Annotated in this window: 49 protein-coding genes and 1 pseudogene (2 of these 50 only partly in view); 22 read left to right on the plus strand and 28 right to left on the minus strand. The window is 61.9% G+C overall.

The genetic code is table 11. The features are described from left to right. Positions 1–560, plus strand: the 3' portion of a protein-coding gene (locus EN807_RS13445) for a DUF447 domain-containing protein (RefSeq protein WP_135935251.1). The gene continues 31 nt to the left of window position 1, outside the view; the window shows 560 of its 591 coding nt (coding positions 32–591); the start codon falls outside the window, past its left edge; its stop codon occupies positions 558–560. A 14-nt stretch (positions 561–574) separates the two neighbouring features. On the opposite strand, the gene EN807_RS13450 is transcribed toward EN807_RS13445, so the two are convergent. Beyond that, positions 575–1,609 (minus strand): hydantoinase/oxoprolinase family protein, encoded by a 1,035-nt coding sequence (locus EN807_RS13450; RefSeq protein ID WP_135935252.1) that lies wholly within the window; start codon positions 1,607–1,609, stop codon positions 575–577. Positions 1,610–1,669: 60 nt separating this feature from the next. On the opposite strand from EN807_RS13450, the gene EN807_RS13455 reads away from it, so the two are divergent. Beyond that, positions 1,670–2,368 carry a HisA/HisF-related TIM barrel protein gene (locus EN807_RS13455; protein ID WP_246684080.1) on the plus strand — a complete coding sequence of 233 codons (699 nt, stop codon included), beginning with the start codon at positions 1,670–1,672 and terminating at the stop codon, positions 2,366–2,368. A gap of 250 nt (positions 2,369–2,618) precedes the next feature. Here the strand turns inward: EN807_RS13455 and fae are convergent, their stop codons facing one another. The 7 genes from fae to EN807_RS13490 form a co-directional block, all read right to left on the minus strand. Next, positions 2,619–3,125 (minus strand): formaldehyde-activating enzyme, encoded by a 507-nt coding sequence (fae, locus tag EN807_RS13460; protein ID WP_127313863.1) that lies wholly within the window; start codon positions 3,123–3,125, stop codon positions 2,619–2,621. A 168-nt stretch (positions 3,126–3,293) separates the two neighbouring features. Next, a complete protein-coding gene (locus EN807_RS13465) occupies positions 3,294–4,136 on the minus strand; it encodes a triphosphoribosyl-dephospho-CoA synthase (protein ID WP_135935254.1) in 843 nt (280 codons plus the stop codon). A 12-nt stretch (positions 4,137–4,148) separates the two neighbouring features. After that, positions 4,149–5,093: a RimK family alpha-L-glutamate ligase gene (locus EN807_RS13470; protein ID WP_135935255.1), complete on the minus strand. Its 945-nt coding sequence runs from the start codon at positions 5,091–5,093 to the stop codon at positions 4,149–4,151. Between the two features lie 83 nt (positions 5,094–5,176). Further along, entirely contained in the window at positions 5,177–6,133 is a 957-nt protein-coding gene (gene mch / locus EN807_RS13475) for a methenyltetrahydromethanopterin cyclohydrolase (RefSeq protein WP_135935256.1), read from the minus strand. Further along, positions 6,130–7,260 (minus strand): ATP-grasp domain-containing protein, encoded by a 1,131-nt coding sequence (locus EN807_RS13480; RefSeq protein ID WP_246684081.1) that lies wholly within the window; start codon positions 7,258–7,260, stop codon positions 6,130–6,132. Before EN807_RS13480 ends, mch begins: the two co-directional genes overlap by 4 nt. Beyond that, positions 7,238–8,131, minus strand: a complete 894-nt coding sequence (locus tag EN807_RS13485) for an NAD(P)-dependent methylenetetrahydromethanopterin dehydrogenase (protein ID WP_135935257.1) — start codon at positions 8,129–8,131, stop codon at positions 7,238–7,240. Before EN807_RS13485 ends, EN807_RS13480 begins: the two co-directional genes overlap by 23 nt. Positions 8,132–8,172: 41 nt before the next feature. Continuing rightward, positions 8,173–9,141, minus strand: coding sequence for a beta-ribofuranosylaminobenzene 5'-phosphate synthase family protein (locus EN807_RS13490; protein ID WP_127313858.1), 969 nt, complete (start codon positions 9,139–9,141; stop codon positions 8,173–8,175). 159 nt (positions 9,142–9,300) lie between these two features. On the opposite strand from EN807_RS13490, the gene EN807_RS13495 reads away from it, so the two are divergent. From EN807_RS13495 to EN807_RS13515, 5 genes are all read left to right on the plus strand, one after another. Next, on the plus strand, positions 9,301–9,681 hold the full coding sequence (locus EN807_RS13495; RefSeq protein WP_127313857.1) for a 4a-hydroxytetrahydrobiopterin dehydratase: 381 nt from the start codon (positions 9,301–9,303) through the stop codon (positions 9,679–9,681). A 118-nt stretch (positions 9,682–9,799) separates the two neighbouring features. Beyond that, positions 9,800–10,891: a tungsten formylmethanofuran dehydrogenase gene (locus EN807_RS13500; protein ID WP_135935258.1), complete on the plus strand. Its 1,092-nt coding sequence runs from the start codon at positions 9,800–9,802 to the stop codon at positions 10,889–10,891. Continuing rightward, positions 10,885–12,516: a formylmethanofuran dehydrogenase subunit A gene (locus EN807_RS13505; protein WP_135935259.1), complete on the plus strand. Its 1,632-nt coding sequence runs from the start codon at positions 10,885–10,887 to the stop codon at positions 12,514–12,516. Before EN807_RS13500 ends, EN807_RS13505 begins: the two co-directional genes overlap by 7 nt. Continuing rightward, positions 12,504–13,412 (plus strand): formylmethanofuran--tetrahydromethanopterin N-formyltransferase, encoded by a 909-nt coding sequence (gene fhcD / locus EN807_RS13510; protein ID WP_135935260.1) that lies wholly within the window; start codon positions 12,504–12,506, stop codon positions 13,410–13,412. The genes EN807_RS13505 and fhcD overlap by 13 nt, the downstream gene beginning before the upstream one ends. Next, positions 13,409–14,218 (plus strand): formylmethanofuran dehydrogenase subunit C, encoded by an 810-nt coding sequence (locus tag EN807_RS13515; protein WP_135935261.1) that lies wholly within the window; start codon positions 13,409–13,411, stop codon positions 14,216–14,218. The genes fhcD and EN807_RS13515 overlap by 4 nt, the downstream gene beginning before the upstream one ends. Positions 14,219–14,284: 66 nt before the next feature. Here EN807_RS13515 and EN807_RS35520 read toward each other — a convergent pair whose 3' ends face one another. Genes EN807_RS35520 through EN807_RS13525 form a run of 3 tightly spaced genes read right to left on the minus strand, consistent with a single transcriptional unit; the run spans position 14,285 to position 17,853 of the window. Further along, entirely contained in the window at positions 14,285–15,109 is an 825-nt protein-coding gene (locus tag EN807_RS35520; RefSeq protein WP_189522404.1) for an alpha/beta hydrolase, read from the minus strand. Between the two features lie 11 nt (positions 15,110–15,120). Then, entirely contained in the window at positions 15,121–16,608 is a 1,488-nt protein-coding gene (locus EN807_RS35525; protein WP_189522405.1) for an NAD-dependent succinate-semialdehyde dehydrogenase, read from the minus strand. Between the two features lie 18 nt (positions 16,609–16,626). Then, positions 16,627–17,853 (minus strand): iron-containing alcohol dehydrogenase, encoded by a 1,227-nt coding sequence (locus tag EN807_RS13525; protein ID WP_128204294.1) that lies wholly within the window; start codon positions 17,851–17,853, stop codon positions 16,627–16,629. Positions 17,854–17,994: 141 nt separating this feature from the next. On the opposite strand from EN807_RS13525, the gene EN807_RS13530 reads away from it, so the two are divergent. Next, positions 17,995–18,696: a GntR family transcriptional regulator gene (locus EN807_RS13530; RefSeq protein ID WP_135935263.1), complete on the plus strand. Its 702-nt coding sequence runs from the start codon at positions 17,995–17,997 to the stop codon at positions 18,694–18,696. 174 nt (positions 18,697–18,870) lie between these two features. Continuing rightward, positions 18,871–19,464, plus strand: coding sequence for a DJ-1/PfpI family protein (locus EN807_RS13535; protein ID WP_065009308.1), 594 nt, complete (start codon positions 18,871–18,873; stop codon positions 19,462–19,464). 85 nt (positions 19,465–19,549) lie between these two features. Here EN807_RS13535 and EN807_RS37635 read toward each other — a convergent pair. Continuing rightward, a pseudogene (locus EN807_RS37635) lies at positions 19,550–19,777 on the minus strand (pentose kinase); the annotation flags it as partial. A 75-nt stretch (positions 19,778–19,852) separates the two neighbouring features. Here EN807_RS37635 and EN807_RS37640 point away from each other — a divergent pair. Further along, a complete protein-coding gene (locus EN807_RS37640; protein WP_246684149.1) occupies positions 19,853–20,245 on the plus strand; it encodes a TOBE domain-containing protein in 393 nt (130 codons plus the stop codon). Here the strand turns inward: EN807_RS37640 and EN807_RS13550 are convergent. The 6 genes from EN807_RS13550 to EN807_RS13575 all read right to left on the minus strand — a co-directional run bounded on the left by EN807_RS13550 (position 20,205) and on the right by EN807_RS13575 (position 27,605). Further along, entirely contained in the window at positions 20,205–21,713 is a 1,509-nt protein-coding gene (locus EN807_RS13550; RefSeq protein ID WP_135935265.1) for a tripartite tricarboxylate transporter permease, read from the minus strand. The two genes, EN807_RS37640 and EN807_RS13550, sit on opposite strands and share 41 nt — an antisense overlap. Before the next feature lie 10 nt (positions 21,714–21,723). Then, positions 21,724–22,197, minus strand: a complete 474-nt coding sequence (locus EN807_RS13555; RefSeq protein ID WP_135935266.1) for a tripartite tricarboxylate transporter TctB family protein — start codon at positions 22,195–22,197, stop codon at positions 21,724–21,726. A 95-nt stretch (positions 22,198–22,292) separates the two neighbouring features. Next, positions 22,293–23,270, minus strand: a complete 978-nt coding sequence (locus EN807_RS13560) for a tripartite tricarboxylate transporter substrate-binding protein (protein WP_135935267.1) — start codon at positions 23,268–23,270, stop codon at positions 22,293–22,295. A gap of 259 nt (positions 23,271–23,529) precedes the next feature. Next, positions 23,530–24,762: a mannonate dehydratase gene (uxuA, locus tag EN807_RS13565; protein WP_135935268.1), complete on the minus strand. Its 1,233-nt coding sequence runs from the start codon at positions 24,760–24,762 to the stop codon at positions 23,530–23,532. Positions 24,763–24,924: 162 nt separating this feature from the next. Continuing rightward, positions 24,925–26,031, minus strand: coding sequence for a glycosyltransferase (locus tag EN807_RS13570; RefSeq protein ID WP_135935269.1), 1,107 nt, complete (start codon positions 26,029–26,031; stop codon positions 24,925–24,927). 8 nt (positions 26,032–26,039) lie between these two features. Continuing rightward, positions 26,040–27,605 (minus strand): GumC family protein, encoded by a 1,566-nt coding sequence (locus EN807_RS13575; protein WP_135935270.1) that lies wholly within the window; start codon positions 27,603–27,605, stop codon positions 26,040–26,042. Positions 27,606–27,776: 171 nt separating this feature from the next. On the opposite strand from EN807_RS13575, the gene EN807_RS13580 reads away from it, so the two are divergent. Continuing rightward, the gene (locus tag EN807_RS13580) at positions 27,777–29,090 is read left to right on the plus strand and encodes a VpsF family polysaccharide biosynthesis protein (RefSeq protein WP_210239979.1); all 1,314 of its coding nucleotides are present in this window, start codon (positions 27,777–27,779) and stop codon (positions 29,088–29,090) included. An 18-nt stretch (positions 29,091–29,108) separates the two neighbouring features. Here EN807_RS13580 and EN807_RS13585 read toward each other — a convergent pair whose 3' ends face one another. Next, a complete protein-coding gene (locus EN807_RS13585; protein ID WP_246684083.1) occupies positions 29,109–30,149 on the minus strand; it encodes a hypothetical protein in 1,041 nt (346 codons plus the stop codon). 602 nt (positions 30,150–30,751) lie between these two features. Between EN807_RS13585 and wecB the strand changes: the two genes are divergently transcribed. Genes wecB through EN807_RS13600 form a run of 3 tightly spaced genes read left to right on the plus strand, consistent with a single transcriptional unit; the run spans position 30,752 to position 34,036 of the window. Next, complete coding sequence (gene wecB / locus EN807_RS13590; protein ID WP_135935272.1) at positions 30,752–31,906, plus strand: UDP-N-acetylglucosamine 2-epimerase (non-hydrolyzing); 1,155 nt, start codon at positions 30,752–30,754, stop codon at positions 31,904–31,906. Continuing rightward, entirely contained in the window at positions 31,899–33,236 is a 1,338-nt protein-coding gene (gene wecC, locus EN807_RS13595) for a UDP-N-acetyl-D-mannosamine dehydrogenase (protein ID WP_135935273.1), read from the plus strand. The genes wecB and wecC overlap by 8 nt, the downstream gene beginning before the upstream one ends. Further along, on the plus strand, positions 33,233–34,036 hold the full coding sequence (locus EN807_RS13600; RefSeq protein ID WP_135935274.1) for a WecB/TagA/CpsF family glycosyltransferase: 804 nt from the start codon (positions 33,233–33,235) through the stop codon (positions 34,034–34,036). Before wecC ends, EN807_RS13600 begins: the two co-directional genes overlap by 4 nt. 124 nt (positions 34,037–34,160) lie before the next feature. Here the strand turns inward: EN807_RS13600 and EN807_RS13605 are convergent, their stop codons facing one another. Then, positions 34,161–35,600: a polysaccharide biosynthesis C-terminal domain-containing protein gene (locus EN807_RS13605; RefSeq protein ID WP_135935275.1), complete on the minus strand. Its 1,440-nt coding sequence runs from the start codon at positions 35,598–35,600 to the stop codon at positions 34,161–34,163. Between the two features lie 152 nt (positions 35,601–35,752). Between EN807_RS13605 and EN807_RS13610 the strand changes: the two genes are divergently transcribed. Then, a complete protein-coding gene (locus EN807_RS13610; protein WP_135935276.1) occupies positions 35,753–36,871 on the plus strand; it encodes a glycosyltransferase family 4 protein in 1,119 nt (372 codons plus the stop codon). A gap of 108 nt (positions 36,872–36,979) precedes the next feature. On the opposite strand, the gene asnB is transcribed toward EN807_RS13610, so the two are convergent. Then, positions 36,980–38,869 carry an asparagine synthase (glutamine-hydrolyzing) gene (gene asnB / locus EN807_RS13615; protein WP_135935277.1) on the minus strand — a complete coding sequence of 630 codons (1,890 nt, stop codon included), beginning with the start codon at positions 38,867–38,869 and terminating at the stop codon, positions 36,980–36,982. 274 nt (positions 38,870–39,143) lie between these two features. After that, on the minus strand, positions 39,144–40,385 hold the full coding sequence (locus EN807_RS13620; RefSeq protein WP_135935278.1) for a cellulase family glycosylhydrolase: 1,242 nt from the start codon (positions 40,383–40,385) through the stop codon (positions 39,144–39,146). A gap of 117 nt (positions 40,386–40,502) precedes the next feature. On the opposite strand from EN807_RS13620, the gene EN807_RS13625 reads away from it, so the two are divergent. From EN807_RS13625 to EN807_RS13635, 3 genes are all read left to right on the plus strand, one after another. Beyond that, the gene (locus EN807_RS13625) at positions 40,503–42,410 is read left to right on the plus strand and encodes a heparinase II/III-family protein (protein ID WP_135935279.1); all 1,908 of its coding nucleotides are present in this window, start codon (positions 40,503–40,505) and stop codon (positions 42,408–42,410) included. Between the two features lie 239 nt (positions 42,411–42,649). Beyond that, positions 42,650–43,645 (plus strand): sterol desaturase family protein, encoded by a 996-nt coding sequence (locus EN807_RS13630; RefSeq protein WP_135935280.1) that lies wholly within the window; start codon positions 42,650–42,652, stop codon positions 43,643–43,645. A 236-nt stretch (positions 43,646–43,881) separates the two neighbouring features. Continuing rightward, the gene (locus EN807_RS13635) at positions 43,882–44,763 is read left to right on the plus strand and encodes a GNAT family N-acetyltransferase (protein WP_246684084.1); all 882 of its coding nucleotides are present in this window, start codon (positions 43,882–43,884) and stop codon (positions 44,761–44,763) included. Positions 44,764–44,841: 78 nt separating this feature from the next. On the opposite strand, the gene EN807_RS13640 is transcribed toward EN807_RS13635, so the two are convergent. The 6 genes from EN807_RS13640 to coxB all read right to left on the minus strand — a co-directional run bounded on the left by EN807_RS13640 (position 44,842) and on the right by coxB (position 51,850). Continuing rightward, complete coding sequence (locus tag EN807_RS13640) at positions 44,842–46,158, minus strand: sorbosone dehydrogenase family protein (RefSeq protein ID WP_246684151.1); 1,317 nt, start codon at positions 46,156–46,158, stop codon at positions 44,842–44,844. Between the two features lie 108 nt (positions 46,159–46,266). Then, positions 46,267–47,352 carry a c-type cytochrome gene (locus EN807_RS13645; RefSeq protein ID WP_189522406.1) on the minus strand — a complete coding sequence of 362 codons (1,086 nt, stop codon included), beginning with the start codon at positions 47,350–47,352 and terminating at the stop codon, positions 46,267–46,269. After that, entirely contained in the window at positions 47,352–47,975 is a 624-nt protein-coding gene (locus EN807_RS13650; protein ID WP_189522407.1) for a cytochrome c oxidase assembly protein, read from the minus strand. The genes EN807_RS13645 and EN807_RS13650 overlap by 1 nt, the downstream gene beginning before the upstream one ends. Beyond that, positions 47,972–48,352 (minus strand): hypothetical protein, encoded by a 381-nt coding sequence (locus EN807_RS13655; RefSeq protein WP_135935284.1) that lies wholly within the window; start codon positions 48,350–48,352, stop codon positions 47,972–47,974. The genes EN807_RS13650 and EN807_RS13655 overlap by 4 nt, the downstream gene beginning before the upstream one ends. A 7-nt stretch (positions 48,353–48,359) precedes the next feature. After that, positions 48,360–50,876, minus strand: a complete 2,517-nt coding sequence (gene ctaD, locus EN807_RS13660) for a cytochrome c oxidase subunit I (RefSeq protein ID WP_135935285.1) — start codon at positions 50,874–50,876, stop codon at positions 48,360–48,362. Next, positions 50,873–51,850 carry a cytochrome c oxidase subunit II gene (gene coxB / locus EN807_RS13665; protein ID WP_135935286.1) on the minus strand — a complete coding sequence of 326 codons (978 nt, stop codon included), beginning with the start codon at positions 51,848–51,850 and terminating at the stop codon, positions 50,873–50,875. Before coxB ends, ctaD begins: the two co-directional genes overlap by 4 nt. Before the next feature lie 221 nt (positions 51,851–52,071). Here coxB and EN807_RS37410 point away from each other — a divergent pair, with 221 nt between their 5' ends. The 4 genes from EN807_RS37410 to EN807_RS13690 form a co-directional block, all read left to right on the plus strand. Beyond that, complete coding sequence (locus tag EN807_RS37410) at positions 52,072–52,194, plus strand: hypothetical protein (protein WP_281405196.1); 123 nt, start codon at positions 52,072–52,074, stop codon at positions 52,192–52,194. A gap of 739 nt (positions 52,195–52,933) precedes the next feature. Beyond that, positions 52,934–54,883, plus strand: a complete 1,950-nt coding sequence (locus EN807_RS13680; RefSeq protein ID WP_127313889.1) for a PrkA family serine protein kinase — start codon at positions 52,934–52,936, stop codon at positions 54,881–54,883. A gap of 19 nt (positions 54,884–54,902) precedes the next feature. Continuing rightward, the gene (locus EN807_RS13685; protein WP_135935288.1) at positions 54,903–56,213 is read left to right on the plus strand and encodes a YeaH/YhbH family protein; all 1,311 of its coding nucleotides are present in this window, start codon (positions 54,903–54,905) and stop codon (positions 56,211–56,213) included. Positions 56,214–56,222: 9 nt separating this feature from the next. After that, positions 56,223–57,671: the 5' portion of a SpoVR family protein gene (locus tag EN807_RS13690; protein WP_135935289.1), read on the plus strand. The gene runs 138 nt beyond the window's last position; 1,449 of the gene's 1,587 nt are visible here — the first part of the coding sequence; its start codon is at positions 56,223–56,225; the stop codon falls past the right edge of the window.

The following is a 57,671-nucleotide window of genomic DNA, read 5'->3' on the forward strand; positions in this document are numbered from 1 at the left end:
CTGTCAGCAAGAGCGGCGACGTCCACATCGCGCCGATCGGCATCATCGCCGAGAAGGACGGCTGGATCATCGCGCCGTTCCGGCCGTCGATCACGCTCGACAATCTCGCTGAAGTGCCGTTCGCCATCGCCAATTACACCGACGACGCGCGTATCTTTGCCGGCTGCCTGACCGGGCGCAAGCATTGGCCAACCGTTGCGGTCGACGGGTTTCCGGTGCCACGGCTCGAAGCAGCGCTCGCGCATTCGGTTCTCGAAGTCGAAAGTGTCGATGACGATGCTATGCGACCTCGCCATTTCTGCCGCGTGGTGCAGGAGGAAACGCATGCGCCGTTCACCGGCTTCAACCGCGCCAAGGCGGCGGTGCTGGAGCTGGCCATCCTGGTCAGCCGGCTCGGCATGCTGCCGCGCGACAAGATCGAGGCGGAAATCGCCTACCTTTCGATTGCCATCGAAAAGACCGCCGGCGAGGGCGAAAAGGAAGCCTGGGACTGGCTGATGCAGCGTGTCGGCGATCACCTGTCGGTCAAGGAGTCCAGCGGTGATGAGGTACGCGGCTGAACCAGTTATAGTGCCTACAATTGAGATCCCGCCATCAGCGCCACCGCTGACGCAGGTGCCACGCTGCTCGCTTCGCCGCGAACGGCCTCATCCGCGGGAATGATCTCAGCGAAATCGACGAAGCGGCGTTCCATGCGTTCGGCCAGTCGTCTGATCTGCCAACGGCCGGTTCCGGCGCCGACGATCGGCGCATCCTGGGCAAGGAGGCCGGCAATCAGGGACGCTGCGTCGTGGATCTTGCGCAACTGCTGCTCGCTGAACCAGCGCGCGACTTCACGCCATTCCGGCAACGTCAGGTCGGCAGCGTCGCGCCCGATCATGCGCGCCAGCCGCGCTACCGAACCGTCGATCGTCTTTTCCTTGCCGTCGGCGGAAGCGTGCCTGTCGTCCTTCTCATCGAGGACCCCCAGGATCCGGTGCGCGTCGGCGATCGAGGCGAAATACTCGTTCATCAGTGGTGTCAGCCTGCCGCGGACGGGGGCCGACGAGGCGACACCGAACAGGAACGTCCTGGTGAAGCCGGTATAGACCAGTTCGCCGCTCAGAAGCCGTCCGGCATCGGTGTAGCCGTCATTGGCGACGGCGCCATTCCTGACTGCGATAATGTCGGTGGTGGTGGAGCCCATATCGACGAACAGGGCATCGCCGGCGAGTTTCGCCACCAACGACGCTGTCGCGTGCCAGTTGGCGGAGGCGACATCGGCGCTCAGCCGCGTTGCTTGCTCGACCCCGACGAAGCCGGACGGCCCGGCATAGATCAACTTTTCGCCTGGGAAACGGGTTGAAATCTCATCCAGCAGAGCCGCGACGCCGGCATCGCGGGACGGAAAGATGTCCGCCAGTTCGCCAGTCATGGTGAATGCGTTGAGATCGGCGCCGGCATAAATCGCGGCCGTTTCCTCGAATGCCAAGGTGAGGGTATCGAGCCCTAGCCAAAGCGGCGTGGCGATTGTTACTGCCTCGACGATGCGGCCGTTTTCCGCACGCGTCACCTTCAGATGCGCGCCGCCAATATCAAAGCCGGCAACGATGCTCTTTCTTTTTTCCACACTTCAAGCTTTCATCATAGGAGACATTCGGACAGGGACAGTTGGTCAGCGAGAAAAGCGTTGCGTATCATTCCGGTTCTCGACCTGAAAGGCGGCGAAGTGGTGCGCGCTCAGCAAGGAAAACGCGATCGCTACAGGCCGATCGTCACGCCGCTCAGCCAAAGTTCCGATGTCATCGCGGTCGCCGAAGGCCTGCGCGGGCTTCACCCTTTTCCGACCTTCTATATCGCCGATCTGGATGCCATCGAAGGCGGAACGCCTAACAGCGGCGCGCTTGCCCGGCTGAAGGCGATGGTAGAGCCGCCGGAGCTTTGGGTCGATGCCGGCTTCGCCGACGAGAAAACACTTTCGGCAGCACTCGCCGAACCCTGGCTTTGCCCAGTCCTGGGATCCGAATCGCAGCAGGACGACGCGCTGTTCCGGCGTTTTTGCGATCATCCGGACCTTATTCTGTCGCTGGATTTCTTCGACGATGGGTTTCGCGGTCCGGCATCGCTTCTCGACGAGCCGGAGCTTTGGCCGCAAAAGGTGATCGTCATGACATTGGCCAAGGTCGGTTCCGCCTCCGGTCCCGATTTCACGCGGCTCAAGGCAATCAAGGCGAATGCTGGAAGCCGTTCTGTGATCGCGGCCGGCGGGGTGCGCAACGAGGCTGACATTCGCGCCCTTTCGTCACTCGGTATCGCCGCGGCGCTGGTTGCGACCTCACTGCATGACGGCACACTCACGCCGGGGCACCAAGCGACGCTTGGCACCTGACATTCGTGTAGCCTCGAACTTCGGCCTCGGAAACGGGCCTTGTAGAGCGGCGGACTCTCAAGTCGATCGGCTCGCCGCTCTATCTCTTTGCTGGAGCATCGGATTTCCCAAAAAACCGGTTCTCAACTCTCGGATCAGGCCCGAGGGCAGTTTTGGGTCCGATGCTCTAAAGGCCCAGAAACTTTTTCAGGCGGCGCAACAGACCATCCGGCTCCGCGGAGGGTTTTACCTGTGCGGGGCTGTCTCTTGTCTAAGCCGCGAACGGATGCTTCACCTGGTCCCGCTGGGCCGTGGCTTCGGCGGCCGTCGGCGTTCCCGAGACCGCGCGTTGGATCGCTTCCTTTGTCGCTTCGTAATTGTACTTCTGGATCTTGGCGTCGTCCGCCGCGTCCCAATGGATGAAAACGCCGACGCAGATGAACAGATCGTCCGCTTCACTGGCGGGAATGATGTCCTCCGCGACGGCGTCCTGCACGGCCTTTGCAACCGCATGCTGGGCCGGGCCGAACATCTGCACGGCCTGTTTAGCGCCCTTGATCGTGACCTTGTTGAACATCACGGTGTTGGGCTTGCACTGAAGATTGGGCGCGATCACCGCCAAAAGGGAGGTAAAACCGTCCTTATTGTTGGTAAGCGCGTTGCAAAATGCCGTTTCGACCGCGCTCCCCCGCGGGCCGATGAGCAGGTCGACATGCGCCACTTCGTTGCCGTCTCCTACCAGCGATTCACCGACCATTACTTTCGAGATCTTTGCCATGCCAATTTTCCTCCAAGACACAGTTATGGTGTCCAAAGACGCCGCAAACCGAGCGAGCGCTCGATGGACAGCTATCCTTGTTGGCAGCGCCCGGACATCCGGACCGGTTGGCTGGATAGCCGCGGAAGCCCAGCTTCCGCTCCTGAAAGTCAACCACCAACGTTGCGATTATGCAAGCTGAACGCCGAGGGTGTGGACTAAAAGAGTAGCCACGGTCAGGTCGGCCGAGGTGCCTGGGTTGACATTGTCCGCCTTCAGCCGGCGGTCGAGCCCCATCAGCAGACGAATGCGTGACGCGTCGTCGTCGCTGGCATGGAGCGCCGCTTGGACGGCAAGGGCTTCCTGCCGCGCCTGATTTGCGGTTTCAGCGCCATGGTTGCGCACCACGTGACTGTCGGGGAAGCCCGCGAGAAAAGCCATATAGGCGAACACCGTGGGCCACATGCCGTCTTCCCCGCGTGCCAACGCCGCTTCCAGAGCAGCAAGCCCGACGCCGAACACGTCGCCGAAACCGGTAACATACTGGCGGGCGATCATGTCACGGTCGCCCGCCTCCCGCATGGCTTCGAGCAGATGAACCTTCGGCTCCTGCCGCACATCGTTCGCGGCCTCGCCAAGGCCGCCCGGCGCGGCCGCGACGATCGCCTCGAACACCGCCCTGGTATCGTCCATGCTCATCGCGCGCAGCACCGCGTCGAGATTGTCATGTAGTGCGCCGCCGGTCATTTGGGCGGCGCATAGCAGAGGCCCTGCCAGAAGGATGATACCGAGATTGGTATTGGTCGCGACCGCCAGACGTGTCGCGCGGACCGCTTCCAGCATGCGCTGTCCGACCGGCAGGCGAGGATCGGTCAGCGGCGCGGACGAGACCTCTGCGCTCGTCATGAACTGGGCGGCGGACATGCCGTGCCCGTCGGCGAACAGATGGACATTGCCCGGTTTCAACGCCTCGATTTCCATCCGGCAGGAATCCTTGTAGGCAGCCCGGAGGCGTTCTCGCGAAAGCGCCATGCTAGCGGCTCGTCACGAGTTCGCCGGCGCGGTGAGGCGATAGGGTCGCGCTGCCGCCGCCTCGGTGCGATCGGTCATCGATTTCAGCAGGGCGTCGGCAATCGCATCGGCGATGTTCACCGCGACGACCGATTGAAGCCCGGACCAGGCTGGCATGCTGTTGACCTCCAGCACGAACAGCCTGCCGTCGGCCGCCGGCACGATATCGACGCCGGCGAAATTCGCGCCGATAGCGGTGGCGGCGGCTTTTGCCAGCGCCGCTAATTCGGTTTCCCCGTGCCCTGAAACCTGCTCGGGCACTGCCCCGCGATTGACGTTGGTGATCCAGTCGTCGCCGCGGCGGCTCATCATCGCCAGGACTTCGCCGGCGCAGACGAAAACGCGAAAATCGCGGAAAGGAGGGCCGGGACGCGGCACGTAGTGCTGGAGATAGTAGACGCCGTTCACTTCGTCCTCCGCGGGGAGATCGGACAATGTTTCGATCAGCCTGATGCCGCGACCCTGTGCGCCGAACAGCGGCTTCAGCACAAGCGGCGTAAACGGCAGTTCGCGTCCGGCGATCGCTTCGGCCATGGCACGTCCCTCGACCGCGAATGTCGGCGGCGTCGGCAGGCCGGCATCCTTCAGGAGGAAGGTCGTCATCGACTTGTCGACGCAGCGTTCTATCGCCTGTGCGGAATTCCACACCGGAATGGAAAGCTTGCCGAATGCGTGCAGCACGCCGAGGCGGCGGGTGACCGCTTCGAACGACCCGGCGGCGATCGAACGGACCAGTACGGCGTCGGGCAGCGCGCCGTCGAAGCCGGGGATCGACAGTCCGCTCGGGCTGCCGGTGTCGAACGCGATCGCCGCCAGCGGCACGGTTGCGACCACCGCGCCGCGCCGGTCCAGCCTTGCCGCCAGGCCTTTGGCGCGAGCGTCCGAATTGTCGCTGACGATCAGGATGCGGGGGATCATGTCACGCCTCGGATACCGGTATACCGAAGGCGCGAGCGGGCGGCCCGCCAGGCGGATAGATGAATCCATTGCAGCGCCATGGTCTAACCGAGGCTCCGTTCGAGCATCTGCAGATCACGCTCGCCGGCGCGAAACGTATCGCCGGTCTCGATCGCCGTGACGATCACTTCGGCCGGGCTGAACAGCAGCGGATCGATCGCATAGAAATCACCCTTGAATCGCTTGAACACCTCGGCGAAGGGGTGGCCGTGGTCCCGCGAGGCGCGGCTCGGCAGTTGCTCGGCGAGCTCCCTGGCGTCTTTCGCCGAGCCCTTTACGAAGAGCTGAACGCTGCCGCCATAGATGATGGCGTCGTTGGTTCTGCCCATGGCGGTCAGGAAATCCGGATGGGGGGCGGGGACAGGCGCCGTGCCGATGCCGTCGACGACGTTCTCCAGCGGAAATTTGAGATCGTTGGTCTTGTGCAAGGCAACCTCGAGCGCGCGCGCAACGATCTGCACGCCGCCCGCAAGGCTCTGTGTCGGCGCGTAGAGGAAGGTGAGCTTTTCGGTTGCCAGCCCGGTGGCCTTGCCGACCTTCTCAACAATCGCTCGGGGCGGCGGTTCGGCCGTCTCCAGGATAAGCACGGCGGATGAGGCGGTGTCGCGATAGGAAAGGGCTTCGAACAGCGGTTCGACGCGGGCGAGCGCCCGCGCCGGGCCGGATCCCATGGCGAAATAATCCTGGCTCGACAGGTTCCAGCCCGCATACTGGCTGCCCAGGCAGGCAAGCACCGGCTGCGAAGACCGCACTTCGACGGTGAATGGCCATTTCTGCGATGCGCGGTCCATGCCGACCGAAATGCTGCCGAGACCGCCCATCGCGGCCTCCGCCATGCGCAGCCCGGCCTCAACGCCGCCGGCGGCCTTGGCGCCGGCATCGATCAGGCACTCGCCCAATGGCCCCCTGGAAACGGCGATCCGCAGGCGTTCGGCGTTGCCGATCATGCCGTCGATGATGCGCTGTGCATTGTCATTCAGGAATGCCGAACCATCTTTCATGTCCGGTCTCCTTCCCACTGGTGTTGCAATCGGCTGGCTTGTGCCTTGATGAGCCGCCTGGTCAAATCGGCGCTCGGACCGCGCGCGAAGATGGTGCAGACAGGATCGCCAGCGATCAGACCAGTGCCGGGCGACTGATGGTCGGCAGTCCATTCAGGCCAGGCAACCGATGGAAACCGGGCGATCGGCGTCGCGGCGTAGGTCACCATCGATGCCATCGAATCGACGAAGCGCGGCAGGCGGTAAGCCCTGCCTGTCGCGGCGCGCAGATGCGCTTCGATCAGAGGCGCGTCGGCATCGTCGAAAATGTCGAGCGTGGCGCCTGGCCTCGGATTGATCTCGATGAGCTTGTAGCCATCCGGTCCGCGAATGAGATCGGCGCTGCACAATCCAACCAGGCCGGCGCGGCGCGCCAAAGCTGAAAGCCAGCCGCGCATCATCGCCGCCTGCCTGCGATCGAAGCGTCTCAACCGCACAGCGCCGCCATAGCGGTAGGGCGCTGAGGGGGCGGGCGACGCCCATTGTTGGCTGAAGCCGACGATATCAGCAGTTTGGCCGTCGCCGACGAACAGGGCCGAGATGCTGCGGCCGGGAACGAAACGCTGGAAATAGCGGCCGGTGGCCGGGGTTTCTCCGGCGGCCCGTCTGATATGCGCGCCACCGGCGCCGCCTGCAGTCTTGACCACCCAGTTCTCCGGATCGGCCGGCCGGTCCCATCGGAATTCCGGATGCGGGATGCCGAGCTCGGCGCAATCGGCGGCCAGCAATTGCGGGTCCTTGATCCTGCGGATCGCGGCGCCGCTATTGCCGGCGAGCGGGAAATGGCGCGCGACCTCGTCTACGGTCTCCGTCATCCGCTCGAAGCCCGAGCCCAGGACAATGGCGACCGGCTGGTCGTCTCCAGACAGTTGCCGAAGCGTCTCAATGATGCGCTCGCCGTCGATGCCGCCCTGTAGGTCGCCCGGCAGCATCGTCGCGCGTTCGGCGAGCGCGACCGTGTCGGTGTCGCAAAAGAAATCGGCGACCAGAGGACGATAGCCGGCGCGGCGCGCAGCGGCAGCCAGCGCCCGGCCTGAAATCGCCGCGATCAGGAGAGATCCGGCGTTATTTGGCGATTTCGCGTGCAAGGGAAAATGCTTCCTGGAAATCCAGCGTGACGGTTTTTTCGGATTCGATCATTGTTTTGAAGAGGCCGAATTCGACCTTGTATTTCACGTTGCCGATGGCAAGCGGACCAATGCCGACAGCTTTTGCCGCTTCGAGCGGATCGCCATTGGCATTGACGGCCACGCCTTCGATGCCGGCCGGCGGAACCGCATTGACGTCGGCGGCAATAAGCAGACCATTGCCTTTCAACTGGGCTTTCGAAACCACCTGGACGCCAGCCTTGGCACACGCCAGGATCACCTCGCTCGCCTCGACCAGCTTCGTTTTGCGGGCGTCGGTCGATCCGTCAGCCGCATCTACGGCGATGTTGAATCGGCTTTTGATCTCGGCCGCGATCTGCTCGACCCTTTCGATGCCGTCATGACCGACAAGCGTGACCCTGGCGCCTTCCCTGGCGGCGATGACGGCTGTGCAGAAGCCGACGACGCCGGTGGCGCCGAAAACAGCGATCCTCGTGTCTTTCAGTCCGCGCTCGAATTTTTTCTCCAGCGCTTTTTCGACCTTGGCCACCATCGCCGCGGCCGTGGTGAATGAGCCGGCCGGATCGGCGAATACCGAAACCTGGAAAGGCGGCACCATCGCTCTTCGCGCTGCGTCGAACATGTCTAGCGCCAGCGAGGCGTCCTTGCCGGCGATGAAGATGCCGGTATCGACGCCCGCATCGGGCGGGCGCGAAAAGATCGCGTCCTGCACGAGGCCTGTCACCTCGCCAAGGCGTACATCGACATAGGGGACGACGGCGTCGAAACCTGCATCGAGCCCCATGTTCACGTCGAAAGGGCTCATATGCTTCAACGGCGTCAGCATGTGCAGGATGTGTTTGCGGGCCATTTCTCGCCTTTCCTCTTGAACCTTATCGTGCTGCGGAGCCGTCAGCTGCCGACGAGATCAAGTTTGGTCGAACTGATCTTCGCGCCGGAATTCCTGCCCTTGACGATCCTGATCTCGATGCCGTCTTCAACTGTCTGCTGAACCGCGCTGACGTAGCTGACTGCGGCGTCTTGCGATGGGGCGAAGGCAAACCCCGTTGGTCCCCACGAACTCTGGCCGATGCCGACGGCGCCTGCTTCATTGAGACCGTGGGCCACCCTCTCGACCCGCTTGGAGGTGAACACGCCGCCTTGCGCCGGGGCAAAATGGGTGCCGATCAGCATTTGGATCGCGGCGACGGCGGCGCCGAAGGCTGGAAGGTCGTGCTCGATCAAAGCCGGCATAATCCCCATCAGCACCCGCCGGCAGATCTCGCCGCTGCCGGACGCCGGGAAGGGTGGCAGCGAACGAAACGCCGCGATCTCGGCATCGCCATGCAGTCCATGCCCGCCGTGGTCGAGGATCATGATGACGCGCCACTCTTCCGGAAACGGCAGGCGCGCCACGACCGGCGGCGGCCTGCCGCTGTCGTCCTTGCCGGCGTCGACAATGACACCACCGCGTTCGAAACTGGCGATGCCGATGCCTGATCGACCGCCCCGCTCGAGCAGGGTCGCGTCGCCGCCGATATCGAGAGGCAGGTTGTGGAGCGTGCGCAGCGCCGAGGCGACGGCAAGGGCGATCTGCGTGCCGGACCCCAGGCCGGCATGGCTCGGGATCGACTGTTCGACCACCAGACCGTGCTGGCCGCGAATGCCGAGATGGCTGCAGAGCGTCGACAAATGCTCGCCGGCGCGACGGCTTTCGGTGCCTTCGACGATGGTCTCGCTGGACCGCGACAGGGTGACGACGGTTTCGGGTTCGCTCAACGGTAGCCCGACGCTGCCAAAGCGACGTCCGGTATCGCCATTGAGATCGAGGAAGCCAAGATGCAGGCGGGCGGGCACTCGTATGGTAACAGAATTCGACATCTACCCCCCGATGGGTGCATCATAGACGCATCATGGAAGTTTAGGTGCCCGTCGCCATGATAGCTGTTTTCGTCGAAGGGGCAAGCCGGAGAGAGTGCATTCGTTTTATCTTCTTTTGGCCCGGCGCGAAAACGGACCGGGCAATTCGCGGAGGTCGAGATGAGCGAGACAGCTAAGGAAAAGGTCTATTCGGAAGCCGAGATTGCCGATCGGCTCGAGAAGGAGCTGCCGAAATGGCGCTACGAGAACGGCTGGATCCGGCGCAAATACAAGACCCACAGCTGGAAATCGACGCTGATGGTCATCAACACGGTCGGCCATCTCGCCGAGGCGGCGTGGCACCATCCCGACATCACCGCCTCCTATGCCTGGGTCGAGGTGCGCCTGACGAACCACGCAGCGAAGGGCATGACCGACAAAGACTTCGAGTTGGCCAAAAAGATCGAAGATGTCGTCCAGTGGCAGCCGGCAAAGGAAGGCGGCGCGCTGGAAGGCACTCCACCGACCGATCAGCGCTTCGCCTACATCAAATATGATTAAGCGCGGTCGGAATTTGTTGATGGCGTAAGAAAACATTCGCTAATCTGCTGACAGGCGGGGTTCACGGCCAATCCAGTTTCGTCTAGGATCAGGCCGGCACCAGAAAGTAGCGTAGTGAATGGCGGTTGCTTGGATCGGCAACCGGGAAGCGCTGGTCGAGCGCGCGGCTGCACATGCCGCCGCGCTGTTGGGGTCAAGCCGGTGCCCGGTTTTCAGCTTGGATACGGACATACACGGCACCAGGGCGGCGATCGCGCTGGCTGAGCGAGTTGGCGCGGCATATGATCATGCCGATGGCGCGGCAGTTTCCCGGGAGACCGCGCTTTTTACCGACAAAGGCGCGATGACCGTTGCGCCCGGCGAGACGCACCGGCGCGCCGATGTCGTGGTGATTGTGGGCGAACTCCCGCAAATCCATCATGAATTTGTCGGCGAACTCTCGGCCACGGTTCCCGATCTCTCGGCCAAGAATCAACGCGAATTCTTTCTGGTCGGGTCGAAAGGGGCGTCTGCGCCGCCGTTGAGCAACGGGCGGACGGCGACGCTACTCTCCTGCGGCGAGGCAAGCCTCGGCGCTACGCTGGCGGCGCTTAGGGCGCAGAGCCGGGGGCGTCAGACATCGCAACCAGTGTCGAATTTCGACGATTTCGCCAAAGCCCTGGAGGCTGCGCATTTTCCCGTCTTCCTGTTTTCAGGCGACGCGACCGAAGGGCTGGCGCTGGAGATGCTGCAAGGACTGATCGCCGACCTCAACCGCAAATCGCGCGCGTCTGGCCTGCATCTGCCCGCGAGCGAAAACGGGTGGGGAAGCGCGCTCGCCTCGACCTGGATGACGGGTTTTCCGCTGCGCACCGGCTTTGCGCGCGGCTTCCCGGAATTCGATCCGTGGCGTTACGATGTCGCGCGCATGATCGCTGCCGGCGAAGCCGACCTGCACCTGCGGATCTCTTCCTCAATTGTCCAGCCGCAGAAGAAAAAGAACCGCATGGCGCTGATTGTGCTGGCGAAAACGCAGGAGCCGATAGCGGGTGCTGCTGTAACCATCGCCATCGGCGAAGCGGGCGTCGATCACGAGGCGGTGGTCTATTCCAGCCGCACCGGTTCGCTGAGATCGATCGATGCGCGAGCGGCGTCCGAACTGCCCTCCGCTGCGACTGTCATCCGCCTGGTCGCCAGTCATGTCTCCTCCGAGGCCGCGTTGCCATGCTGACGAAAATCGCGGGCGGCGACATTATCGATCCGGTCAACGGCCGTCTCGGCAAGGGCGACCTCTGGATCAGGGACGACAAGATCGTTGCGGCGCCGGCGGGGGGCGCAGCCGACCGGACCATCGACGCTGCCGGCTGCATCGTCATGGCGGGCGCCATCGATATCCATTCCCACATCGGCGGCGGCAACGTGAACACGGCACGGCTGCTCTTGCCGGAACAGCATGCCGCGCATCAGGCGCGGCCGGCGACGACGCCGCTCTCCAACGCCGGCTGGTCGACCTTCCAGACCGGCTGTCTCTACGCCAAGATGGGCTTCACCACGGTCGTCGAGCCGGCGATGTCGCCGGGAGCCGCACTTCACACCCATCTCGAACTGGCCGACATCCCGATCATCGACAAGGCGACGCTCGCCATTCTCGGCAACGACGATTTCCTGCTGTCGATGATCCGCGACGATGCCCCCTCAACGATGATCGAGGACTATGTCGCCTGGACGGTCGCCTCGACGCGGGCGCTTGGGGTCAAGGTGATCAACGCTGGTGCGGCGGCCGCGTTCAAGGAAAACGTCCGCACCTTCTCGCTGGACGATGTGGTGCCTTCCTATGGCGTCAGCTCGCGCAAGATCGTCAAGACGCTGCAGGCGGCCGTCGACAGTCTTGGCGTCCCGCACCCTCTGCATGTCCATTGCAACAATCTGGGCAGCCCTGGATCGGCGGATACGGCGGCCGCGACGATGGCGGCGGCGGAAGGATTGCCGCTGCACCTCGCCCATCTCCAGTTCTATGGCTACGGCACGGAAGGCAAGCGCAGGTTTTCCTCGGCCGCGGCGCGTCTTGCCGAACTGGTCAATGCGACGCCGGAAGTCACCATTGACATCGGCCAGGTGATGTTCGGCCAAACGGTCACCGTCTCCTCCGACGTGATGCGGCAGTTTTCGGCGCGTGGCAGTGCGAGCCCGAAGAAATCCGTCATTCATGACGGCGACGGCAATGGCGGCGGCATCGTGCCCTACAGCTATGGCAAGGATTTCTATGGCGCGATGCAGTGGGCGATCGGGCTCGAGCTTTTTCTCCTGATCGACGATTCCTGGCGTGTCTTCTTCACCACCGATCATCCGAACGGCGCGCCGTTTACCGTCTACCCGGCTCTGTTCGAGCTGCTGATGAGCCGGGAAGCGCGCACCGAAATGATTGCCGGGCTTTCACCTTCCGCCATGGCGCTCTCCACCCTGGCTGCAATCGACCGCGAGTACACGTTCGAGGAAATTGCCATCATGACGCGCGCGGCCCCAGCCAAGCTGCTCGGGCTGACAGACCGGGGCCATCTCGGCGCCGGCGCCATAGCCGATGTCGCTGTCTACCGCAGGGACGGGAATATCGCGAAAATGCTGGGGCAGGCGGCGTATGTCTTCAAGGATGGCGATCTCGTCGTGCAGGATGGGGAGATCACCCATTACCGTTGGGGCAAGGCGCTCAGGCTCAATCCGTCGCCGGACAAGGCGATGGTGCGGCGTCTTGAAGACTATCACCAGCAGCGCTACGGCCTGTCGCTGGACTGGTTCAATTTCCCGGATTCCGCGATAGCGCGCGAACAGCCGTTCGGCGAGGTTGCATGCCGAATGTGAGCGTAAATGGCATAACGGTTGACGATACCTTTGCCGAGGCCTTCGGCATGCGCGCGACCGCCATCATCATCACCGCGCCGAACCGGAAATGGGCGCGCCAGGCGGCGATCACGATGACCGGCTTTGCCACCTCGGTGATCGCGTGCGGCTGCGAAGCGGCAATCGATGTCGAACTGCCGCCATCGGCCACACCGGATGGCCGGCCCGGCTGCCGCGTGATGATTTTCGCGATGGGAACAGACGAGCTGCAGAAACAGCTGCTCAATCGCGTCGGCCAGTGTGTTTTGACCTCGCCGGGTTCCGCCTGCTTCGCCGGACTGGAGGGCAGCGCCGATTTGAAGCTCGGTTCGGCGCTGCGTTATTTCGGCGACGGCTGGCAGATCTCCAAGAAAATCGGCGGCAGGCATTTTTGGCGCGTTCCCGTAATGGACGGCGAATTCCTGTGCGAAGCAACGACCGGGCTGACGAAGGGTGCCGTCGGCGGCGGCAATTTCTTCGTCATGGCTGAAAGCAGCGCCAAGGCCTTGATTGCTGCCGAGGCAGCGGTTGCCGCGATAGGCCTGGTGCGGGGCGCGATCGTGCCGTTTCCGGGCGGCATCGCCCGTTCGGGTTCCAAGATCGGTGGTAAATACAAGGGCATGATCGCCTCGGCCAACGAAGCCTACGCGCCGACACTGCGCGGTGTTGTCAGGAGTGAGCTCGGTCCCGACATCAACGCCGTTCTGGAAATCGTCATCGACGGCGAGACCAACGATGCCGTTGCCGCCGCGATGAAGGCCGGCATCAAGGCAGTCATCGAGCTTGGGCCGAAGCGAGGCGCGGTTCGCATAAGCGCCGGCAATTACGGCGGCAAGCTCGGCAAGTTCATCTATTCGCTGAAGGATATGCTGCCATGAAGGCGCTGACCTTCACCCTTGTCGCCGAGCGGGCCGAGCGCCTTGACCTGTCACCGCTGACGCCGGAGCGGCTTGCCGGGATGGAAAGGCGCGATATCGAAAAAGTCCAGATCGGCATGTCGAAGCATGGATCGAAGGTCGGCGATATCTTTCGCGTCGCCGGCAACGATCCGCTGGACATCGTGTTCGAAGGTGGAAGCGCGCGCCTCGACCGCGTGGCGGAAGGCATGCGGGGCGGTTCGGTTCGCGTCGCCGGTAATGCCGGCGCCCAGGCCGGGCGTGCCATGCGCGGCGGCAAACTCACGGTCGAAGGCAATGCCGGTCCGCATGCCGGCTCCGGCATGCGCGGCGGCAGGCTTGAAATAACAGGCAACGCCGGTGATCACCTTGGGGCGCCGCTCGCCGGGGAACTGGCTGGCATGAATGGCGGCGTGCTGATCGTCAGGGGCAAAGCCGGCGCTTTTTCCGCCGACCGCATGCGGCGCGGCCTGATCGCGGTGCTGAAAGGCTCAGGCGACCATGCCGGCAGCCGCATGATCGCCGGCACGCTGGTGGTGGCCGGCGGCACCGGCGAGATGCCCGGCTATCTGATGCGTCGCGGTTCGATCCTTCTCGATCGCGCGCCGAAAAGCCTGTCGCCGAGCTTCGTCGAATGCGGCGCGCCAGAGAGTGTCTTCGCCGCCATCGTCGATCGTCATCTGATCGCCGAGGGTATTTTGAAACGGCCGCTTCTGGGCAATGCGCCGCAAAAATATGGCGGTGACAACGCGGTGCTTGGAATGGGTGAGGTTCTTTTCCCTCGCTGAGGCGTTCAGCAGACGGCATTGCGGTTAAGCCGCCGTGGTGATGGCCGGCATTGTCTGCTGGGAGGGTTAGCGGCGGTCGTTGACAATCAGTTTCGTCAGGCAATCACCCGCCTGGCTCCCAGGCACGCCGAGATCTCTGACACTGTCCATGTGGTTGCGGTTCGTGAGAACAAGCGACGTTGCCGGCGAACCCTGCTGCAGCAGGTTCTCTTTGAATCGATCTGCTTGCTGATGGAAAGGCGGCGTCTCATTGGCTCCGACCAGAACCGTCGCCCTGGTTTGAGGATCATGCCGATAGGCAAGAGGTGTAAACATGGCGACTTCCTCATCGGTGATTCCAATCTCGTTGGCGAGAAAGGAGTTCTGGAGCGGTTTCAAATCGTAGAGCCCGCCGAGCAGAAGGACTGCCCGCACATTCGATGGGGTATTCTCTCTGTTGAACAGAAACGTAGAAAGATGTGCTCCAGCCGAATGGCCGCTGACAGTCAGCTCTGCCGGGTTTCCGCCGTGGTCGGCGATATGGGCCAGAACCCACTGCTTGGCGCGGCGCACCTGGTCGACGATCGTAGCCATTCTGACCTTGGGCATCAGAGCATAGTCGACGATAGCAGCAATCGCACCGGCCTGGGTAATCGTCGTCGCCACGTATGAGTAGTCGCGCTTGGAGAACATTCTCCAGTAGCCGCCATGAATAAACATGTGCACCGGCAGGCCGCTTCTTTTGCCCGAGGGAAAGAACAGGTCGATGGTTTCGGTCTGATCCGGCCCATAGGCAACGTCGGCAGTCATTGGAATGGTTGCGCGAACGGCCTCGCTGCGGTGAACGATGTCCTGCACGATTTTGTCAAAATCCGCGACGTGGTCGCGGATGCGAAACGGATCGCTTTGCACTCTTCCTCCGCTCAGATGCTGATGGCGAGGTATTTCGCCTCCATGAACTCGGCAATGCCGTGATGCTGGCCGCCCTCGCGGCCGAGGCCGCTCTGCTTCATTCCGCCGAAGGGTGCAGCCGGATCGGACATCAAGCCGCGGTTGAGAGCGATCATCCCGGCTTCGATCTTGGATGCCACCCGCATTCCGCGCGCAAGATCGCGCGTGTAGATGTAGGCGGCAAGACCGTATTCGGTGTCGTTGGCGCGCGCGATGACGTCGGCTTCCGTTTCGAATCTCGAGATCGGCGCCACCGGTCCAAAAATTTCCTCGTGCGCCATCTCCGCCTCGGCCGGGACGTCGCAGAGCACGGTCGGCGGATAATAGTATCCCGTTCCCGAGCCTGCCTTGCCCCCGCACAGCACCCGCGCGCCACGGGCGACAGCATCGTTGACCAGACGGTCGATCTTGTCGACGGCCTTCCTGGTGATCATCGGCCCGCACTCCGTGGCTGCTTCCGTACCAGCGCCGATCTTGAGTGCCGACATCCGCCTGGCGAGGCATTCGCCAAAGGCATCGTAAACGCCAGACTGGACATAGATGCGGTTTGCAGCCGTGCAAGCTTCGCCGGCGTTGCGCATCTTCGCCACCATCGCCCCATCGACCGCCGCGTCAAGGTCCGCGTCATCGAACACAAGGAATGGCGCGTTGCCGCCAAGCTCCATCGAACACGAAACCACGTGCTTTGCGGCCTCGGCCAGCAGAACGCGCCCTACACCCGTCGAGCCGGTAAAGGAGAGTTTCCGCACCCGCGGATCGGCCAGCAGCGCGGCCGTCACAGGGCCGGGATTGGAGGTTGTCAGAACGTTCACCACACCTGGCGGAACGCCTGCTTCCTGGTAGAGCGCGGCAAGCGCGTAGGCCGTGAGCGGGGTCTCGCTGGCTGGCTTCAAAATTACCGTGCATCCGGCAGCCAAGGCGGGCGCGATCTTGCGCGTCGCCATGGCGGCAGGGAAGTTCCAGGGTGTGACAAGGATGCAGATGCCGATGGGCTCGTAGTCGACCACGATCCGGTTCGTGCCGGAAGGCGCCATTCCGAATTCACCGGTGATGCGAACGGCTTCCTCGGCATTCCAGCGAAAGAATTCCGCAGCATAGGCGATCTCGCCACGCGCGTCCCGGAGTGCCTTGCCGTTTTCCAGCGAGATCAGGGTTGCCAGCGTCTCGGAATGTTGCGTCATCAGCTCGAAGCAACGTCTGAGGATTTCGGAACGCTTGCGGGGTGCCGTCGTGCGCCAGCAATCGGCGGCCTTGGCCGCAGCCTCCACGGCGGCCGCGGCATCTTCGATCGTCGCATCGGGAACGGCGGCGATCACCGCCTCGGTGGAAGGGTCCACGACCTGGATTTCCCTGCCGTCGGCGGATTGCCTCCATTGGCCGCCGATATACAAGCCGTGGGAAAATCTATGGAAGTCGGCAGTGTCCTGCTCGTCCTCCAGCACCTGATGAGATATGTTCATGGCCTGCTCCTCGATTGCTCACATGACGTAGGTGGCGAGGTCGCCATCATAGGCAGCCTGGATCAGGCCCCGCATGGCTGCCAGATCGAATGGACGCGGATTGTTCTTGATGAGACGGTCGATGCCGAGCGCCTGTTCGGCCGTCCAATCGAGCTTGTCGGCGGGAAGTCCGAGCTTGGCCAGCGTAGGCGTGATCCCGATCGCTCCAAACAGCCGGCCGATCTCGTCGATCGCCGCGTCGGCCATCTCACCGGTACTCCGGTCCCTCCCGTCGAGACCAAGGGCAAGGCCGATCTCGGTCATCTCGGCGGCCGCGGCGACCCGGTTGTACTTCATGACATACGGCAACATGGTGGCGACACCCAGCCCATGCGCGGTGTGGGTAACGGCTCCGACCGGATATTGCACCGCGTGCGCCGCCGCAGTTCCGGCCGTACCGAACGCGCAGCCGGCTGCAAGCGCGCCCATCATCACTTCGGCCCGAGCGTCCTCGTCGGCGGGGTCGCGGTATGCCTTCTCGAGACTGCGGCCAAGCAGCTTGATCGCGAGCAGCGCAAAATGATCGGTCAGCGCGCTCTTGCCGATGAAGACATGCTGTTGCGGCAGGTTGGGGTCAGTGCCGCGCCTGACGGCGGTAAAAGCCTCGATCGCATGTGTCAGCGCGTCTGCGCCCGCAATCGCCGTCAGTCCCGGGGGACATGTCATCGTCAGCTCCGGGTCGCAGATGGCGGCTGCCGCTATCAGATGCGGGCTGGATATGCCTACTTTCATGGTGCGATCCGGATCGGAGATCACCGCGACAGGGGTCACTTCCGAGCCGGTGCCGGCTGTCGTTGGCACCGCGATCAACGGCAGCGTCGGACCGGGCACCTTGAACTCGCCGTAGTAGTCCTGGAGCAGGCCGCCGTGGCTGATGAGCAACGCGGCGCATTTGGCCATGTCGAGACAACTGCCGCCTCCGATCCCGATCACCATGTCCGGCGCAAACTCTCTCGCCATCTCTACGCAGACGGCAACCGTGTCTCGTGGCACATCGGGCAGCACACGATCGTGCACCAGCACATCGATCGATGCGCACTCGAGCGCCTCCATGATCTCTGCGAAGGAGACAGTTGCGGCAAAGCGCTCGTCCGTACAGACAAGAGCGCGACGGCCCAGCCTGGCCGCAACGGTTGGAATGATATGGCGCTGGCCCTTCCCGAAGAGGATCTCACGCGGCAGCCTTACGGCGGCGAAAAGGCTCATGTTCTGCGTCCCTCGATGATATTGGGAGTGGCGAAAGCTCGTCGAGCTCCGCCATAAAAAATCCTCTATTAAATCGTATAGGATATAGGATTGTATTCGGCGAAGCATCGTGCTAGCCAGTGATCCTGTCAAGAGGCAAAGATGCAGGTCATGAACTTAAGCAATGCCCGAGAAGCCGACCCCGCTAGCGGACGCATCCAGCGATCCAACAGCCTGGTGGAGGACGTGTATGAAGCGATCTTCGCGCAACTCATGTCACTGAAGATCGCGCCTGGCTCACGGATCACCGTCGACAGCCTGGTCAAGGAACTCGATGTATCCCACACGCCAATCCGTGAAGCGCTTGGCCGCCTCGAAGGCGAAGGCCTTGTGCTGAAGACACATTTGATCGGCTACCGCGCCGCGCCGCAGATAACCAAGCGCCGGTTTGACGAACTTTATGAGCTTCGCCTGCTGCTCGAGCCGCATGGGGCGGCCAAAGCAGCCGCATTGATGGATGAGGCGAAACTTGCGGTGCTTCAGGAGTCCGCAGGGGGCATGGCGCGCCGCGAAGGCAAGGATGAACGCCTGCGTTACTCAAACTTCGCGCGGCAGGACGCCATTTTCCACGACAGGATCATGGAATTTGCAAACAATGATCTCGTGCGCGAGACTCTCGCATTCCAGCACACGCACTTCCACATCTTCCGCCTGATGTTCCATTCACGCGTTACCGAGGAAGCGCTCGACGAGCATGAGGCCATCCTGGCCGCCTTCGCTGCCGCCGATCCCGCTGCGGCGGAACAGGCAATGCGCCGTCATATCGAGCATTCTCGTGATCGTTTGCTGCTGGCGTTCGATTGAGACTGTCACGATGTTCGTCACCGTTCACATCGGGAGCGGCGCCGTCAAGCTGGATGCATCGTTGATCATGCAGGTAAACGCCCGGGACATCCCGGATTCCCTTTTTTGAGACCCGCGCCGCCGGGCGAGTGCAATGCCCGCCGGACTTCCATCCACAAAACGAGGAAACCGACCATGCCAGGCAAGAAAATACTAATGTTGACCGGTGAGTTTACCGAAGAATACGAGATCTTCGTCTATCAGCAGGCGATGGAGGCTGTCGGCCACATCGTCCACGTTGTCTGTCCTGACAAGAACGCTGGAGACCTGATCAAGACGTCGCTTCACGATTTCGAAGGTGACCAGACCTACACCGAAAAACCCGGCCACTATGCTTTGATGAACAAGACCTTTTCGGAGGCGGAAAAACAGCTCGACCAATATCATGCCGTGTATTGCGCGGGCGGTCGTGGCCCCGAGTACATCCGCACGGATAAGCGCGTGCAGGCGATAGTCCGCCATTTCCACGAAAACAAAAAGCCGATCTTTACGATCTGCCATGGTGTCCAGATCCTGATCGCGGTCGACGGCGTCGTGCGTGGCAAGAAAGTGGGTGCGCTGGCTGCCTGCGAGCCGGAAGTGACCCTCGCCGGCGGAACCTATATCGACCTGTCCCCGACTGAGGCCTACGTGGACGGAACAATGGTCTCGGCAAAGGGCTGGACCGCACTTGCCGCATTCATCCGCGAGTGCCTGAAGGTGCTAGGAACGGAAATCCGCCACAACTGAGACAATCGTCCGATGCATCCCAGGCGGGATGCGTCGTGATTGCCAAGGCTGTCGCTGCAGGCGCGGCTCCAAAGGCTGAGAGGCGTCACGGTTGCGTCGGCCGCGTGGCGGCGGCCAGGGCGTCGATGTCGTCGTAGAGCGCCTGGCTGTGGCGGTAGAGCCGGTCGAAAACGGGTTGGGTGCGCCTATAGGTCTCGGCCCATCTGGGGTCCGGCAGGATTTCGGCGCCGTAGTTCACGAAGCGCTCGGCCGCCTGTTCGACGCGCGAGAAGCGGCCGGTCGCCGTCGCGGCCATCGCGGCACAGCCGTGCAGCAGATCGCGACGCCCCGACACATCTATGACGATCCGGCGAACCTGTTCGTCGCCGGCTTCATCGGCTCGCCGCCGATGAATTTTCTCCAAGGCGAGCTGGTCGAGGGTACCTTCGCCTGCGCGGAAGGACGATTTGTGACCAGCGTTGCCGAAAACCGGAAAAAGGTCACTGCCGGCCTCCGGCCCGAGGATTGCCGGGTCACGCGGCCATCGCAGGGCAAGATCGCGGCGCGGGTCTATGCCGTGGAACTGATCGGCGATCATACCCTGATCACTTGCCAGTTCGGTGGGGCCACCGTAACCGTCAAGGCCGATAAATCGGCGCATTACGACATGGATGAGCCGATCGGCATCACTTTCCAGGACGCCGCTGTCTTCCTGTTCGATTCGGAAACCGGCGCCCGCATCGGCCGCGGCGCCGACTTCGCTAATTCTCCTCCACAAACACCTCTTCGCGCTTCTTCTTGACCGCCGGCAGGAAGACGATGACGAGCACGGCGAGCGCGATGAAGAGCAGGCCGGCGCTGATCGGCCTCGTCACGAAGGTGGTCGGGTCGCCGCGCGCGAGAATCATGGCGCGGCGCAGGTTTTCCTCGAGCAACGGGCCGAGCACGAAGCCGAGCAGCAGCGGCGCGGGTTCGCAGCGCAGCTTGGTCAGGAGGTAGCCGAGGAAGCCGAAGAAGGCGACTGCGTAGAGGTCGTAAATGTTGGTGTTGACGCTGTAAACGCCGATCGAGCAGAAGGCCATGATGATCGGGAAGAGCACATAATAGGGGATCGTCAGGAGTTTTACCCAAAGCCCGATCAGCGGCAGGTTCAAGATGATCAGCATCAGATTGCCGATCCACATAGAGGCGATGATGCCCCAAAACAGCGCCGGCTGTTCGATCGCGACATTGGGGCCGGGCACGATGCCCTGGATGATCATCGCGCCGATCATCAGCGCCATGACGGGGTTGGCCGGAATGCCGAGCGTCAGCATCGGGATGAAGGAGGTCTGCGCGCCGGCGTTGTTGGCCGATTCCGGTCCGGCGACGCCTTCGATGGCGCCCTTACCGAATTCCCCCGGGTTTTTCGATACGCGCTTTTCGACCGTGTAGGAGGCAAAGGCTGCAAGGATCGCACCGCCTCCCGGCAGGATGCCGAGCGCCGAACCGATGATCGTTCCGCGCACGATGGGCGTCGCCATGCGGCGAAAATCCTCGCGGGTCGGCATAAGGCCGGAGACCCTTCGGATCATCACGGAGCGCTCGTGCTCGTTTTCGAGGTTGCGCAGTATCTCGGCGACGCCGAAGACGCCAACCGCCACCGCGACGAAATTCAGCCCGTCGGCATATTCGCGGATGCCGAGCGTGAAGCGCGGCGTGCCGGTGTAGATGTCGGTGCCGACAAGGCCGAGCAGCAGGCCGAGCACGACCATCGTCAGCGCCTTGACAATCGAGCCGTGGGCGAGCGCGACGGACGAGACAAGGCCGACGATCATCAGCGAAAAATACTCGGCCGCGCCGAATTGCAGCGCGATCGCCGTCAGCGGCGGGGCAAAGATGGCGACGAGGAAGGTCGACACCGTTCCGGCGAAGAACGAGCCTATCGCCGCGATGGCGAGTGCCGCCCCGGCGCGCCCGTTCTTGGCCATTTGGTAGCCGTCGATTGCGGTGACTGCTGACGAGGATTCGCCGGGCATGTTGATGAGAATGGCGGTGGTCGAGCCGCCATATTGCGCGCCGTAATAGATGCCGGCGAGCATGATCAGGGAGGAAACCGGGTCGCCGATCTGGAAGGTGATCGGCAACAGCATGGCGATGGTCGCGGTGGCGCCGATGCCGGGCAGGACGCCGATCAGCGTGCCGAGAAGGACGCCGATCAGGCAGAAACCGAGGTTTGCCAGCGACGTAGCCGTCGAAAATCCGAGCGCGAGGTTGTCGAGGAGTTCCATGTTCAGCCCCTCACAATACCAGCCATGAGGGCAGCCACGGGCCGAAGCGCCGGAACGGCAGGCCGAGCGCGTAGCTGAAGACGAGGAACGCAAACAACGTCAGGCCGGCGGAGAGCACGAGCGCGGTCAGCGGCCTCATGCGGCCGCTGGCAAAGGATGCGATCAGCGCCGTCAGGAAGATCGACGGGATGAAGCCGAGGCCGCGCACGGTCAGGCCGAAGAAGATCGGGGCAGGGAGGATGAACAGCATGCCGCGCCAGGCTATATGGCCGATTGGCTCGCTCTCGAAGCGCACCGCTTCGATGAGGATGATGGCGCCAAGCAGGATCAGCACGATTGCCAGGACCAGGGGAAAATAGCCCGGTCCCATGCGGAAGGCGGTGCCGATTTCGAGGCCGACCGACTGCAACGCGAAAAATCCGCCGAGAAAGATGAACAGCGCGGCGCATATGCCGTTGGTCGTGTCGATTGTGAAAGGCTTCATGTCCTCCTCCAGGCCCGCGCCGCGGGCGCGCCGGTGCAGTGCGAAAACGGGGCCGAAGCGAAAACGGGGCGCCGGTGGCGCCCCGTTTCAAAACCTCAGTCGGCGTACTGGCCGGCGGCTTCGATGATCGGCTTCCAGCGCGCGATCTCGCCTTCCAGCTTGGTCTTCAGCGCGGCCGGCGTCGCGTCGGCGTCGGACGACGGCTTGGTGCCGAGCTCGGCGAAGCGGGCGGCGACGTTCGGGTCCTTCAGTGCGACCTGAAGCGATTTCGACAGGCGCTCGGTGACCTCGGCAGGCGTGCCCTTGGGCGCGTAGAGGCCGTGCCAGATGCCGACCTGCACCTCAGGGAGACCGGCTTCCGTCGTCGTCGGGACATCCGGCAGAACATCGAGGCGTTCCGGCGAGGTGACGGCGTAGGCCTTGATCGTGCCGCCCTGGATCTGCTTGGTGGTATTGGTCGTCTGATCGCACATGATATCGACCTGACCGCCGAGAAGGTCGGTCATCGCCGGTCCGGTGCCCTTGTAGGGCACGGTGACCAGCGGCGTGCCGATCGCACTCATGAACAGCATGCCGCACAGATGCGAGGCCGCGCCTATGCCGGCATTGGCGACGGTGACGGTATCCTTGTTGGCCTTGGCGTAGTCGACCAGCCCCTTCAGATCGGTCGGCTCGAGGTCCTTGCGGCCGACGATGGTCATCGGCACCTCGGTGACGAGGCCGACATATTCGAAGCCGTTCAGCGTGTCGTATGCGAGCTTTCGGTACAGCGTCGCGCTCGTCGCCATGCCGATGTGGTGGAGGAGCAGCGTATAGCCGTCCGGCTCGGCGTTCGCGACGCGGCCGGCCCCCAGTGTGCCGCCGGCGCCGCCGACATTCTCGACGATGATCTGCTGGCCGAGATCCTTCGACATGGCTTCCGCGACGAGACGCGTGACCGTGTCGGTCGGGCCGCCGGCCGAAAACGGCACCACGACGGTAACGGTGCGTTCGGGATAGGTTTGCGCGCCCGCGGCCAACGAATAAAGCGTGACGGCTGCGGCGGCGGCCAGAGCGGCGGCGAATTTTCTCATCGTGATTTCCTCCCAGGATATGAATTCCCAACCGCTGCCTGGAATTCCTTTCAACACCGGCTGTGGATAGAGCAATAACTAGCGCAAGCTAACGGATTGCAATCGGTCTCAAACCGCAAACTGCTATTATACACAAGTCCGCGCAATAAGGTGGAAAGGTGCCATCGTGCCGGAGGCGGGCTGCGGAACGCCCAATGGTCGAATCTGATGGCATATTTAACGTATACCGGTTGCGAACCGCCCTGTGCCCTTCTCCAGACTATGGGGTAGAGGTGGAGATCGGCTCGCCTGATGTCGAGTTGCGAATGGCATGTTCCACGCCGCGGAGTTCGGCCAATCCCTTGAGCCGACCGATGGCCGGATAGCCGGGCTGGGCCCCACGCGTCAGGTCATCGAGGATATCCTGGCCATGGTCGGGGCGCATCGGGATGACGGCGTCCGGGCGGCCTGCCTTCTTGCGCCGCGCTTCCTCTTGAAGCAGGGCCGCCACCACCGCCACCATGTCGGTGTCGCCGGCAAGGTGCTCGTCCTCGTGGAACGAGCAGGGGGTGCCGGCCGCTTCCTTGCGCACATTGCGCAGATGCGCGAAGTGGATTTTTGGTCCCATCCGCTCGATCATGGCGGGCAGATCATTATCCGGTCTTGCGCCGAGCGATCCCGTGCACAGTGTCGCTCCGTTGGCCGGGCTGTCGACTGCGTCCAGAATATACTTGTAGTCGGCCTCGGTCGACATCACGCGCGGCAGGCCCAGCATCGGAAACGGCGGATCATCGGGGTGGCAGCAGAGACGCAGGCCGAGGCGTTCGGTCGTAGGCACGACCTCCGCCAGGAAATCGACGAAATGTTGGCGCAGGGTTGTTGCGTCGATGCGGTCGTAACTTGAGAGTTGAGCCGCGAGACCGTCGAAAGACGTGTCTTCGGTCGAGCCGGGCAGGCCGGAATTGACGCTTCTTGCCAGAATCTTCCGCGCATCCTCATCCATCTGCGCGTATCGCCGCTCCGCCTCGGAGACGATCTCCGGTGTGTAATCGCCGAGCGCCCCTTGGCGTTTCAGGATATGGATGTCGAACGCGGCGAAGTCGATCAGATCGAAGCGCATGGTGGTGCCGCCATGCGGCAGGCGCCAGGCGAGATCGGTGCGGGTCCAATCGAGCACGGGCATGAAATTGTAGCAGATGACCGAAATGCCGGCCCGCGCCAGGTTTTCCAACGAGGTCTTGTAATTGGCAATATGGCTGCGCCATCCGCCGACCTGGGTCTTGATCGCTTCGGAAACCGGCAGGCTCTCGACAATCTCCCAGTTCAGATCGCTTGCGCTTCCATCCGGCAAAGACGCGACTTCGCGCTGACGTCTTTCGATTTCGGCGGGCAGCCAGACGGCGCCGTGAGGAACGTGGTGAAGGGCCGAGACGATGCCTTGCGCCCCGGCTTGACGCGCATCCGCGATCGTCACCTTGTCGACCGGGCCGAACCAACGCCACACATGTCTCATTCGAACACTCCGTAAAAAAAAATCGCCGTGCGGCTGCCCGACCGCGCTTCCCGCCGCGGTGACCGGCTCGCTACTTCTCTTCATCGGCTGCTACCAGATTCCGGTGTCGGCGCGAATGGCGATAGCGGCTGGCATCAATCAACGCCAGCGCGAAGTTCCTGGCTAGAGCAGCGCTTCGTACAGATCCCCGATCTTTTCTACTTCGAAATCCGCTGCCCTGCTTTTCAGGACGGCGGCAGAAGTGGGGTGGTCCAGCATCTCAGCCATCGCCTTTGCCAGGACCCCGGCATCGCCGACCGGCACCAAGGCGCCGAAACGACCGTCACCGAGAATCTCGCGCGGGCCATGCGGCGCATCTGTGGAGACTACGGGGACGCCAGCAGCCATGGCCTCGACCAACACATTGCCGAAGCCCTCGCTCGTCGAGGAAAGGACGAACAGATCGGCTGCGGCATAACAGGCCGCGGGATCGTTGACGTAGCCAGCAAAGAGCACATCGGCGGCGATACCGGATTCCTGGGCATAGGTGCGCAACTCGGCAGCCAGCGGACCTTCGCCGAAGATTACAAGCCGAGCGCGGCGGCCGGCGCGCAGGATAGCGAAGGCCTGGAGCAAGGTCCGATGATCCTTGACCGGCACCAGGCGCCCCGCGGTAGCGATGACCGGGCCATCGCCCATCGTCGCCAGCTTTGTCTGCCATGTATAGGAATCTTGCTGGAGCGCCGCAGCCGGTGGCAGCGGATTGTTGATGACGACAACTTTGGATTTGGGAAAGCCGCGGGCCGCAATGTCGCGGCCGACACCCAATGAGACGGCGATGGCTTTGGTTGCGCGCGCTGCAACCAACGCGGAAAGCCAGACCGCTATTCTCGCGCCGAGGCTGCCGGAAGGCAGTGAGGCCGCCGCGTGGAAGCTTGGAAAGAACTGCGCTCGGCTTCGCGCCAAGAGAAGCGCCAGCGCCACGACCAGATTGGCAAATTCGGGGGCGCTATAGACCGCATGCGGACCAAGGCGGCTGAAAAAACGTGCGCTTCGCACGATGCCTTTCAGCGTCTCCCACTTGCCGTAACCCTCGCCCCGGATGGGAAGGTCGAAATCGACAAGATGCACCGCGGGGGAGCGCAGCGCGGCGTTGGGTCCTTCAGCGTTCCAGGTAAAAAGTGTGACATCGTGGCCACGTGATGCCAATTCATTTGCCATGAGGACGAAGACACGCTCGGCGCCGCCGCCCCTGAGACTGGCAATGTGAAAAACAATGCGCTTCGCCATGCCTGGATTCAGGCTCGGCTGACGTCGATGCCTGATCGGTTCGGCGGCTGGCGAATGTCGCGAACGATGCCCATGGCAAGGGCGAGCAGCATGCCTAGCGCAAAGCCGGCGAAAGCTCCCAGGCCTGCCATCAGGGGGGTGCGGGGCGGCCACGAGCGTCCCTGTGGCGGCACGGCGGTGGAAATCACCTGTACATTCGTGGTGTCGATCTGCTCGCGCTCGGTGATTTGGCGCGAGCGAGACAGGAAGCTTTCATAGACCGCCCTCCTCGAGGCGGCGTCGCGTTCAAGCTCACGCAGGGCGACCTGGGACTCGCCGTCGGTGAAAACACTGCTCTTCAGATCGTTCATCTTGGCGCTGAGGGAAGCCAATGAGGCGTTGGCCTTATCCAGGTTGGCTTTTGCGGTGCCGACCGTGCGGGCGAACTCTGCCCTGAGTTGGGAACTGACGGTCTCGAATTCTGTCCTAAGCCGGACAATCGTCGGGTGGCGCGGACCAAAGGTCATGGATTGTGAATCGATTTGCTGCCGCAGGCTATTTGCCTTGTCGCGCAGTGCTGCGAGTGCTGCCGAAACCGCGGGGTCAGGATTGGCTCCATTGACACCGGAGGCAACTAAGGCGTCGTAACTTGCCTGCGCTGCGATGACGCGCGATTGCGCCTCTCCAATTTCACTATTGAGCTGCGTCATCGTCTGCGAACTGACAAGCTGGCCATTGCTGGAGGACAGGTTGTGACTGCGCCTGTAGCTCTCGACCTTCTCTTCGGCCGCCTGCACGTCGCGCTTGAGTTGGCCGAGCCGGCCCTCAAGAGCAGCTGCGGCACGGCTGGCACCAGCAGCTTCGGCCTTGGCCAGTTCGTCCTGGAAAGCCTTCACTATGGCTTGCGAGATCAGGATCGCCTTGCCGGTGGTTTCTGCCGATACCGAGAGGGTTGTGACGAACGACGTTTCATCTGCAGCGACGCTGACCCGCTCCGCCAGGCTTTTCTGGGCGATAAGCTTCGGATCGGACTTGGCGCCACTCGCTGCAGCACCAGACGTGGAGGAGCTCTGGTCCGGGTCGAAAAACTCCGGATCCCTGGCTAGACCGAGTTCGTCCACTACTCGTGCAAGCACGTTGCCCGAGGTCAAGATGCGCTGCTTGCTGCGCGCGTTAAGTATTTGGCTGTCGACCTGGCCTGGTTGCGAGTAGAGATCGTTTTCCACAACCTGCAAATTGGCAGGATTGATGAGGATTTCTGTCGTAACGGTATAACGCTGTTTGCTCAGCAACCCATAGGCGGCGCCGATGACGCCGCCGGCCACTGCCAGCATCAATGCCAAGACGAGCCCGGCACGCAGCCAGACAAACAGGCGTCGAAAATCGAGCTCAAGGAAATCGCCGATCTTGTCGAGCGTCACCGTCGGGACAGGCTCGGGCGTGTGCGGAGTGACAGGGGCGGAGGTGCGTGCCATGACTGGGGCATCCTGTTGCAGCCTTGCCCTGCTGGCGCGCCGTGCATTGGCGATCCGCTCGAGTGCGCTGATATCGGAATCCGCTGCAGAGGGAGGGGTTGTGCCGGAAGCGGCGGACATGGTGCTAACTCTTGTTATTCGCTACGCGGGCCAGCACTACAGAAAGATCGTTAACATCTCATTTTCCAAGTTGGCATATTTTGCCGAGTCACACGCCGCGTCCGTTCGGCGGTCCCTTGAATGGATCTCGTTGGCCAGAATGCCGCTTGAATACCCCCATTTGGATGGGCCATGAGCTATCCCGCTGCCGCATCGGAACGATTGCTGTCCAGCCAGGCGCGCCGTCAGAACGCGCTGTCGATTCTGTTTTTCCTATGCGCTGCGCTGGCGTTCCTGCTCCGCTTCACGGTTTCACCGCAGATTATGAACATGGTCGTCGACTATACGGCCGACGGTGGTTCATTCTACGAGAAACTGCATTTCGGCACCTATGCTATCTTTCTGCTGCTTCCGTTCGTTCTTTTCAGCCGGCCGTTTCTGCTGCAGGGCGACGAAATTGGAATCTTCAAGGCTTTGCTGCTCTATTCTGCGCTGATTTTCGCGCTGGTGCCGTATCTGTTCATCACCGGCCGCGCCGGCTCCTCCGGGTTCATCATCGATACCTATCTGGTGGCAGGCGCCGCAGGTCTGTTGATGCTGGCCATGAATGCGGAAGTGCGGCGGGCGTTGGGCGACGTCGTGCTTGGAATGGTGATCGTCAGCGCCGTGATGGGCACAATCGAAGCGGGGACTCAACATCGATTTCTGCCTTACGGTCTCAACGAACTGCAGTTCAGGCCAATCGGGCTATCGGCGCACCCGTTGGCCCTAGGCGCGCTCTGCGCCACTGTCATCGGATTCGTACCGCTGACGCGCTGGCGCATATGGGTGCGGGTGCTGGCGATCTTCGTATTGCTCGTCGGTTGTGCTGCGTCAGGCGCTCGCGCCGCCCTGTTGCTCGCTGCCGGAGAAACCCTCATTCTGCTGATGTTCGTGCCTTGGCCGCGCCTGACCCTCAAACACCAGCGGCAGGCCAAGTCTGTCGTGCTGCTGTTCGCCCTGGCGGCCGGCGCAGTGCTGGTGGCCATACTGTTTTCGGGCGGACTGCTGAACCGATTCGGCAACACGATCTTTGACGAAAATTTCATGGCTCGGGTGACGATCTACCAGGTGTTCGGACTTGTTAGCTGGAAAGACATCCTGTTTGGCATGAACGTCGACGACCTGCTGGCGATCGTCAACGAGAAGCTGCATCTGCCCTACATCGAGAGCGCGCCGGTGGTCATCATCATGCTCTTCGGCTTGCCCATAGCCGTGCTCTTCATCACGCTGGTATTCTGGTTCATTTTTCGGCTGCTGCGCGCGGCGCCGCTGCCGGCATGGATCGGCACAATGACGTTCCTGCTTGCTGCGCTGTCGAACAACGCGCTCTCGTCAAAATCGCCGGAGATCGCGATTATCGTGGTGCTGCTGCTTGCCTATAGAAACGCGCCGTATAGAAACCGGCCGAACAGCACATCGTCGGCTGCGGCTGCATCCGAGCCGAAACCGGATCGGCTCGGATAAGCACAGGCTCCAGACGCGTCAGCCGGCGCTATCCACAACCTCGACGTTGCCTGCGCGATTAAGCGTGTGAATGCCCGTGCGGGCCCATGCCGGCCCCGGGCCGATCGGGCGGGGCGGCGCAAAACGGACGTCGAAATCGTCAAGCCTATCCAGCCGCATCAAGCCGAGACCGCCGCCATAGGATTTCGACCCGTTTTGCACCGGCAGAACTACGGCGTCACCTTGGCGAATAAAGGCGCCGCCGGGCCGAGCGGCCGAGTGATCGACGGCGATGGGATTGAGCGCATGCGCGACCCACGGCCCGCGCAGCGAGGGTGCGGAATAGACCGCCATCGTATCCGACGCGCTGCCGTAACCGAACCGCTCCGTCCCCAACAGCCAGAAGCGCCCATCCAATTCGAGCAGCGTGGCGTCATTGAAATCCTTGTCCGTCATCAGCACGGTGTCGCGCACCCAGCGATCCGGAAACTGCGCGGCGCGGTAGAGCACAAGCTCGCGCGCCGCCCCACTTTCCGGAATCATGAAAATCTCGCCGGCCTGAGCGAACAGCTGCGGATACGACAAATGGTGCATTTCCTCCAGTACCACCCTCGGCACACCGAAGGTGCCATCTTCGCCCAGCTCGGCGACAGAAATCACGCCGCGACCCGTAGCGTAGGGAAATTCCTCGACAAACAGATAGTGGCGGCCATCCCGCTCGAGGACGAATGGATCGGCATAGAATCGCTGGCCATCGTCCGGGAGGACGGTGAACGGCTTACCGTCAAGTTGCCCGGTTTCGGCGACACCTGACCCGTCGATCAGCCGATAGGCGACCTGCCAATAAAAGGGCCGCCGTCCAAGTCTGAGTTTTTGCACGGCGCGATCGACCAACCCCCTGCAGAAAAAGGGCAGATAATGCCGGACAAAACCGCCGTTCCTCAGGATCGGTGCCGGGTTATCGGCAACTGGCACAAGGTCGCCCGCGGAAAAACGGGCGACGCTTTGCGCAACCAGCGAGATGGCCCCAGCGAGCAGGTCGTTGCAGCTGCGAGATAGCCAGAGCCGGTCGCCGAGCATCGGTCGCCCGCGGGCGACTGTGACGCCATCGAGGCGAACGGCAAGTTCGGGCGATCGCCCGCTCGCCAGCATCTCGGCCACACCGGCGGGGAAGGTGCTGTGGCCGCAAAATTCGAGCGTCAGAACCGGCGTGCTTCGTCGTGCGGCAGTGCCGGTGAGATCGATTACGAGGTCGGCTGGACCAGAACCGCCAGACGACAACGGCTCGGACCAGCTTGCCAATGAGGGACCGAAGCGCCGGTTCTCGACCGCCAGCACAATATCCAGGCCGCGTGCGATCGGCGCAGGCGTCGGCGCGCGGCAACTCGAAACCACGTGACCAGCTGCGTTCAACCGCACCAGGAGCTCATTTTCCCAGCGTCGAGATCCGACGGTGTGGCCGATAATTAAAATATTAGTCAATCGAATATGTTCTTTTTCAAGACTACTATGCCAGGATACCTATCGGTTTAGGCTTTCATAAGAGTTACCGGGGAGAACGCGGGCTTGGCTGTTAATCATATATTAAGATTTAAGGTCACGAAGGCGGCTTCTGCCGCTATTATAGCTCTTGTGGCGAATAACCAGCAGGTCGCGATGCCTTCTGGCGACCAGGATCAGCAATGAACGTCCTTTCACATCCGAAACTGCCGTTCAGGCAAAAACTGCTGATCGTGTTCGGCACGAGGCCGGAGGCGCTCAAATGCTTTCCGGTGGTGCGTGCCGCGCTTGCCCATCCCGGTCTTGTTACCGAGACATGCATCACCGGCCAGCATCGCGAGATGGTCGACCAGGTCATCGAACTGACCGGCCTGCCGGTGCATCACGACCTCAACATCATGCAGCCCGGCCAGACATTGTTCGACGTCACCTCGCGCGTGCTGCTGGGCATGGCCGACGTGCTGGAGAAGGCGAAGCCCGATATCGTCCTCGTGCAAGGCGACACGACCACGGCGATGACTGCGGCTCTGGCTGCTTTCTACAAACGCATCCCGGTAGCCCATATCGAGGCAGGATTGCGCAGCCACGATATCAACTCTCCCTTTCCAGAGGAACTGAACCGCAAGATTGCCGGCGACATAGCGACGTGGCATTTCGCGCCGACCATCCAGGCGCGCGACAATCTCATCGCCGAAGGAAAGGCTGCGAACACCATCTTCGTGACCGGCAACACTGTGATCGACACGCTGTTGCATTTTTCCGGCGCGATCGACGCCGACAAGTCGATGAGCGCCAAGCTCGCCGCCCATTTCCCGTTCCTCGATCCCGCCAAGAAAATGATCCTCGTTACCGGTCATCGCCGTGAGAATTTCGACGGCGGCATCCATCGTATCTGCACGGCGCTGAAGGGGTTGGCGGTGCGCGAGGACGTGCAGATCGTCTATCCGGTCCATCCCAATCCCAACGTGCGCTCGGTGGTCAACGCCGAACTAGGTGGCGTGCCGAATATCCACCTGGTCGACCCGCAGGACTATCTGCCGTTTCTGTTCCTGCAGAAGCAGAGCTATCTGGTGCTGACCGATAGCGGCGGCGTGCAGGAAGAAGCGCCTTCGCTCGGCAAGCCGGTGCTGGTGATGCGCGAGAATACCGAGCGGCCCGAGGGGATTGCGGCGGGCACCGCGCGTCTCGTCGGCACCGATATCAAAAAAATCCTGTCGAATGCCAACAGCCTGCTCGACGATCAGGCTGCCTATCGCGGCATGGCGGAACGACACAACCCGTATGGCGATGGCCGGGCCGGTAACCGGATCGTTGAGGAATTGCTGCATCATGGCTGAGATCAAAACCGTTTCCGTTATCGGCATGGGCTATATCGGCCTGCCGACCTGCGCCATCTTCGCCAGTCGAGGGCTCGACGTCATTGGTGTCGACGTCAACGAAGCGGTGGTCGAGAAGGTCAATCGCGGCGAAATCCACATCGTCGAGCCGGACCTCGATGGTTTGATCCAGAAGGTTGTAGCCAACGGCAAGCTTAGGGCTTTCAGTACACCGCAGCCGGCGGACGCGTTTGTCATCGCAGTGCCGACCCCGATGACCGAGGACCACAAGCCTGACGTGAGCTATGTGCTCGCGGCGGCACGAAGCATCGCCTCCGTGCTGAAGCGGGGAGACCTTGTGGTGCTGGAATCGACGTCGCCGGTCGGCACGACGCGCATCATGACGGGACTGCTTGCCGAGTTGCGGCCCGATCTTAGGTTTCCTGTCCTGCATGGCGAAGAAGCCGATGTCCTGGTCGCCTATTCACCCGAGCGCGTGTTGCCGGGAAAGGTTCTTACCGAGCTGATCAACAACGATCGCTCGATCGGCGGACTGTCGCGCAAGTCGTCGGAACGCACCGCAGCACTCTATTCAACCTTCGTTACCGGCGACCTGTTCACCACCCAGGCCGAGAGCGCGGAACTGGTGAAGCTGACCGAGAATGCGTTCCGCGACGTCAACATAGCCTTCGCCAACGAGCTTGCGGCAGTGTGCCAGGATCTGTCGCTCAACGTCTGGGAGGTGATCGATCTGGCTAACCGGCATCCCCGCGTGAACATCCTGCAGCCGAGCCCGGGCGTCGGCGGCCACTGCATTGCGGTCGATCCGTATTTTATCATCGACGCCGCGCCCAATAATACGCGCCTGATGGCTTCGGCACGCCGGATCAATTCCGAGCGTCCATTGTCGGTGGTCAGGGATATCGAAGCCTTGCTCGACCCTTCTCGCAAGCAGACGATCGCTTGTCTTGGTCTCAGCTTCAAAGCCAATATCGACGATATGCGAGAGAGTCCGGCTGTCGAGGTGGTGAAGCTTTTGTCAGATATTCCCAACCTGAAGATCATCGCGGCCGAACCCAACACAAATAGGCTGCCGCATGAACTCGAGGGTAAAGGCATCGTCTTCACCGATGCGCTTTCCGCCATCGACCAGTGCGATATCGTCGTCCTGCTGGTCGACCATCGGCAGTTTAATCTGGTTGATCCCGAAGCGCTCAAGGACAAGAAGCTCATCGACACAAGGGGTTTGTGGACCTGGCGCAAAGCACGCAAGCCCGACGCCCGCATCGAAGGCAAGAAATCAGCGCTCGAACACCTGGCACTTCCTGCAGGTGCAGAGGAGGCCGCATGAACGCGCACGACCCGGCATGGGCGCAGCATCGCCTGTTGGCGTCACGGCGCCGGGAATTCCTTGGCGCGCCGATCCATGCGCTGACCATGGCCGAGACGCTGGCCATCGCCGATGAGGCGATGACCCTGCGGCGGCCGCTGCATCATGTGGTCGTGAATGTCGCCAAGCTCGTGAACATGCGCAACAACTCCGAACTGCACGAGGACGTGGCAACGGCGGATGTAGTCAACGTCGATGGCATCGGGGTGCTTTGGGGTGCGCGTCTTTGTGGCGTCGCGCTTCCGGAGCGCGTAGCGGGTGTCGATATCATGATCAATCTGCTGAGCCTCTGCGACAAGCGGGGCTACAGGCTCTTTCTCCTGGGCGCCGAACAATCCGTTCTCGATGCGGTTAGAATGCGACTCGCGAGGGATCATCCGGGCCTCATCGTCGCTGGCATGCGCAATGGCTATTTCAAGCCGGAAGACGAGGCCGGCATCGTCGAGGCGATCAACGCCTCGGGCGCCGACTGCCTGTTGGTGGCGATGCCGACGCCGCGCAAGGAGCGCTTTCTCAAGCGCTATCGTGACGAACTCACTGCGAGTTTCGTCATGGGCGTGGGCGGTAGTTTCGACGTCTATGGCGGCAAGGTTGCCCGGGCGCCAAAACTGATTCAAGCGATCGGTCTGGAGTGGTTGTTTCGCGTGGCACAGGAGCCGCGACGCTTGTGGCGCCGCTACTATGACACCAACACTGCCTACGCAGCGCTGCTGTGCCGCGAGTTCTGGAACCGCCGGGGACGCCGAAAGGTCGATCTATAATTAGCGATTACCCAACAGGGCACCGGCCTGGGGCTACAGCATCGGTCGGAAATCGGAACCGCTTTTTCCAAAACTACGATACGACGCTCTTCGCGGTTGAACAATTGCACGCGCCATCGCGGGTCTATACGAGCCGTAGCCGCGCCCTCAGCTTAGCTACGAACTGCATCGCGGCGGCAGGATAAAACAGCCAGGTCAGCCCGAAGAAAACCACTGCGCCAGCGGTGCCGCCCGCGACGAGCGAGAAGATGGCCGGCATATCGCCGAATAGAGCGCTGGCAAGGCTGGCGGCCAGCCCCGTGCAGACCGAGATGACGATCGAAATGCCGATGTCTCGCCATGGCACCGGCACCGGCGTGAGCCGTTCGCTGATGATGATGCAGGCCAAAAGACCTGCCAGCGATCCGCCCGCCAGCGCCAAAGCAGCGCCGACCTCCGCCATCGGGGGGATCAACAGCACGGACAGTGCGATTGTCGCCACCGAGCCGAAGGAATTGGCGATGATCAGCAGCCACGGCCGCTTGTGCGCGTGCACCACGGTGCCATAGACGAAGCTGGCGAGATTGGCACACAGCACGCTGAAGGCGATGATCGGAAAGAGCAGGCCGAAACGGCCGTGATATTCGGAGGGCAGCAAGAGCTGAGTGATATCGCTGCTGAGTGCGACCAGCATCGCTGCAACCGGCAGGCAAAGGCGCATCATCAAGGCCATCAATTGCGACAGCAGCCGGCCCGATGCCGCAGGCCCGTCGTCGTCGAACCGGCTGACCACCTCGGGAAAGGCGCCCATGTTGATGGAATTGGCGACCATATCGATGGGCTGGCGGGCCAGTGCATAGGCTGCGGCGAAGATCGCCACCGCGCCGGCGTCGTAATAGATCTTGAGGAATACACGCTCTGCGCTGTGCAGGCCGAAGCCTACCAGCGCCATGATGACCAGGGGCACACCGAGGACGAAGAACTCTTTCTGGGTGAAGCGTGGCGGACCGGCAATCACGCGTCGGGATGCCATTAGGCCCGCCACGATACCGGCGATTAAAACGCCGAGGCTCGAGCCGAGCGATACCGTCAGGAAGGAATCCTGGAACATGACAATTGCGCCGATCGGCAGCGCGAGTTGCAGCACGGCGCGCAGGAACTCGAGCATCGAATAGACCGAATGACGCTGCTGCATCTGCAGCACCGTCAACGCGAAGCGGCCGATGGAGCCGGCGATCAGGTAGCTGCAGACGGCGATCGCGAACTCGACCCAGCGCTCCGGCACGATCACTGCGGAGGCGATGACGGATATGATCAGCGCCAGGGCCGTGCTGGCAAGCAACACCCGCCCGGCCAGCATCAGGCTGCCACGGCTGACGTCGCCTTTGCCGCCAAGCCTGAGCAAAGCGATGCGCAGCCAGTTGGTGACGGCAACGTCTGTCATTTCGCCGACGGTCACCACCAGGGTCAGCAGGCCATACTCGGTCTGATCGATCAGCCGCGTCACGATGACCAGCAGGAGCAGCGCGGAAATCCGCGTCAGCAGGATCGCCGGGGCATAGATAAGCGTGGAGCGCAGCAGCAAAGAGTTGTCCCCGGAAAATTCACCTTCGATTAACCGTCGACCGGCGGAAAATCCAGCGCGATGACGGCAAAGGGTGAACAGATTCAGTTTGAACTAACGGATTCGTCGTAAACCTTGTTTGAAACCTTTGCCTTGTCGTTCCGAATGGAGTCATGTTGCAGCGTCCGGTCCACAATCAAAAAGTCCATGTCCTTGTCGCGACGCCTTCGGGCGTTTCGGGGCAGGGTGGTATCGACCGCATCATGGGCGCGCTGAAGCAGGAGTTCGAGCGGCAGGAGATCGCCGACATCGACGTACGCTTCCTTGCCAGCCGCGGCCCAGGGCATGTCGGGTTTTCGATCTTCTATATGTTTGACTTTTGCTTGCGGATGCTTGCGGCGCGTTTGGCGAAGCGCGCCGATGTCATCCACATCAATATATCAGTCTCCGGCAGCACCTATCGCAAGATGGTGATCGCCGCCTGCGCACGGTTGCTGTCGATACCCTATGTCCTGCATTTGCATGGGGCGCAGTACGAGACATTCTGGAAAGACGATCGTAGTTTCATGAGCCGCCGCATCGAAGCTCTGTTCGAGCGTGCCGGTCGGGTGATCGTCTTGGGCGGGCTTTGGCGCGACTTCGTCGCCAGCCGGGCACCGGGGGCGGCGGGCAACATTGTCATCGTTCCCAACGCCACGGCGGTTCCCTCCTTGGCGCATGTCGGTGGCGGCGACCATGTGCATATCCTGTTCCTTGGCCGCATCGGCGACCGCAAGGGCGTACCGCAATTGCTGGATGCGCTGCACCGCATGGATCCGATCAAAAGTTGGCGCGCCACGATCGCCGGCGATGGCGAAGTCGAGGAGGCCCGAACGAGAACGGCCGAACTCGGCCTTGCCGAGCGCGTTACCCTTCCTGGCTGGGTCGGGCCCGACGAGGTCGCATCGCTGATCGCTTCGGCGGATATTCTGGTGCTACCCTCCTTTGCCGAAAACCTGCCCGTCTCTGTCATCGAAGGCATGGCCGCAGGTCTCGCGGTAGTGACGACGCCTGTCGGCGCCGTGGAGGATATCATCACCAACGAGGAATCCGGGTTGCTGGTGCCGCCCGGCGATGTTGCGGCGTTGACCGAGGCGCTGACACGGCTGGTCGAGAATCCGGCATTGAGAGCCAGGCTTGGTGCTGCCGCGGTGGCCGTGCATCGGGACCGGCTTGAGCTCGCACCGTTTGTCGGCGCGATTCGTGAAGTCTGGAGGTCCGTCGCGTCAAAGGCTCAATCGGTCAAGCGCTGACGCCATCCTAGTAAACGTGGACGCTGAGCTTGCGCGCCGCCGCTTGAGTGCGCAGGTGAGCCTAAGACGAGCAACTGCGGGTCGAGCGCGATATCGATCCCATTGGCGTCACTGCGGCGCTCCAAGCCCAAATTCGCGATGGAATATCTCCAAATTCAACAGCGCCCAAATTAGCTTTTCGTGGTCTGCGGCACCGCTGGCATGCTCCGAGACGATTTGATCAAGGTGTTTCGCGCTCAAATAGCTGCGAATGACGGATTGAGAGGAGCAAAGATGGTCGTGCACGTAGTTCCTCATCGGCCCGCGAAACCATTCGGCGACGGGCACCTTGAACCCGATCTTGCGGCGGTTGAGAATTTCCTCAGGAAGCATGTTGGCCATACTGTTGCGCAAGATCAGCTTGCCCTTCCGCCAACCCACCTTGTAGCGATCGGGCAATTTGCTGACGAACGCAACCAGATCGCGATCGAGGAACGGCATTCTTCCTTCGATTGAACCGGCCATCATCATCCGGTCGCCTCGTTCCAAGAGATTGTCAGGCAACCACGATGTCTGATCGAAAAACAGCGCGCGGCGAAGATGGGATGCCTTCGCGCTTGAGGAGAACGGGAAGTCGTTGCGTTCATTGCGGCAATTGGCCGGCGCACCGATGAGGCGACCGTGTTCCCGCGCTGTCATGGCCCCAAACCAGGAGATCATCCGAGTGGCAAAGTCCCTTTCGCCCGCGCTTCGGGCAAATGTATCGAACTTGGCCGATGCGCCAGGCATGGCGCGTATCAGAGGGGCGAGAACGTTGTTGTGGAGCAAGGCTGGAACGAGCGACCGGTAGATTCCAGCAAGTGACTCCGCGCGATGTTTGGGATACCCGCCGAGAATCTCGTCTGCCCCTTCCCCTGTGAGCACCATCTTGACGTCCTGCGAGGCTCGCTCCGACATCAGGTAAATTGGAATGTCCGAACTTTGTGAAACAGGCGCCCCCAGATGGCGAATCAACTTGGGCAGGTGGTCAATCAGGTCGTCGGCCTCAATGACCAGTTCGCAATGATCGGTCTTGAAATGATCGGCGACGCGTCGGGCGAATGGGAGTTCACTGTAAGCCGGTTCGCTGAAACCGACCGAAAATGTACGAATAGGCTTGTCGCTGTGCTTGGTCATCAGGGCGACGATTGCTGACGAGTCGAGTCCTCCGGAGAGAAAGGCGCCAAAGGGTGCATCGCTGCGCATTCTGATCTCGACGGAATGGTCGAGCAGTTCCAGAAATCGCCGCTTGGCGGTTTCGTCGTCGATGTCCTCGGTCAGATCGGTTTGATCTGGAGGCGTATAATAGCGCGTTTCCGTCACTGTCCCTTGCGACCAAACAGCATAGCTTCCGGGGTTGAGTTTGCGGATTTGTTTAAAAAGCGTGCGCGGTCCAGGCACGTAACGCCAGCGCAGATACTCGTGCACAGCGTCCAGATCGAGCTGCTGCGCGTTTGGCTGCGATGACAACAACGCGTTGATCTCCGAGGCAAACGACAGCAATTTTTCGCTTTCCATGAGGTAAAGGGGCTTTTTGCCGAAGGGATCGCGGCCGAGAATCAATTCGTGCCTCTGAGCATCCCAGAGCGCAAAAGCGAACATGCCGCTCAATCGGTCAAACATGGACAAGTGCCACTGATCATAAGCTCTGAGCAGCACCTCGGTATCGGAGCGCGTTCGAAAATGATGACCGAGGCCGATCAGTTCCTGGCGCAACTCGATATAGTTGTATATTTCGCCGTTGAAAATAATTCTGAGACGGCCGTCGTCGATATGCATCGGCTGATTTGAATCGGCGTTTAAGTCAATAATCGCCAGGCGGCGATGCACCAATGCCAATTGGTTCCCGCCGGCGTTCAAGTCCAAGAACTCGGTGCCTTCGGCATCGGGGCCACGATGCCGCAATGCGTTGGACATTCCGGCGGCGCGATCTTGTGGGTTCTCGACTCTCGGCCCGATCCAGCCGGCAATTCCGCACATCATCTCTTCCCTGGGCGCGCGTATTCGCGACGCTGTTTACGACGAATGTGTTAAACACTTGGTTGCTGACGAACCGGCTCGCGGAGAAAGCCGCCAAGGTGGTTCAAAGGCGGGCTTGACCGGTTCGATCAGCCTCTGCCGGTCCTGAATGAAGTGCCACCGACAATTGCCGCGGAGACGGCAGCTCGTGCCGTCGCGTGATTGATCACTAGCTTGTGACGGGGACAGGATTGGCGTTGCCGCCCGGCTGCTCATCCGTCAAGAGGCGCAACGGCTACGGCAGGCCCAGTGCCCGCAACATCTCCTGGTCCGGGACCGCACGCCCTTCGGGCCGGATAACGGTCATCCCATAGGGATTGGAGAATTCCCAGACAGACCATGGTATCACGAAGCGTTCCGCCTGCTGGCGCACCGCCTTGAGATAGCGCAGACGGTCGGCGTCGAATGCGCCCATGCGGCCGTCCGCAGACATGAGGATCACACCGAATTCACCCATGAAGAGCCGCCGGCTTGGAATGCCATGCGCCTCGGCCCAGTCGACCGCCTGACGGAAGCTCGCCTCGAGTTGGCTCGGACCCCAATTCTGCTCGAAATATCGGGCGATTGCTTCACGCGCCGCGACCATGTTCATCATTTGCTCGACCGGGCTCAGGCCGGCGGCGTCCATCTGCACCTTAAGGGTTTCGGTCACCTTTTCGGGCGTACTGCTGTCGGCCGGCCAGGGCAGGCCCGAGGCGAAGGCGCCTGTCCCGTCGGGCCGCTGGTGCGTGAAACTGTGCGGCTCATACATATGGAAGCTGTAGTAGAGGTTCGGATCGTCAAAGCCCGGGGTGAGATTGACCAGCCCGGCAATGCTGCCGCCACAGGCGCCTGTTGCTACGATGGTGAGTTCGCTGCTGACTGCGCGAATATCGCGGACCGTGTCTGCCATGATCCGCTGCCAGTCATCGCTGCCGCTTGAATCACAGGGGTAGTATGCCGGCTCGTTGTAAGGCTCGAAGGCTATCTTGTCGGTGCCAACCCTGGCCAGCATGGTGGCCACCGCCACAACCATTTCGCGATAGCTGGCAACGCCTTCGCTGTCGGCACCGTCATAGATCATCTCCATGCTGTAGGCCGGAACCTGGGTGACGCCGTGCAGGTCGAAAACCACCTTAAGGCCGGCCGACGTGACCCGCTCGACCGCTGCGGCAAGTATGTCCAGCGCCTGCTGCCGTTTGGCGCCCTTGCTGGCAAGCAGAGGGCCGGGGTCGACGCTCAGCCGGACGAAGTCGAAGCCCATCGATCGAATGCGCGCAAACACTTCGCCATCCGGCCAATCGGTGAGCGGCCTATGTCCAGCGCGCCACTCCTCCTCGCTACGATAGGGCGGCCAACTGTAGGATCCATCGTCCTCGACCGGCGACCAGTTGAGCCATTCATGCACGCCGACGCCGCGCTGGAGCTGGATCGGCGCAGCGTTGGCGGCTATCGCCATGCCGAGCACCCACGCTGCAACCCACGCCATCCTTCTCATCGCCACTCTCCGCATCATGGTCGGAGATATTAACCGCAGGATCGGAAAAGGAGGATTGCCGTCGTGCGGCTTTTCGACAGCATGGTATATAAGAATCGAAACCTTGGCGGAGCGCGTATGAGAGTCGGCTGGTACATCAACCGGTTGCGCAGCATGGAGCCGGCCGAGGTGTTGCACCGGCTGGGCGAGCAGCGTCGAAGGATCGCTTCGCGCCGCCGCGACGACGGCTGGGAGCGATATGCTTCGCCCCAGTTGCACCCGGTGCTGCGTGGATTGCGCGACGCCGCGCTGGCTGCGACACCGGAGCAACGGCAAGCCATAGCGGCGGCGGCGCAAAACACGCTTGGTGGCCAGTTTTCCGCACTTGGGCGGACATGGCCACGGCGCGATCCCGATCGGCTGTTTCCTCCCGAGCTTTGGCGCCTTGATCCGGTGACCGGCAGGCTTTGGCCGGGTCCCGAGGCCCATACTTTCGATATCGATTTTCGCCATGGCGGCGGCCGCGGCGATGTAAAATACGTTTGGGAGATCAACCGGCTGCAGCAGTTGCCGCCACTGGGCGCCCACCTGCTTCTCGCCGGCGACGACCAGTCCCGGATGGCCATAGAGGCGGCGATCGACAGCTGGCATTCAGCCAATCCGCCGTTTCGAGGGGTTTGCTGGGCCTCCGGCATCGAAGTAGCGCTGCGAGCCATCAGCCTGATTGTCGCCATGGACCTGGTCGGCGACCGATTAGGCGCGGCGACACGGCAGCAAGTGGGTGAAATACTGGCGGCAAGCGCCTATTGGCTGCCGCGGTTCCCTTCTCGATTTTCGTCCGCCAACAATCATCTCGTCGCAGAACTGGCTGGCGAGTATCTGATCGGCCTGGCGTTGGGGACCGAATCCAACGCTGTCCGCGGCGCCCTCCTGGCTGAGGCGCGCAAGCAGATTCTCGCCGATGGCGCCGGTGCCGAGCAGACCCCGACATATGCGGCCTTCACCGCCGAACTAATTTTGCTGTGCGCCGCTGCGGCACGCCAGGCCGGAACGCCGTTTCCCTCGCCCGTCGAAGCGCGTCTGGCCGCATTTGCCAATTTCGTCGCTTGGCTCTCCCCAGCTGCCGGCTTTGGCGACAACGATGAAGGTCGCGTGCTGACGCTTGGGGACGAGCCGGACTATGTCCGATCCGTCGCCGCCGCCATCCGTGGCTTTTTACAGATGCCGGGCAACGCGGCGGCGCCACACGATTTTCGGGCGCTTTTCTTTGGCAGGCCGTCGGAACCGGCACCGTCGTCGCATGGGCTGCAAACGTTCACGCAAGGCGGGCTCTCCGTCTGGCGCGGTGAGATGAATGGCCGCAGCATCGATCTGACGTTCGACCACGGCCCTCTCGGCTATCTCTCGATAGCGGCTCACGGCCATGCCGACGCGCTGTCGCTCACCTTGTGCATCGATGGCGAGCCGGTGCTGGTCGACCCCGGCACCTGGCTCTACGGTTCGGGAGGCGTCTGGCGCGACTGGTTCCGCTCGACACCGGCGCATAACACGCTGAATATCGAGGGCAAAAGCCAAAGCATCATCGCCGGGATGTTCAACTGGTCGCACAAGGCGGTTGCGGCATTGGTGGAGAGCGAGCCGGGAACGCACTGGAAGCTGCGCGCCCGGCATGACGGGTATAGAAGCCGCTTCGGTGTCGTGCATCAGCGCACCGTGACGCACCAGGCCGACGGGATCGTCGTGACCGACCAACTGCTCGGCGGCAGGCGCGTGGCCGAGGTCGTCTTTCAACTCGCAGCCGGTCTCGGCACCAACCGAGACGGAAGCACGATTATAGTGCTGCGCGGCGACGAGCCGCTGATGACCATTCGTTTTCCGGACGCTGCGGTCGACATCCGCGCCGGCGGCGACGCACCGGGGCAGGGCGGCTGGGTTTCACCGCGTTTTGGCGCCAGGCAGCCAGCCGAACGCATCGCCTGGCACGGCGAAGTGGGCGAAGACGGAATTAAGATCCACCTCGCGGCAATCCCACCGTCGCAACGATAGCGACCGGCGCAGCAGCAGAGCGGGCCATCCGCTGTTCCGGCCGTATTCGAGATTAATTACGTTCCGACATTTAGCGTTTTGTTACGGTTGAACTGCTAGTCTGGCGCAAATCCGGCATGCTTTTGCTCGTTGCAGCCGCAATAGCCACCTGGTTGCGGGCAACATGCAGTGGGTTTGGCAAGTTTTTTGCTTCGCAATTCGTCGGAACGCCATCTTACGGCTCGGGAGCCACTGCACCGATGTTTTCTGAATTCGCCAGAGTGATTGTGGAAAAGCTTTCGAACCTCAATCTGCTGACGCTCGGCCTCCTGTTTTTCACGGCACTGGGGAGCGCGGTGGTCGCTTACTGGCGGACTGTCGAGCATAAATCCCTGAGGGACTTTTTCGATTTCGCTTTCCCGGCAGAAGTCATCCTGCATCCGTCGGCGCGAGCGGATGTCCTATTTTGGGTCACCAAACGCGCGATAATGCCTTTCCTGCTCATCCCTGCCGGCGTCACCTTCGTTGCCGCCGTCGGCTATGGGACGCACCAGGCAATCGGCTGGCTCTTTGATATCCAGGCGCCGCTCATCGACGGCCCGGCCGGACCGATCACGATCGTCATCTTCACCGCAACCATGCTGATCGCCTACGACATTTCGTATTATCTCTACCATGTCGCCCAACACCACTTCCCGTTCCTGTGGGAATTGCACAAAGTGCATCATTCGGCCGAGGTGATGGTGGGAATCACCAAGGATCGGGTTCATCCGCTGGACGACCTGATGAACCGTATCTGGGATGGCGTCATCCCGGGGATATGCTTCGGCATCTGGAGCCTGATCGCGCTCGATCCTGTAGAGATCGCTATCTTCGGCATCAACGTCTACGTCATTCGCAACATCCTGATGATGGACTTTGTTCGCCATACCCATTTCAAGATATCCTTCGGCCCTTTGAACAACATCATCTTGTGTCCGCACTGGCACCAGGTGCACCACAGCATCGACCCTCGCCACTACGACAAGAATTTTGGCCTGCTGTTTTCGTTCTGGGATCGCCTGTTCGGGACGCAGTTTGTCCCGGATCCGGATGAAGACCTCAAATTCGGCCTCATAGATCGCGATGTGCGTGACTATCAGTCGCTCTTTGGGCTTTACATCCTGCCGCTCAAGAAGATGGGAGGGCATGTCGTCCGACTGTTCCAGGGGCGTCCCGATGTCATCGCACAGCCACAGGATCGTTCCCCTTCATGAACACCATTGTTTCGATTGACGCTTCGAGCGCAGAGCGCCTGGAAGTTGTCCGCTCGGCGGATCGCCTGGCTGCGATCGAGGCAGATTGGATGCATCTTTGGCATCGCACCGATGGGTTGGTCTTTCAGAGCCATGCCTGGATTTCGGCATGGTGGAATACCGTAGCGGACCGTGACCAGCGCGCGCTGCGGATCGGCCTGGTCTGGAATGGTGACAGGCTCGTTGCCGTCTTTCCCATGGCGATCGGCAAGCGCAAAGGCCTGCGGTTTCTCGAATGGGCGGCCGGCAGCTATACCGATTACGGGGATATTCTCGTTGCTCCGGAATGCTCCTCATCGGCGCTGCAGGACGTATGGGCCCGGATCTGTGGAGCCGGTGGCTTCGATATTGCCTTTCTCAATCATCTCTTGCCGGGTGCGGCGGTCCGCAAAATTTTCGCTCCGGATACCTCCGGCGGGATCAGGCTTCGCCCCAATCACAGAGAGGAAGTCAGCTATCGCGTCGCCGGACAATGGGAGAGCGGAGCCGCGTGGTTCGCGGAGCAATCGAAAAAGACGCGGCAGAACTATCGGCGCGGCGTCAAGACGCTGGAAGAATCCGGGGAAATGAAATTTCGCCTGCTTGCGCCAGACGAGCCGCTGCAGCCCGTACTGGACCGCCTCTCTGCCCTGAAGCGCAGATGGCTGGTGGAGCGCAAGCGTGAATCCCAACTTTTCGAAGAGGGAGCGCCAGTACTCGCCGCACTCGTCGAGGCGCTGGCGCGCGCCGGCGTGCTGCACATTTTCGTACTTGAATGCAATGGCGCGATGGTCGCAGTCTCCATCAACTTCGTCCAGCACCACACCATGATGGCCTTCGTGACCACTTTCGATCCGGATTTCAGCCAGGCGTCGCCCGGCATGATCCTGATGATGGACTACATACGGTGGTCGATCGATCACGGCTTGGGCACGGTCGATTTCCTGTGCGGCGCAGAGTCGTTCAAGCACAAATTCGCCACCCAGGGTGTTGTCCTGCAATCCGTTCTTGGGACGCGCACGGCGCAAGGCTCGCTCGCTTCTCTTGCCGATCGTATGCGTCAGAGGGTCCGGCATGTACGCGGGCTACCGACAGCTTGATTTCGGCTTGACGGCCCCGGAACGCCGTGTGTGCGAGTATTATCGCCCCCTCATCACTTCGCCGGGCAGCAGAACCGCTCAAAGTGCCGATTGCGTCTGAGATGGAACGACCCGCCAGACCTTGTTGCCGACATCATCCGCCACCAGCAGGGCGCCGCGCCGGTCTATCGCCACTCCGACAGGACGGCCAAAGGCCTTGTCGTCCTCGCTCAGGAAGCCGGTGAGGATGTCCTGAGGCGGGCCGGAGGGCTTGCCGCCGGCAAACGGTACGAAAATCACCTTGTAGCCGCTGCGCGGCTTGCGATTCCACGAGCCATGCTGGCCGACGAACGCGCCATTCCTGTATTGAGGACCGAACAGGTCGCCCGTGTTGAAGGTCAGTCCCAATGAAGCCGTGTGCGCCCCGAGCGCATAGTCCGGCTTGATCGCCTGGGCGACGAGGTCGGGCCGCTGCGGCTTGACGCGATTATCGACATGCTGGCCGTAGTAGCTGTAAGGCCAGCCGTAGAAGCCGCCATCCTTCACTGAAGTCATGTAGTCCGGCACGAGGTCGCTGCCGATCTCGTCGCGCTCGTTGACGGCGACCCAGAGTTCGCCGCTTTCCGGATTCCAGGACAGGCCGTTCGGATTGCGCAGCCCGGAGGCGAAGAGACGCGACTGCTTCGAGGCGAGGTCGATTTCCAGCACTGCGGCGCGGTTCTCCTCTTCCTCCAAGCCGTTCTCGCCGACATTGGAATTGGATCCGACCGTCGCATAGAGCTTCGTGCCGTCCTGCGACGCGGTCATGTCCTTGGTCCAGTGGTGGTTCCTCCCCGCAGGCAGGTCGACGATCTTCTCCGCCGGTGCGGTGATCTCGGTCGCGCCCTCCTGGTAGGGAAAGGCCACAATTGCATTGGCGTTGGCGACGTAGAGCTTGCCGTTAAGTAGCGTCATGCCGAATGGCGAGAACAGCCCGGTGAGAAAGGCCGTTTTGGTTTCCGCCACTCCGTCGCCATCCTGATCGCGCAGCAACGAGATGCGATTGGCGCTAGACGTTTGCGCGCCGGCCTGGGTCTGGAAGAGGTCTATGAAGAAGCGGCGTATGCTGCGTAAGCTCTCTATGAAGAAGCTGCGTATGCTGCGTATTCTGAAGCCCTCGTCCGGCTTGGGCGGGGCATTGCTCTCGGCCACCAGCACGTCGCCGTTTGGCAGCAGGTATAGCCAGCGCGGATGGTCGAGCCCGCCGGCAAACTCGTTGACTGCAAATCCCTGGGCCGCCGTCGGCTTCGTGCCCTGCGGCCATGGCGCGGCCTTGGCGACATGGACAGTCGGCAGCCAAGTCGGATTGGGCTCCGACAGGGTCGGGTTGGGGCCATAGGTCTCGGCGATCGGAACCGTCGCCTCTTCGCGCGACAGAAAGAAGACCGCTCCGCCGGCGACGACGAAAAGAACGATCAGCACGAGAAGGGTGGCAAGCAACTTTTTCACCAGAACCTCGAAAACGTCGAAAGAACGCAAACGCGCTTATCGCGTTCCGGTTGCGGATGGAGCGGCGGATAGTGCGAAGTAGGCCGCAAGCGCGCGGACGTCGTCGTCCGTGAGACCCTTCGCGGCATTGGCCATGAGATGGCCGAAGCGCGTCCCACCCCGCTTTCCCGCCCTGAACAGCCCAAGCTGCGCCTCGATATAGCGCTCGGGCTGGCCGGCGATGGAGGGATAGAGCGGGCTGCGGTCCTGTCGTCCGTGACAGCCGAGACAGGCTGGCACGCCGGCCTCCTTGATACCCCTCTCGGCGATTTCCCTGCCGCGCCGGACAAGTGCTGGATCGCCCTCGCCGCCGGGGTGCATCGTCGGCAGGGCGGCGAAATGCTTGGCCAGATCCGGCCAGGATTGAGGCCCTGCCGCAATGGCGGGCAGGCTCATCAAGCCGCTTGCCCGACCTTCCTCGGCATAGGCACGCAGGCTTTCAAGGAGATAGGCCTCGCTCTGCCCGGCGAGAACGGGGATCGCAGGACCGCGCCCGATGCCGTCCCCACCGTGGCAGCGGCCGCAATCCGCGAGCGCCTGCCGTAGGGTAGCGGCAGCGCTTTCAGGGGGCGCAAGCCTTGCTCCATAGGCGAGGTCACGGTAGGTGGCTTCGCCCATCGACGGCAGTTCGCGCAGGAAGGCTACCATCGCCCAGACCTCGTCGTCGCGTTCCTGCGTCGGCCAGGCCGGCATGCCGGTGAAGCGCACGCCGTGCTTGACGATGCGGAAAAGTTCCGCGTCGGACCATTCGCCGACGGCCCCGGCAAGGTCAGGCGGCTGCGGCAGCATTCTCATGACGACAGGAGATCGCGGCTCCCCCGGCGCACCGTGACAGATGGCGCAGCCGCGCGCGAAATGTCCGGCGGCGGGCTGGATCGCATGACGCGGCAGAGCTTCTGGAACGTCGACCGCCAGCGCATAGGTGCGCACAGCCGATCGCATGGCGAAATGGAGAAACCATTCCGTGATCTTCCAGTGGCCGCTTGACGCACCGACGTTGAAAAAGCCGATCCAGGCGGCCAGCACCACGACGAAGGGCAGAATGGCAAGCGCGATGGCGAGTTTCTTCCAACTGATATGCATCAGACCGCCTTCCGCGGCGGGGCGGCGAGCAAGCGCGCGAAAAGCGTCACGCCGCCGGCCAGATAGACCGCCGCGCCGACCAAAAGCATGATTACGCCGCCAAGTTCCTGATCCTGCTGCGCGGAAAGCGCGACGCCGAAGCAGCTTATCTCGCCCGTCCCGTAAAGCGGCCTCGGGGTCAGCGCCAGCAGCGCCCCGAGCAAGGTCATATGGATGGACGTCAGAAGCAAGGCGAAGGCGCCGGCGGCATTGCCTGTGATGTCCGAACCGCGGCGCGGCAGGCAGGCCAGCCACAGGAACAGCCCGGCGGCGAGGAACGTGGCCTGCTCGATGGCGGTCGCAAACAGCGAGCTTTGCGCCAGCGTCCGCAAGGCCGGCGCGTGCCAGGACCAGACAATGATAAGCTCGACGAAAGAGGCGGGGAGGGCGAGGGTGAACGCCCGGTTTGCATCTGGTTTCGGGCGGAGCGGGATCCCAATCGCCATCAGCGGCGCAGCGATCGCTACCACTCCCATATGCGCCAGCATGTGCGCCGAAAACGAATCCCGCCAGGCATCGAGCAGCGGTCCGACCCAGACCAGGGCGAGGACGAGGAGACCGAGGATGAGGCAGGCGCGTCTCACCGGATACACTCCGTCAGGAACAATGCGGGCATCGCGGTGAAGATCACGGCGATGAAGCTGAGACCCGAGAGCAGCAGCGTCGCAAAGCCCTGGAACAGGGTCCGGTCGCGTCTCGTCGGATCGTCATGCGGCGGATCGTCTGTGCCGAAGCCCCATTGCCGCCAGGCGAGCCATGCGGATAGCGCGATGAGCGAGAGGGCGACCAGAGTGGCGGCGGCGATGCCCGCGCGCACAGCGCTGAAGCTCAGCCCGACGAGCTCGGGCTTAGCGCAATAGACCGCCGCGCCGATGTAGCAAACGAGGAAATGCGCAGCCCACACCACGGGCGCGGTAAACAGCGTCCAGAGCGTTTCAATCTCTTTCGGGATGAGCCGCATCGCCGCCTCACATCGCTGCCGGAAAGAGGCCAATGGTGGCGAAGGTGATGACGGCGGTGACCAGCAGGAAATGCCAGTAGAGCACCACATTGCTTAGCTCCATGTCATGCTTCGGCGTCAGTCGGCCGGCCAGCGAGCGGGCCAGGCAATAGCCCTGCATTACCGTGCCGAGCGAGGCATGGGCGAGCACCCAGATCACGAGGATCCACACGATTGCGGGATAGACGTGGCGCGTCGGGTCCATGCCGGGAGACCACGGCGCGGCCAAGCCTGCGGCGCACGCGGCAACGGTCGTCAGCAGCGACAGCACCAGCAAGCCGCGCACAGTGGCCGTGGCGCCGCGCCTGTTGAACATGCGGGCCGCCACCATCAGGCCCCACGCTGCAGCGAACAGGATGGCAGCCAGCAGCGACCAGATCGCATCAGGCCCGGCAATCCCCGCGGTGAAGTCGGCATGGATCGTCCAGTAGAAGAAATAGCCGAAGACGAGGCTGGCGAAGGCCGTGCCGTCGCCCACCATGGTGATGAACATCGCCCACCAGCCGACCGAATCGGGGCCGGAGGCATAAAGCGGCAGGCTGAGGCCCAGGCCGACATCCTTTTCCGGCTTCTCGGGGATTTCGCCAGTGCCCGTCCAGAGCCAGTAGATGACGGCGCAAAAACAGGTGATTGCGGCCATCGCCGTCGCGATCCACCAGTGGAAGGTAAGCGCGATGAAGGCGGCTCCGAGCGAAAGGGCCGAGACGATGGTGACATGGGAAGTGCCGCCGACGCGCAGCACCTGGATCGGGTCGGCGTCGAGCACGGAGGTGACCAGTCCCTCGCGCCGTCCCTCTTCCGCGTCGGGCAGGTAATAGCGGCCTTCATTGACCTTGCGCGCAAGATCCTTCTGGTCCCAGAGGGGATAGCGGCTGCGCACGATGGGTATCGAGCGGACGCCCCAGTTCTCCTCCGGTTCGGAAATCCATTCCAGCGTGCCGGCATTCCACGGGTTGAGTTCGCCGCGCGGCTCCCGGTGCTTCGGCCTGAGCACGTCGAAGACAACCACCAGCATGCCCGCGGCGAAAATGAAGGCTCCGGCCGTCGAGATCAGGTTCAGCCAATCCCAGCCGATTTCGGCCGGATAGGTGAAGACGCGCCGGGGCATGCCGCGCAGGCCGCTCAAATGCATGGGGAAGAAGGCGATGTTGAAGCCGCAGAACATCAGCCAGAAGGCGAGCCGCCCCAACCGGCCGGAGAGCTTCTTTGCGTCGATCAGCGGGTAATAGTAGTAGAGCCCGGCCACTACCGGAAAAAGCATGCCGCCGATCAGCACATAATGGAGGTGCGCGACGACAAAATACGTGTCGTGCGCCTGCCAGTCGAAAGGTGCGAGCGCCACCATAACGCCCGTCAGTCCGCCGATGACGAAGATCGCAAGTCCTCCGGTGCCGAACAGCATCGGGGTCGAGAAGATCACCCGGCCGGCCAGCATGGTGGCGATAAAGACGAAGATCTGCACGCCCGTCGGGATCGCCACCGCCTCGGAAGCCGCCGAGAAGAAGGCCAGCGAGATCTGCGGCAGGCCTGTCGCAAACATGTGGTGTACCCACAGGCCGAAAGAAAGGAATCCCGTTCCCACTGCCGCGAGCACGATCCAGGAATAACCGACGATTGGACGCTGGGAAAAAGTCGGCACGATCATCGCCATCAGCGCGATAGCCGGCAGGAAGATGATGTAGACTTCCGGATGGCCGAATATCCAGAACAGATGCTGCCACAGCAGCGGGTCGCCGCCGCGCGCTGCGTCGAAGAACGGCCAGTCGAACATCCGTTCCATCTCGAACAGGAGGTCGCCGGCGATCAGCGGCGGGAAGGCGAACAGGATCATTCCAGCAACGATCAACAGGTACCAGGCGAAGAGCGGCATCAGGTTGATACGCATGCCCGGCGCGCGGCATTTCATGATGCCGACGATGAGCTCGACGGCGGCCGCGATCGAGGCGACTTCGATGAAGGAAAGGCCGAGCAGCCAGATGTCGGCGCCGATGCCGGAGAACTCCTTGTCGGTGGCGAGCGGCGGATACATGAACCAGCCTGCCGACGGCGCCGCGTTGAAGAAGATGGAGCCGCAGACGAAGATACCGCCGAGGAAAAAGCTCAAAAAACTGAACGCCCCCAGGCGCGGAAACGGCATCTCGCGCGCGCCCAGCATCGGCGGCAGGAGGAAGATCGCGACTGCCTCGAAGATCGGCACCGCGAACAGGAACATCATCACCGTACCGTGCAGGGTGAAAGCCTGGTTGAAGAAGTCGGCCGACAGGAAGTCGTTGTCGGGCACGGCGAGCTGCAGGCGCATCAGCAGCGCGAGCGCGCCGGCGAACAGCATGAAGGCGAAAGCCGCCGAGCCGTACCAGAGGCCGATCTGGAAATTGTTCACCGAGGTCCAGTAGCGCCAGCCGGCCGGATTGGCCCAGACGGCGCGCAGCCGCTCCTCCTGCGCCTTGTATTCCTCCGGCGACCGCTTCTTGATCGCAGCGCTCATTGCAGGCCTCTCAGCCAGGCGGCGATGGCGCGAATGTCGTCCGGCGGCAACATGTCGAAGGCCGGCATCCTGGAGCCGGGTTTGATTAGTTCGGACCGGGCGATGAAGCGGGCGACGGCGTCTTCGGTGTTGGGCAGGATGCCGGCTCCGACGGTGGCGCGGGAACCGAGATGCGAAAGATCCGGGCCGATCAGGCCGCGCGCATCGGTGCCCGCGACGAAATGGCAGGACCCGCAGCCATGGCGCAGGAACAGCGCGCCGCCGCTCGCGCCGGCGCCTTCCGCGGGAATTGCCTGGGCGGCGAGCCAGGACCGGAATGCTTCGGGCTCCATCGCCACGGCCGAGAACGCCATCAGCGCGTGAGACGTGCCGCAATATTCCGCACAGGGCCCGCGGAAGATGCCGGGTTTCGTAGCCATAAGCGAAAGCCGGTTGGTGCGACCGGGGATCATATCCATCTTGCCGCCGAGCGGTGGGATCCAGAAGGAATGAATCACATCGGCGCTTTTCAGGGTGAATTCGACGCGCTCGCCGACCGGCAGCCTGACCTCGTTGGCGGACGCGACCGGCGGTCCCTGAGCTGGGCGGTAGACAACTTCCCACCAGAACTGCCTGCCGGTGATTTCAATCCGCAGGCCGGCGGCGCTCGCCTGGGCGAAGGGCCGAAGGCCAGGCATCAGCCACAGTGCATAGGCGAGCAGGGCACAAAGCGTGACCGACGGGAAGACCACGCCGCCCCAAAGGATGATCCTGCTGGCAGACTTTTCGGCCAGCCTGCGGCGGTTGAATAGGGCTGAATGAAGAAGCACACCGACCACGCCCAGCCAGATGACGGCACCGCCACTTAGCATTATCCAAAACAGTATGGCTATCTGCTGCGCTTCCGCTCCCGCGGGCTCAAGTACCGACCAGACGCCGGCAAAGCCGCTCGCGAGCGATAATGACGCAGCGGACAGGCTGAAATATTGAACCATTTCCAACCCCTCTGCCGTAAACCGGCGAGAGGGGCGGAAGGTTCCGGGCAACTGAGCTTTCGAACTAGCTGCATTCGCCGTTGCTATTTTGGCAATTTTTCAACGAGTGACGAAACAATTGCGCTCGATCCCCGTTTGCCCGTCATAGCTAGTGTTGGGGCTAGTGTTAGGGCGAATGTTGGGGGAGAGCCTTGGGATTGCTCATGCGAAAGGAGGCGACGATGAGCGCAACCGGCTCGAAGGTTTCGACAAAAACCCTGCAGACGACAAACCTCTGGCTGGACGAGATCATGGCACTTCCTGCGGCGGGTGGCCGAGGGGATGAAATCCACTCGACCCGTTAGTCCCGAGGTGCGACGAGATCCATGTTCAAAGTTCTCGCCAGGCATGTCGACGTCGGCCAGTTTGGTCAAGGTGAGAGACGCGTTAGAAGCAGATCCAGGCGCTTTGGCCCGAAATTGTTGGAGTTTAGCAGCAGCAAGACAAAAGTCTGAGCTCTCGATACCGTTCTCAGCTGCCTCGGCCCGGCCGGTCCTTTTCCTCGCGATACAGTCGCTCAGTGGCCCGATCGCTTTCTCTACGCTCTGCAGGCCCCCGACGGCGCCACGTGAGGAGTGCGTAAGCGATCAGGATTGCTAGCAGTAGCGGACCGCCAGCAACGACGATCAACCACATACTGTTCTCGAACATGGAACATCTCCTTTCCCTCGTTGCCGAGAAGGAGCGAAACCGTTGCTCCCTTCCGGTCCAGGGGTGGACAGTGCACTGTGGTTCTCTTCACCGAATAACCTGTGCGCCGCCAACTCAACTGCTAAGTGCAGGCGGCCTGGTTCATTCCTCCAGAAAAACAGCTTGTCCGCGACGGGGTGTTGCACTCGGCACGCGCTGATGGAAGAATGGACATCCCTCGGAAACGTTCCATTGTGCGGGCCATTCGCTGGCTGGCTTTCAGGCGTTCACTATATATGTCTCGACCCCTAACATCCGGTCGCAGACGCACTACGTGATGATAGGGAACCACAAAGGCTTTCCGATAGTTGAATGAAGGGCGACAGCAACCAGACCGGCCGGGGCGAGGATACCATGCGCGAGAACCAGTCCGACGTCTTCGATCTGTTTTCGGAGATTTACACGAATGCGGCGCAAGAGGAGATAAGCATCCAGCAATATCTCCTTGCCTGCCGCGAGGATAAATCGATGTATGCCTCGGCGCCCGAACGGATGGTCGAGGCGATCGGCGAGCCTACCCTGATCGACACCAGCATGGATGAGCGGCTCGGCCGCATTTTCGCCAACAGGACAATCAAGGTCTATCCCACCTTCTCCGAGTTTTATGGCATGGAGGACACGATCGAGCGCATAGCCGGCTATTTCCGCTATGCCTCTCAAGGGCTCGAGGAACGCAAGCAGATCCTCTATCTGCTTGGCCCTGTCGGCGGCGGTAAGTCCTCGCTCGCCGAACGGCTGAAGAAGCTGATGGAGCAGCGGCCGATCTATACGCTGAAGGTGGGCGGCCAGATCAGCCCGGTTTTCGAATCGCCGCTAGGGCTTTTCAATCCTGACCGCATGGGCGACCTTTTGGAGGACAAATACGGCATCGCGCGGCGCCGGCTGAACGGCCTGATCTCGCCGTGGGCGGCCAAGCGCCTCGATGAACTGTCCGGCGACATCTCCAAGTTCAGCGTCGTGAAGCTGATGCCTTCGCGGCTGCGCCAGATCGGCATCGCCAAGACCGAGCCGGGCGATGAGAACAACCAGGACGTTTCGGCCCTGGTCGGCAAGGTCGATATACGACAACTCGAGAATTTCAGCCAATCCGATCCGGACGCCTATTCCTACAGCGGCGGCCTGAACCGGACCACGCAAGGGTTGCTTGAGTTCGTCGAGATGTTCAAGGCGCCGATCAAAGTCCTCCATCCGTTGCTGACCGCTACCCAGGAAGGCAGCTACAACGGTACGGAGAACTTCGGATCGTTCCCTTATCAGGGCATCGTCGTAGCCCATTCCAACGAGTCGGAATGGCTGCAGTTCAAGAACAACAAGAACAACGAGGCGTTCCTCGACCGCATCCTGGTGGTCAAGGTGCCGTACTGCCTGCAGGTCACCGAAGAAAGGCAGATCTACGAAAAGCTGCTGCGCGAAAGCGAGTTGGCTTCCAGTCCCTGTGCACCGGAGGTGCTGGACATTCTCAGCCGGTTCACCGTCTCGACCCGTCTGGCCGAGCACGACAACTCGCCGCTTTACACCAAGATGCGCGTTTATGACGGCGAGAACCTCAAGGACATAGATCCCAAGGCGAAGTCGGTTCAGGAATACCGCGATGCCGCCGGTGTCGACGAGGGCATGACCGGCGTCAGCACGCGCTTTGCTTTCAAGATCCTGTCGCAGACATTCAACTACGACACCAAGGAAGTGGCCGCCGATCCTGTGCATCTGATGTACATTCTGGAGGAGGCTATCAAGCGCGAGCAGTTCCCGAAGGAAACGGAGGCTGCCTATCTCGACTTCATAAAGTCGGAACTGGCGACGCGTTATGCCGAGTTCATCGGCCATGAGATTCAGAAGGCCTATCTGGAATCCTACAGCGAATACGGCCAGAACCTGTTCGACCGCTACATCGCCTACGCCGATGCCTGGATCGAGGATCAGGACTACAAAGACCCCGATACAGGCCAGATCCTCAATCGCGAGGTACTGGACAACGAACTGTCGCAAGTCGAAAAGCCGGCCGGCATTGCCAATCCCAAGGACTTCCGCAATGAGGTCGTGAAGTTCACGTTGCGCGCCCGGGCGAGGAACAATGGCCGCAATCCCTCATGGACAAGCTATGAAAAGCTCCGCGAAGTCATCGAGAAGCGGATGTTCGGCCAAGTCGAGGATCTGCTCCCGGTGATCAGCTTCGGCTCCAAGCAGGACAGCGTAACGGAGAAACGGCATACTGAGTTCGTGCATCGGATGGTCGGACGCGGTTACACCGAACGTCAGGTCCGCCGGCTGGTGGACTGGTACATGCGGGTGAACAAGGCGGGCTGAGTCCGGCCGGGATGGTTCCATGCCGATCTTTGTCGATCGCCGACTGAACCCGAAGGACAAGAGCCTCGGCAACCGCCAGCGCTTCCTGAAGCGTGCGCGCGAAGAGCTGAAGCGAAGCATCCGGGATCGGATTCGTACCGGCAAGATCGCTGATGTCGACAGCGAGCACGCCGTCTCGATGCCGGCGAGGGGCACAGCCGAGCCGAGCTTCAGCGATGCGAAAGACAGCGGCAGGCGGCAGCACATCCTGCCGGGCAATAAGCATTTCGCCCCGGGCGACCGGGTTCCCAAGCCCGGTCAGGGCGGCGGCGGTTCGTCTCCCGGGAAAACGGTCTCGGAGGACGATTTTCGTTTCGTGCTCTCGCGCGAGGAGGTGCTCGACCTCTTCTTCGAGGATCTCGAACTTCCCGACATGGTCAAGCTCAACCTCAAGGAGATACTTGCCTTCAAGCCGCGCCGCGCCGGGTTCGCCGCGACCGGTTCGCCGACCAACATCAATGTCGGGCGCACGATGCGAAACAGCCATGGTCGCCGGATTGCGCTCAGGCGCCCGAAGCAGGAGGAGCTTGATGCGATTGCGGAGCAACTCGCAATCCTGGAGGCAGAGCCCCCGAGCGCGGGGCCGGTACGCCAACGCATCGCAGCGTTGCGGGAAGAGCTCGAGCGACTTGAGCGCCGCCGCAAGCGGATCGCCTATGTCGATCCCGTCGACATCCGCTTCAACCGTTTCGACCCCCAGCCCGTGCCGAATGCCAATGCGGTCATGTTCTGTCTCATGGACGTATCCGGCTCGATGGGTGAACGCGAGAAGGATCTGGCCAAGCGCTTCTTCGTGCTGCTGCACCTGTTCCTGAAACGGCGCTACGACCGCACCGAAATCGTCTTCATCCGCCATACGCACGAGGCGCAGGAGGTGGACGAGGAAACCTTCTTCTACAATACGCAAAGCGGCGGTACGGTCGTTTCCACGGCACTCGAGGAGATGCGCCGCATCATCGAGCAACGCTATCCCAGCAACGAGTGGAACATCTATGCCGCCCAGGCATCGGACGGCGACAATTTCGTCACCGATTCCGAGCGCTGCATTGGCCTGATGGACGGCCAGATCATGCGCCTGTGCCAGTATTTCGCCTATGTCGAGATCATCGACGAACGTGAGAGCCATATTTTCGGCAGCACCGACAATGGAACCTCGCTGTGGCGCGCCTACAGCGCTGTCAACCAGAGATGGCCGAATTTCCAGATGAGCCGTATCGCCAACGCAGCCGACATCTATCCGGTCTTTCGCCAGCTCTTTGCCAGGCAGCCGGTCTTCCAGAAAAGCGCTTGAGGGGAGCCGATGGCGAACCAGACCAGCAAGTCCGGCCAAACCAGCAAATCAGGCCAAACCAGCAAATCAGGATTGCTCTTTTCAGGGTCTGACTGGGATTTCAAGACACTGTCGCGCGCCTACCAGGCGATCGAGGCGCTCGCGATCGAAGAGCTTCACCTCGACGTCTATCCGGTGCAGATGGAGATCATCTCGTCCCAGCAGATGCTCGACGCCTATTCCTCGGTCGGCATGCCGCTGATGTATCGCCACTGGTCCTTCGGCAAGCATTTTCTCTACCAGGAATTGCTCTATCGCAAAGGCGGGCGGGGGCTCGCCTATGAACTGGTGATCAATTCCAATCCTTGCATCGTCTACCTGATGGAGGAAAACACCATGGCCCTGCAGGCCCTGGTGACAGCTCATGCAGCGCTTGGCCACAATCATTTTTTCAAGAACAATCATCTGTTCCGGCAATGGACGGATGCCAGCGCTATCCTGAGCTATCTGGACTTCGCCAAGGGTTACATTGCCCGTTGCGAGGAGCGGCACGGCGTCGCCGCGGTGGAGGCGATCCTCGATGCTGCCCACGCGCTGATGGAACAGGGCGTGTTCAGATACCGCCGACCGCCGAAGCTCTCGTCTGAGCGGCAGCGTGAAGGCGTTCGCGAGCGCCTGGAGTACGAAGAGCGGTCTTACAACGATTTGTGGCGCACGCTCCCGCCTTCGAAGGACGGGACCAAGGCCAAGGAAACGGACGCCGGCATCGCAGAGCGGAAGAAAACGCTCAAACTGCCCGAGGAGAACCTGCTCTACTTCCTGGAAAAAAACAGCCTGGTCCTGGAGCCTTGGCAGCGTGAAATCATCAGGATCGTCCGCGTCGTCGCGCAATATTTCTATCCGCAGCGGCAAACGCAGGTGATGAACGAAGGCTGCGCCACTTTCGTGCACTACACACTCATGAACATGCTGTTCGATCGCGGCCTGATCAGCGAAGGTGCGATGCTGGAAATCCTGCGCAACCATTCGAACGTGATCTTTCAGCCGGGCTTCGATGATCCGCGTTTTTCCGGGATCAATCCTTATGCCTTGGGCCTCGACATGATGCAGGACATCCAACGCATATCGACTGAGCCGACCGCCGAGGATCGTGACTGGTTCCCCGATATCGCCGGCAACGGCAAATGGCGCGAAACCCTGCTCGACGCGTGGGCGAACCATCGCGACGAATCATTCATCCGCCAGTATCTGAGCCCCGCCCTGATGCGGAAATGGCGGTTCTTTATCCTCGCCGATGCCGCTAGCGAACCGCATTACGAAGTCGCGTCGATCCACAATGAGCGTGGTTACGAAAAGATTCGCGCGGGGCTCGCCCAGAACTACGACATCGGTGCGAGCCGGCCGGATATCCAAGTGGTGGATGTGGATCTGCTCGGTGACCGACAATTGCGGCTGGAGCACAAGGTGAAGAACGGCATC

Source organism: Mesorhizobium sp. M5C.F.Ca.ET.164.01.1.1 (assembly GCF_004792125.1).
Lineage (GTDB): Bacteria > Pseudomonadota > Alphaproteobacteria > Rhizobiales > Rhizobiaceae > Mesorhizobium > Mesorhizobium wenxiniae.

Excerpts from the sequence above, each read along its gene's own strand:
- fae (WP_127313863.1), bottom strand. The coding sequence starts at position 3,125 with ATGGCAAAGATCTCGAAAGTAATGGTCGGTGAATCGCTGGTAGGAGAC.
- EN807_RS13465 (WP_135935254.1), bottom strand. The coding sequence starts at position 4,136 with ATGGCGCTTTCGCGAGAACGCCTCCGGGCTGCCTACAAGGATTCCTGC.
- EN807_RS13470 (WP_135935255.1), bottom strand. The coding sequence starts at position 5,093 with ATGATCCCCCGCATCCTGATCGTCAGCGACAATTCGGACGCTCGCGCC.
- mch (WP_135935256.1), bottom strand. The coding sequence starts at position 6,133 with ATGAAAGATGGTTCGGCATTCCTGAATGACAATGCACAGCGCATCATC.
- EN807_RS13485 (WP_135935257.1), bottom strand. The coding sequence starts at position 8,131 with ATGGCCCGCAAACACATCCTGCACATGCTGACGCCGTTGAAGCATATG.
- EN807_RS13490 (WP_127313858.1), bottom strand. The coding sequence starts at position 9,141 with ATGTCGAATTCTGTTACCATACGAGTGCCCGCCCGCCTGCATCTTGGC.
- EN807_RS13495 (WP_127313857.1), top strand. The coding sequence starts at position 9,301 with ATGAGCGAGACAGCTAAGGAAAAGGTCTATTCGGAAGCCGAGATTGCC.
- EN807_RS13500 (WP_135935258.1), top strand. The coding sequence starts at position 9,800 with ATGGCGGTTGCTTGGATCGGCAACCGGGAAGCGCTGGTCGAGCGCGCG.
- EN807_RS13505 (WP_135935259.1), top strand. The coding sequence starts at position 10,885 with ATGCTGACGAAAATCGCGGGCGGCGACATTATCGATCCGGTCAACGGC.
- fhcD (WP_135935260.1), top strand. The coding sequence starts at position 12,504 with ATGCCGAATGTGAGCGTAAATGGCATAACGGTTGACGATACCTTTGCC.
- EN807_RS13515 (WP_135935261.1), top strand. The coding sequence starts at position 13,409 with ATGAAGGCGCTGACCTTCACCCTTGTCGCCGAGCGGGCCGAGCGCCTT.
- EN807_RS35525 (WP_189522405.1), bottom strand. The coding sequence starts at position 16,608 with ATGAACATATCTCATCAGGTGCTGGAGGACGAGCAGGACACTGCCGAC.
- EN807_RS13525 (WP_128204294.1), bottom strand. The coding sequence starts at position 17,853 with ATGAGCCTTTTCGCCGCCGTAAGGCTGCCGCGTGAGATCCTCTTCGGG.
- EN807_RS13530 (WP_135935263.1), top strand. The coding sequence starts at position 17,995 with ATGCAGGTCATGAACTTAAGCAATGCCCGAGAAGCCGACCCCGCTAGC.
- EN807_RS13535 (WP_065009308.1), top strand. The coding sequence starts at position 18,871 with ATGCCAGGCAAGAAAATACTAATGTTGACCGGTGAGTTTACCGAAGAA.
- EN807_RS37640 (WP_246684149.1), top strand. The coding sequence starts at position 19,853 with ATGAATTTTCTCCAAGGCGAGCTGGTCGAGGGTACCTTCGCCTGCGCG.
- EN807_RS13550 (WP_135935265.1), bottom strand. The coding sequence starts at position 21,713 with ATGGAACTCCTCGACAACCTCGCGCTCGGATTTTCGACGGCTACGTCG.
- EN807_RS13555 (WP_135935266.1), bottom strand. The coding sequence starts at position 22,197 with ATGAAGCCTTTCACAATCGACACGACCAACGGCATATGCGCCGCGCTG.
- EN807_RS13560 (WP_135935267.1), bottom strand. The coding sequence starts at position 23,270 with ATGAGAAAATTCGCCGCCGCTCTGGCCGCCGCCGCAGCCGTCACGCTT.
- uxuA (WP_135935268.1), bottom strand. The coding sequence starts at position 24,762 with ATGAGACATGTGTGGCGTTGGTTCGGCCCGGTCGACAAGGTGACGATC.
- EN807_RS13570 (WP_135935269.1), bottom strand. The coding sequence starts at position 26,031 with ATGGCGAAGCGCATTGTTTTTCACATTGCCAGTCTCAGGGGCGGCGGC.
- EN807_RS13575 (WP_135935270.1), bottom strand. The coding sequence starts at position 27,605 with ATGTCCGCCGCTTCCGGCACAACCCCTCCCTCTGCAGCGGATTCCGAT.
- EN807_RS13580 (WP_210239979.1), top strand. The coding sequence starts at position 27,777 with ATGAGCTATCCCGCTGCCGCATCGGAACGATTGCTGTCCAGCCAGGCG.
- EN807_RS13585 (WP_246684083.1), bottom strand. The coding sequence starts at position 30,149 with ATGCTCGGCGACCGGCTCTGGCTATCTCGCAGCTGCAACGACCTGCTC.
- wecB (WP_135935272.1), top strand. The coding sequence starts at position 30,752 with ATGAACGTCCTTTCACATCCGAAACTGCCGTTCAGGCAAAAACTGCTG.
- wecC (WP_135935273.1), top strand. The coding sequence starts at position 31,899 with ATGGCTGAGATCAAAACCGTTTCCGTTATCGGCATGGGCTATATCGGC.
- EN807_RS13600 (WP_135935274.1), top strand. The coding sequence starts at position 33,233 with ATGAACGCGCACGACCCGGCATGGGCGCAGCATCGCCTGTTGGCGTCA.
- EN807_RS13610 (WP_135935276.1), top strand. The coding sequence starts at position 35,753 with ATGTTGCAGCGTCCGGTCCACAATCAAAAAGTCCATGTCCTTGTCGCG.
- asnB (WP_135935277.1), bottom strand. The coding sequence starts at position 38,869 with ATGTGCGGAATTGCCGGCTGGATCGGGCCGAGAGTCGAGAACCCACAA.
- EN807_RS13620 (WP_135935278.1), bottom strand. The coding sequence starts at position 40,385 with ATGAGAAGGATGGCGTGGGTTGCAGCGTGGGTGCTCGGCATGGCGATA.
- EN807_RS13625 (WP_135935279.1), top strand. The coding sequence starts at position 40,503 with ATGAGAGTCGGCTGGTACATCAACCGGTTGCGCAGCATGGAGCCGGCC.
- EN807_RS13630 (WP_135935280.1), top strand. The coding sequence starts at position 42,650 with ATGTTTTCTGAATTCGCCAGAGTGATTGTGGAAAAGCTTTCGAACCTC.
- EN807_RS13635 (WP_246684084.1), top strand. The coding sequence starts at position 43,882 with ATGGCGATCGGCAAGCGCAAAGGCCTGCGGTTTCTCGAATGGGCGGCC.
- EN807_RS13645 (WP_189522406.1), bottom strand. The coding sequence starts at position 47,352 with ATGCATATCAGTTGGAAGAAACTCGCCATCGCGCTTGCCATTCTGCCC.
- EN807_RS13655 (WP_135935284.1), bottom strand. The coding sequence starts at position 48,352 with ATGCGGCTCATCCCGAAAGAGATTGAAACGCTCTGGACGCTGTTTACC.
- ctaD (WP_135935285.1), bottom strand. The coding sequence starts at position 50,876 with ATGAGCGCTGCGATCAAGAAGCGGTCGCCGGAGGAATACAAGGCGCAG.
- coxB (WP_135935286.1), bottom strand. The coding sequence starts at position 51,850 with ATGGTTCAATATTTCAGCCTGTCCGCTGCGTCATTATCGCTCGCGAGC.
- EN807_RS37410 (WP_281405196.1), top strand. The coding sequence starts at position 52,072 with ATGAGCGCAACCGGCTCGAAGGTTTCGACAAAAACCCTGCAGACGACA.
- EN807_RS13680 (WP_127313889.1), top strand. The coding sequence starts at position 52,934 with ATGCGCGAGAACCAGTCCGACGTCTTCGATCTGTTTTCGGAGATTTAC.
- EN807_RS13685 (WP_135935288.1), top strand. The coding sequence starts at position 54,903 with ATGCCGATCTTTGTCGATCGCCGACTGAACCCGAAGGACAAGAGCCTC.